The sequence below is a fragment of the Bradyrhizobium cedriense genome, assembly GCF_054602315.1.
The window spans coordinates 766,165-823,631 of record NZ_JBTSWB010000005.1; the positions used below are offsets into that span (position 1 = coordinate 766,165).

The following is a 57,467-nucleotide window of genomic DNA, read 5'->3' on the forward strand; positions in this document are numbered from 1 at the left end:
CGTGGCCGCGTATGCCCCCCACGTGCCGAACTGGCCGATCAGGGTCGGCTCCGCACCGCCCGCAACCGCCGCGGGCGGGGCCGCCGGTTTGCTCTCGGGCTTCGCGGCCGCCTTTGCCGTCGTGTTGGCCGGCGGCGCGGCCGGTTTTGGCGACGCCTTAGGCGTCGGTTGCGCCGCCTGCGCCCACGCGGAATCGGCGACCCACCCGGCCGCCACGCCAGTCATCAAAGCTAAAATCAGCACCCGCCACATGCTGGAGTGGTTCCCTCAATATTGTGACTGGAAGATGGCTCGACTGCGCGTTGTCCCCGGGCAGGGATAGCCGGAAAAGTTCAATTTGGGAAGGCAGTTAGCGGCGGCATCGGCGCCTGCTAGGCCTTGGATCGGGCTGCGCGCTGCTCGGCCCATTGTGTCTCGGTCCAGCACAACAAATCCTCGGCGCCGGAACTGCGCAAATGCGCGCCACCGTCGATCACGACCATCTCGCCATTGATGTAGCCGGCCCGGTCCGACACCAGGAAGCTCGCGAGATCGGCGAGTTCGCCATGCCCGCCCGTACGGCCGAGCGGATTGCGCGAGGCCCAGCCTTCATCGCGTCCCTCGGGGCGGAGCTGTCCGGAGGCGCCGGCGGTCGGAAACGGACCCGGCGCGATCGCGACGGTGCGGATGCCCTTCGGGCCCCACTCCACCGCAAGGCTCCTGGTCATCGCCAGCACCGCGGATTTCGCCATCGCCGACGGAACCGTGAAGGCGCGGCCGGTGATGGTGGAGGTCGAGAGGATCGACAGCACGACGCCGCCATGCTTGCCGTCGATCCAGCGGCTGCCGACCGCGAGCGTGCAATACATCGCGCCATGCAGCGTGGGCGCCAGGATCGCATCCGCGGCGCGGAAGGACAGGTGCTCGCTCTGTGCGATGAAGGTCGCGGCAGCGTTGTTGACGAGGATGTCGAGCGGCGCCTCGCGCCAAATGATCTCCATCATATTGTCAACCGATGCACCGTCACGGATGTCGCAGGCGATGGTGGTGACCTTGCCGCCCGTCTCCTCGCGCATCTGGCTCGCCGTTGTCTCGAGCCGGTCGAGCTTGCGCCCGCAGATGACGAGCTCGGCGCCGAGCGTGAGGAAGCGGCGCGCCATCGCGGCGCCAAGGCCCGAACCGCCGCCGGTGACGAGGATGCGCTTGTTCCTGAGCAGGCCCGTTTCAAACATCGTTTGAATCCTCCTTGTACTTCTTTCGTCGTTGCGGGCACGGCCAAGCAATCCAGACTAATTTCCGCGGCGCGGTTTCCGGCTTGCTTCGCTGCGCTCGCGATGACGCGAGGATAGGGCTGCCCATCGCTTTGGGCAAAGAAACCGGATTGTCGCCCGTGCTTAAATCCGGCAGAAACGGCAAAACTATAATTCCCTCGAAACGCCCAGGTGCCGCCATGAAAGCCATCCTCTGCTCGCAATATTGCCAGCCCGACGATCTCGTGCTCGCCGAGGTGCCGGATCCGGTGGCAGGGCCCGGCGAAGCCGTGATCGCGATCAAGGCGGCGGCGCTGAATTTCTTCGACATCCTGATGATCCAGGGCAAGTACCAGATCAAGCCGCCATTCCCGTTCTCGCCAGCGGCGGAAGTCGCGGGCGTGATCGAGAGCATCGGCCCCGGCGTCACCGACCTCAAGGTCGGCGATCGCGTGGTCGCATCCTGCGGCCACAACGGCGCGCGCGAGAAGATCGCGCTGCCGGCGGCGTCGATCGTGAAGATCCCCGATAATCTCGACTACGACCGCGCGGCCGGCATCATCATCATCTACGGCACCGCGCTGCATGCGCTGGAAGATCGCGCAAGCCCCAAGCCGGGCGAGACGCTTGCGGTGCTCGGCGCAGCCGGCGGCACCGGCCTCGCCGCCTGCGAGCTCGGCAAGCTGATGGGCCTGAAGGTGATCGCCTGCGCCTCGTCGGAGGAGAAGCTCGAATTCGCCAAGGCGCATGGCGCAGAACTGACGCTGAACTACGCCAAGGAAGATCTGAAGGAAGGCCTGCGCAAGCTCACCGGCGGCAAGGGCGTCGACATCATCTTCGATCCCGTGGGCGGTGCCTATGCGGAGCAGGCGCTGCGCTCGATCGCCTGGGAAGGACGCTTCCTCGTCATCGGCTTTGCCGCCGGCGACATCCCCAAGATGCCGCTGAACCTTGCGCTGCTGAAGGGCTGCGACATCCGCGGCGTGTTCTGGGGCGCATGGACGCGGCAGAATCCGGAGAAGAACCGCGCCAATCTCGAGAAGCTCGTGAAGTGGACGGCGGAAGGCAAGATCTCATCGCATGTCGACCGCACCTTCCCGCTGGCCCAGACCGCGGACGCGTTGAAGGTGCTCGCGGGACGTCAGGCCATGGGCAAGGTGATCCTGCATCCGTGAGGACCGAGTAACGGCGAGGCCGTTTGAACACACTCAACTGTCATCGCCCGGCTTGACCGGGCGATCCGGTACTCCGGGACCATTGCGATCGACCGAGAGGCCGCAGCGTACTGGCCGGTTGAATCCGTCCTGGATGCCCCCGTCAAGCCGGGGCATGACAGTGTGCTGGTGGCGAAGCTATTGCGCTGCGTCCGCTTCCGCTTCACCCACTCCGCGCTTCAGCGCGGCACGGGCGGCCTCGCGATGCTCGTTCGTGATGTGGCCGGCAACCATGCGTATGGCGGTGGCGAGCACGGCGGCATCATCGGCGAAGCCGAGGATGGGCATCACGTCGGCGACGAAGTCGAACGGCAGGATGAAGTAGGCGATGGCCCCGAGCAACGAGGCCTGGACGTGGCGCGGCGTCTGCCGATCGAACGCGCAGTAATAGGCCGCAAGCAAGTCTTCCGCGAACGGCAGGTGCGCGGCGACACGCTTCAACTTGCGCCAGAAGCGGCGGCGCACGCTCTTGCGATCTTCCGCGAGCCGATCGGCCGGCTCGAAGCCGACGCTGTGCTCGGCAGCCATGCTCAATACTCCCCGTTCTGCCGGGGACGACGGCTCGCACCATCCCGGCTGATCACAACATGGGGATGCCGCCGGGCCCTGCAAGACGTCGGCTTGTCGTCAGCCTCAGCCTGCGATGGTGTTCATCGCCTTCGCCAGCGCAATGTCGCGCGCGGTGACGCCGCCGGCATCATGGGTCGACAGCACCACCTCCACGGTCTTGTAGACGTTGCGCCATTCGGGATGGTGGTCCATCTTCTCGGCGACGAGCGCGGCGCGGGTCATGAAGCCGAACGCCTCGTTGAAATCCTTGAAGACAAAGGTTTTCGCAATGGCGTCGCGGCCCTGGACGTCGGTCCAGCCCGATAGCCCGCCCAACGCCTGCTTGCGCGCCTCCGCCGAAAGCCGTTCTGCCATGATCGTCGTCTCCGTCGTTTAGGGGAACTTTACCCTAACACCGCACCGGCACCCGGGTTCGTACGGGATTTCCTGCATCCGCTAACCATGACGGAGATGTAACCCCGCCGGACAAGAAATTTGCTACAATCCCAAACGTAAATCGCCGGCCAAGATGAAACTGAGCCTGAAGCGCCCGTTTGGGAGATCGATGACCGGGGGATTGGACCTGGCCGAAGCGCCCCCTCCGCCTTCGCCGCGATCCGCGGCGCGGAAGACGGCGCTCGTGTCTCTGGCGCTCGTGCTCGCGATCGTCGGCGCGCTCGCAGGCGGCTATTACTTCGCGATGCGTCCGGTGACGCTGAGAATCGCGGTTGGTCCGGCCAACAGCGACGACGTCAAGGTCGTGCAGACGCTGACGCAGGCCTTCACGCAGACCAAGAGCTATGTGCGGCTGCGGCCGTTCCAGACCGACGGCGCCACAGCTAGCGCCGAGGCACTCAAGGAAGGCAAGGTCGATCTCGCCATCGTGCGCGGCGACGTCGACGTGCCCAAGAACGCGCAAGCGGTCGCGACCCTGCGCAAGAACGTCGTGGTGCTGTGGTCCGTGCCGGGCAAAGGCAAGAAGCGGGGCCCAAAGATCACCAAGATCGCGCAGCTCGCCGGCCATCGCGTCGGCGTGGTCGGCCGCACCCAGGCCAACGTCAATTTGCTCAAGGTGATCCTCCAGCAATACGGCGTCGATCCCGCCAAGGTCGAGATCGTGCAATTCCCGGCGAACGAAGCAGCCGAGGCGATCAAGGCGCAGAAGGCCGACGTCTATCTCGCGACCGGCCCCGTCAACAGCAAGATCACGTCGGATGCGATCGCCGCCTCCACCAAGGATTTCGGCGCGCCTACCTTCCTCGCGATCGATTCGGCGGACGCGATCGCGCAAAACCATCCGGTCTACGAAGCGTCCGAGATTCCCGCCGGCACCTATGGTGGCTCGCCCGCTCGCCCCGATGACGAGGTCAAGACCATCAGCTTCTCGCACCACATCGTGGCGCGCAGAGGCGTGTCCGAATCCACCATCGCGGCGTTCACGCGGCAGCTCTTCGCCGTGCGCCAGCAACTGGTGACGGAATTCCCGCTGGCGGCGAAGATCGAAACGCCCGACACTGACAAGGATGCGGTGATCCCGGTGCATCCGGGTGCAGCCGCCTTCGTCGACGGCGAGGAAAAGACCTTCCTTGACAGATACAGCGATTACATCTGGTGGAGCCTGATGGCGCTTTCGGCCATGGGCTCGATCGGCGCCTGGTTCGCCGGCTATCTGAAAAGGGACGAGCGCGACAGCAACAATCATCAGCGCGAACGCCTGCTCGACATGATCGCCGCCGCACGCAAGTGCGAAACGTGCGACGAGCTCGATCAGATGCAGACCGAGGCCGACGACATCCTGCGAGATACGCTGCGCTGCTACGATCACGGCGCGATCGAGGAAGGCGCGCTCACCGCCTTCAACATCGCACTCGACCAGTTCCACTCCGCGGTCGCCGACCGCAAGGCGCTGCTGATGAGCCTGCCGCAGAACCTGCAACGCGCCGGCACGCAGTTCAGGGCTGCCGGCAACGCGTGAACGCCTTGCGCACGTAATTGCTGCGTCACATCGTCCCAATATAGTTCATCATAGTTCATCGTCATCCGGAGCGCGCACCGCGCGATCTCAGCTCTCGAAACCACGCTCCATGAACATCAAATTCTCCCGCCGCCGCTTTCTCACCACCAGCGCCGGCGCGCTCGGCGCGGTCGCGATGCCCTATCTCTCGCGCGCCGCGGACCGGCCGGCGGTCACCCATGGCGTACAGTCTGGCGACGTCACCGTCGACGGCGGTGTGGTCTGGGCGCGTAGCGACCGGCCGGCGCAGATGCTGGTCGAGGTCGCGACGACGGATACGTTCAGGGATGCCCGTGCGCTGCCACCGATCGCCGCGCTTCCCGAGAGCGACTTCACGGCAAAAATGCTGCTGGAGAACCTGCCGGGCGGCCAGGATATCTTCTACCGCGTCCGCTTCCGCGATCTCTCGCATAGCGCGGTCGAGGGCGAGACGGCGGTCGGCCGCTTCCGTACCGCGCCGGCTGACCGCCGCGACGTCAGCTTCGTCTGGGGCGGCGACGTCGCCGGCCAGGGCTGGGGCATCAACCCCGAAGACGGCGGCATGCTCACCTTCGCGGCGATGCGCAAGCACCGGCCGGATTTCTTCCTGCATTCCGGCGACACGATCTATGCCGACGGCCCGATCCCATCCGAGGTGAAGCTTGCCGACGGCAAGATCTGGAAAAATCTGACCATCCCGGAGAAGGCGAAGGTCGCCGAGACGCTGGACGAGTACCGCGCCGCGCACAGATACAATCTCACCGACGACAACCTCCGCGCCTTCAATGCCGAGGTGCCGGTCTTCGTGCAGTGGGACGACCATGAGGTGGCCAACAACTGGTCGCCGTCGAAAGAGTTGCCGGCCGCCTACAAGGTGCGCGACATCTCGCTGCTCGCGGCCCGCGCGGGGCGCGCCTTCCACGAGATGTACCCGATGCGCGAGAGCATCACTGAGCCCGGCCGCGTCTATCGCCAGATCTCCTACGGCCCTCATCTCGACGTGTTCGTGCTCGACGAGCGCAGCTATCGCGGCCCGAACGGGCCCAATCTCGAGGCGGCTTACGGCCCCGCAAGCTACTTCCTCGGCCCGGACCAGATCGCCTGGCTCAAGCGCGGCCTCCTCAATTCGCGGGCGACATGGAAGGTGATCGCGTCGGACATGCCGATCGGCCTGATCGTCTCGGACACGGCAAAGGGAGGCTCGGAAGCCGTTGCGCAGGGCGACGGCCCGGTGCGTGGCCGCGAGCTCGAGATCGCCGACATCCTGCGCTTCATCAAGATGGCGCCGATCAGCAACACCGTGTGGCTAACGGCGGACGTGCATTACGCCGCCGCGCATTATTACGATCCGAACAAGGCGCAATTCCAGGAGTTCGAGCCGTTCTGGGAGTTCGTGTCGGGCCCGCTGCACGCCGGAACTTTCGGTCCCAACGCGCTCGACAACACGTTCGGACCCGAGGTGCGCTTCGTCAAGGCGCCGGGCAAGGGGAGCCAGAACCTGCCGCCGTCCGCGGGCATGCAGTTCTTCGGTCACGTCAAGATCGACGGCGCTTCCGGCCAGATGACGGTGACCCTGCGCGACCGCGCCGACGTGGCGCTGTGGTCGACGACGCTCGAACCAAAGCAGAGCTGATCGCTGGTCAGCGCACGTTCAGCGCCGCTTCCAGCGCGTCGCTGGAACACGGCTTTTGCAACCGCGGCCGGCCTGCCAGTTCGGGCGGAATGCGCGCCTCGGCGCCGTAGCCGGTGACGAAGACGAACGGAACCTTCAACGCGATCAGCCGCTCGGCGATCGCAAAGCTCGTCTCGCGGATCAGCTCGACATCGAGCAGCGCGAAATCGGGCGTGCGCCTTGCGATGGCGTCCAGCGCCTGCATCACCGAACCGACGGTGCGTACGCTCGTCACACCGAATCCGAGGAGACGGTCCTCGAAATCGATCGCGATGATCGGATCGTCCTCGACGATCAGAACATCGGCCGGCGAGCCGGAGCCGTCGGAAGGTACGGGTGCCATGATCGCATCTTGTGTTGGGGTCTTCGGATCAGGACTACCGCGACGCGATGCCTACGCGCAGCGCATTGGCGGGTTCCCGGAACGAAACTCACCACATCATCGTTGTTCGGTCTGTCCACTTGTGCACACAGCGAGCGGATGGAACTCGCTAAGGTGGGAGGAAGGGACAGGAGTTCACGATGGATGCGCGCATTGGCAAAGTCACCGAGGTCGAAAGCCGGCCGGCCAACAATCTGCTGCGGCGTTTGAGCCAGCCAGATTACGCCCTCCTTGCACCGCACGTGGCCGTCGACGATTCCGCAGCAGGCCAACTGCTTTACAATCCCGGCGACGATGTGCAGGTCGTCCACTTCCCCTGCGGGCCGTCGCTCGCGACTTTCCTCGTGCCCAACGAGGACGGCCGTGACGTCGAAACCATCCTGGTCGGCCGCGAAGGCGCGGTGGGCGGCATCGTCAGCGAGGGATTCCTGCCGGCCTACACCCGCATCTGCGTGAAGTTCAGCGGGCCATTTGCGCGCATCCATGTCGGGAAGCTGGAAGCGGCCAAGCAACGCTCGGCGTCCCTGCGCAACATCTTTGCCCGCTATGCCGATTGCCTGCTGGCCCAGATCTTCCAGTCGACCGCCTGCAACGCGATCCATTCCATCGAACAGCGTACCGCCAAATGGATCCTGGCCGCGATGGAGCGGACCGGCGACGAAACCAGCGTGCCGCTGACCCACGAACAGCTCGCGACGCTGCTCGGAGTCGGCCGCAGCTATGCCAGCCGCGTGCTTCAATCGTTCAAGGCCGAACGGATTCTCGACACGAGGCGCGGCTCGATCCTGGTCCGCAACCGCGACGGACTGAGGCTTCGCGCCTGTCTGTGCAACGATGCCGTGAAGATGCATTTCGAGGAGGTGCTGCGCGGCGTCTATCCAACCGAAGAGCGGGAGGCCGGGTAGAGGCCTGGTCTGCTTCTTCCTTCTCCCCTTGCGGGAGAAGGTGGCGCGAAGCGCCGGATGAGGGGTTCTCTCCAAGAATTCATCTGCCGGGAGAGACCCCTCACCCCAATGGGACTGCGGCTGGTTGCGGAGCAGCCCTCTCCCGCAAGGGGCGAGGGCACAGCAACGCGCGGCACGTTTTTCTCAACGCGATCGTGCTATGCTCTCTCCCGCATGGGCGGGGCTTTCCTTCATACTCTCTTCGACATCGCTGCGTGGCTGGCGGCCGCGGCGGCCGTCTACTGGCTGGCGCGACAGGGCTTGCAGTTTCCGGTGCAATCCTTCGAGCTGCCCTATATCGCCGCTCTGGCGTTCGGTGCCGGCATTGGCGCCTATCTGTTCGGATCGGCCAATCTCTGGCTGTCGGGTCAGAGCGGCATCGCGCGCTCTGTGGAGGGCGCGCTGGCCGGCGGCATCGTGGCGATCGAGCTCTACAAATGGTCCGCAGGGATCGCGATCCGAACCGGCGCCCGGTTTGCGCTGCCGCTGGCGCTCGGCATCGCGATCGGCCGGCTCGGCTGCTACTTCGCCGGCCTCGACGACTTCACCTACGGGACGCCGACGGCGCCGCCCTTCGGCCATGATTTCGGCGACGGCATCCTTCGCCATCCCGTGCAGCTCTATGAGAGCATAGCCATGGCCGCCTTCGCGATCCTCTATGTCGTGGCGGCCTTGAACCGAAACGCGTTCGTGATCACCAATGGTTTCTACCTCGTCCTCATCTATTATGGAGCGCAGCGCTTCCTGTGGGAATTCCTCAAGCCTTATGGCACGCTGATCGGCCCCTTCACGCTGTTTCATCTGCTGTCGCTATCCATCCTACTCTACGCCGCTTTCATGTTGGCGACGGCGCCCAAAGCGAGGTCACTGCATGAACGCGCCGCTGCGTAAGTCGCGTCCCTATGTCTTCTGGGGCCAGACCCAGTCCCTTTGCGAGACCTGCCTGACACTGGTGCCGACCAAGATCCAGATTCTCGGCGACGAGGTCTGGTACGAAAAGCGTTGCAAGCAGCATGGAGTCCAATCGACGCTGGTGTCGACGGACGCGGCCTATTGGCGTCTGTGCAAGGACTTCATCAAGCCGGGCGACCGGCCGCTCGCGTTCCAGCGGCACACCGAATTCGGCTGCCCCTATGATTGCGGCCTGTGTCCCGACCACGAGCAGCATTCCTGCCTGGCACTGATTGAGATCACCGAACACTGCAATCTCACCTGCCCGGTCTGCTTTGCCGAATCGGCGCCCGCACGGACGAGATTCACCCCGCTCGCGACGGTCGAGAGGATGCTGGACGCACTGGTGGCGAGCGAAGGTGAGCCTGACCTGGTGCAGATTTCCGGCGGCGAGCCGACGCTGCATCCGGACTTCTTCGCGATCCTGGACGCCGTGCGCGCCCGCCCGATCCGCCATGTCATGATCAACACCAACGGCCTGCGCATCGCGCGCGAGAAGGATTTCGTGGCGCGGCTCGCCGAAAACAGGCGCGGGCTGGAGGTCTATCTCCAGTTCGATTCGCTTCAGCGCGACGCACTGATCAATCTGCGCGGCGCGGACCTGCGAAAGATCCGCCAGCAAGCCCTGCAGAATCTCGAGCACTATGGCGTGTCGACCACGCTGGTCGCGACCATCAAGCGCGGCGTCAACGATGCCGAGATCGGCGACATCGTTCGCCACGCGCTGACATGGACATGCGTTCGCGGCGTCACGTTGCAACCGGTGCAGGATGCCGGCCGCAACGAGGACTTCGACAAGACCACCGACCGCATCATGCTGTCGGATATCCGCAGGCGCGTGATCGAGACCGGCGTGTTCGGCGACAAGGACATGATCCCGCTGCCGTGCAATCCAGAGAGCATCTCGATCGGCTACGGCCTGCGCAACGGCGACAAGGTGCTGCCGCTGACCTCGCTGATCCCGCAGGAGCAGCTCGTCGCCGTAATGCCCAACACCATCAGCCCGGAGAAATATCCGGTGCTGCGGGAGAAGTTCGTCGATCTGTTCTCGCTGTCGTCGGGTCCCCTGAACACCTCCGAGCGGGTCTGCGAACTGCTGTGCTGCCTGCCCAGCTTTCAGGTGCCTGAAGGCCTCGCGTACGAGAACGTCTTCCGCGTCACCATCGTGCAGTTTCTCGACCGCTTCAATTTCTGCGTGGGGAACGTCAAGCGCTCCTGCATCCATTTCGTGACGGAGCAGGGCGCGATCATTCCGTTCGACACCTACAACCTGTTCTATCGGAACGGACAGATCGACGGCATCCGCGCCAGGCTGGCCGCTCAGGCGACCGAAGGAGTTTTGCAGGCATGAGCATCAGCGACACACCGCCGCCCGCGCCTCCCGCACCGCCGCCTCCTCCGCCGCCTCCGCCGACGCAAAAGCGCAGCGGCTGCCTGACCGCGCTCATGGCGATCTTCGGGATCATCCTGCTGCTGCCGGGCGCCTGCGCGCTGCTGTTCGGCGGAATGTCGGTGTTCGAGGACGGCAAGATCGCCTCCGACATCGGTCCGCTGGTCTTCCTGGGCCTGGTCGTCGGGATCGGGGGCGTTGCCCTGATCTGGGCGGCCATCAAGGGGCGAAAGGCCCCGGCTCACCCAGGAACCCGGCCTTAAGCTCCGGGAATTCCCGGACAAAATTCAGTCAACCAACGGCCAAAGAACACATTGTTTTTTGGCCGTTTTTGCATATATTGCGCCGCAACGCGCAGGGTGCCCGGTCGATATGGCCGGGCTTCCCTTTTGGGCGGCGAGCGCCCGTTTCCAGTCTTCCAGCGTTGTTTCGAGAAGAGGTCCCGGTCCGACCGGCGAGATCGCGCTTAACCCATTGTTCGAACGCAAAGAAGCTCTCCCATGAACCTCCGTAACGTCGCCATCATCGCCCACGTCGACCACGGCAAGACGACCCTGGTCGACAAGCTCCTCCAGCAGTCCGGCACGTTCCGCGAGAACCAGAAGGTGACCGATCGCGCCATGGACTCCAACGATCTGGAGCGTGAGCGCGGCATCACCATCCTGGCCAAGGCGGCCTCGGTGCAGTGGAAGGACACCCGCGTCAACATCGTCGACACCCCCGGCCACGCCGATTTCGGCGGCGAGGTCGAGCGCATCCTGAACATGGTGGACGGCGCCCTGGTGCTGGTCGACGCCGCCGAAGGCCCGCTGCCGCAGACCAAGTTCGTGGTCTCCAAGGCGCTCAAGGTCGGCCTGAAGCCGATCGTCGTCATCAACAAGGTCGACCGTCCCGACGCGCGCCCGACGGAAGTCATCAACGAGGTGTTCGACCTGTTCGCGGCGCTCGATGCCAGCGAGGAGCAGCTCGACTTCCCGATCCTCTACGGGTCGGCCAAGCAGGGCTGGATGGCCGAGAGCCCTGAGGGTCCGAAGGACAAGGGCATGGAGCCGCTGTTCGACCTGATTCTGCGCCATGTCGCGCCCCCGAAGGTCGAAGAGGGTCCGTTCCGGATGATCGGCACCATCCTCGAAGCCAACCCCTATCTCGGCCGTATCATCACCGGCCGCATCTCCTCCGGCACGCTGAAGCCGAACCAGCAGGTCAAGGTACTGAACGCCGACGGCAAGCTGGTCGAGTCCGGCCGCATCACCAAGATCCTTGCGTTCCGCGGCCTCGAGCGCACGCCGCTCGATGAAGCCGAAGCCGGCGACATCGTCGCCATCGCGGGCCTCACCAAGGGTACCGTCGCCGACACGTTCTGCGATCCGACCGTCGAGATGCCGCTGCCGGCGCAGCCGATCGACCCGCCGACCGTGTCGATGTCCTTCATCGTCAACAACTCCCCGCTCGCCGGCACCGAAGGCGACAAGGTGACGAGCCGCATGATCCGCGACCGTCTGCTGCGTGAAGCCGAGGGCAACGTCGCGCTGCGCGTGGTCGAAGCCTCCGACAAGGATGCGATGGAAGTCTCGGGCCGCGGCGAATTGCAGCTCGCGATCCTGATCGAGACCATGCGCCGCGAGGGCTTCGAGCTCTCGGTGTCGCGTCCGCGCGTCGTGTTCCAGAAGGACGAAGCGACCGGTGCCACCATGGAGCCGATCGAGGAAGTCGTCATCGACGTCGACGAGGAGCATTCCGGCGTCGTCGTGCAGAAGATGAGCGAGCGCAAGTCCGAGCTGATCGAGATGAAGCCGTCGGGCGGCAACCGCCTGCGCCTGGTGTTCTACGCGCCGACCCGCGGCCTGATCGGCTATCAGGGCGAACTGCTCACCGATACCCGCGGCACCGCGATCATGAACCGCCTGTTCCACGGCTATGCGCCGTACAAGGGCGAGATCCAGGGCCGCCGCAACGGCGTCCTGATTTCCAACGACCAGGGCGAAGCGGTGGCCTACGCCATGTTCAAGCTGGAGGACCGCGGCCCGATGATGATCGAGCCGGGCTGGAAGGTCTACAAGGGCATGATCGTCGGCGAGCACACCCGCGACAACGATCTCGAGATCAACGTGCTCAAGGGCAAGCAGCTCACCAACATCCGCACGACCTCGAAGGACGAAGCCGTGCGCCTGACCCCGCCGATCCGCATGACGCTGGAAAAGGCGCTCGCCTATATCGAGGACGACGAGCTCGTCGAGGTCACCCCGAAGTCGATCCGCCTGCGCAAGAAGCACCTCGACCCGAACGAGCGCAAGCGCGCGGAGAAGTCCAAGGAAGCGGTGGCGTAACCGGGCGAATGGGAATGGCGGGTAGCGAATAGGGGGAAACCCGGCGCAGCATCTCTGCTATAACGCTACCCACCATTTGCTACTCGCCATTCGCCATGTCCTTTCCCTCCTCCATCGACGTCGCGATCATCGGCGCGGGCGCAGCCGGCCTTGGCGCGGCGCGCACGCTGCAGGACTCCGGCCTCTCCGTGATGGTGCTGGAGGCCCGTGACCGGCTCGGCGGCCGTGCGTGGACCGTACAGGCCTCGCCGGAGGTAACGTTCGACGTCGGTTGCGGCTGGCTTCACTCCGCGGACAAGAATTCCTTCGTTCCAATCGCGCGACAGCTCGGTTTCGAGCTCAACAAGGACCTGCCGCCCTGGCGCGAGCGCGCGTTCGGCAACGCTTTCCCGCAGGCCGAGCGCGACGACTTCATGCGCGCGATGGACGCATTCTATGAGCGCCTGTGGGAAGCCGCGCAAAAGGGCAAGGACGAACCCGCGCGCCTGAGCCTCGAAGCCGGCAATCGCTGGAACCCGATGATCGACGCGATCTCGACCTACATCAACGGCTGCGAACTCAAGGACATGTCCACGCTGGACTGGGACGCCTATGAGGACACTGGCCTCAACTGGCGCGTCCGCTGTGGCTATGGCGCGTTGGTTGCAACGTATGGTGCACCCTGCCCGGTGGCGCTGAACTGCAACGTCACGCTGATCGACCATTCTGACAAGCAGATCCGCATCGAGACATCGCGGGGCACGCTCACCGCCGACAAGGTGATCGTCACGGTGCCGACCAACCTGATCGCGGAGGAAACGATCCGCTTCTCGCCGCCGCTGCCCGCCAAGGTCGATGCCGCCGCCGGCCTGCCGCTCGGCGTCGACGACAAGGTGACGCTGGCGCTCGATGACGCCGAAGCCTTTCCCAAGGAAGGCAACCTCCGCGGCGCCACCATGCGCACCGACATGGGGACCTACCACATCCGCCCGTTCGGCCAGCCCTGCATCGAGGGCTTCTTCGGCGGCAGCTTTGCGCGCGAGCTGGAAGGCGCCGGCGACGGCGCCATCGCAGCGCAGAGCATCGACGAGATCGCCGGCCTCCTCGGCAACGACATCCGCCGCAAGCTGAAGCCGCTCTACGAGTCGCGCTGGGCGCGCGATCCGTTCGCGCGGGGTTCCTATTCTCACGCGCTGCCCGGGCACGCAGGGGATCGCGCGGTGCTGGCCGCGCCGGTGGATGGCCGGCTGTTCTTCGCGGGCGAGGCAACGTCGCCGACCTTCTTCACGACGGCGCATGGCGCGAGGGACAGCGGCGAGCGGGCGGCGAAGGAAGTGCTGGCGGTTTTGGGGAAGCCGTAACCACACACGCCATCACTGAAGTACCCGCGCCCGCAAATCGGCATCAGGCACGAAGCAGGCGTCATACTTGCCGAAGATGCGATAGCGGTTACGCGCGACGAGGCTGTAGATGGCGTCGCGCAATGGCTTGGGCACGGCGAACAGTGCGCGCGTCCAACCCCAGCCGGGCAAATGCGACAGCACGGTCAGCGCCGCATCTGACTTTACATAGACCTCATCACCATGAACCACAGCATTGGTATCGGGATCATCGGGATCGATGCCGAACGTCTTCGCGAGAAGGGCCCCATAGTCCGACTGGATTGGCGTAAATCGAAACCTCTTCCCGGTGTCGCGCCTGGCGACGAAGCGGACCCAGCGCGAGCAGAAGATGCAGATGCCGTCGAACAGGATCACGTCGTCGTCGGGCCATTCGAGCATCAGCGATTGTCCAGCATGAGCAGCGCGACGAGCATCAGTACGATGGCCGGCCCCGTCTTCACCAGCGCACCAAGGGGCTCGAGGCGCCGAGCACATGGAGAAATTTGACCAGGGAATACAGCGTCATGGCTTCCTGGTCGCTACGGGCTTGGGCGGGTTCAGCGCGCGTTCGAGCGCACTGGCTGCGGCTTTGACACCAGCTTCGGTTTCGATCATCCAGTGACCCTCGCTGCCGACGGCCGGCAGGAAGCGCAGGTCGGCCTTGCCGCCACTTCCACGAAACGCATCGGCGAGCTTCTGCGAGAATGCGGGCGCGAAATAGCTGTCATTGCTTGCAACAAGCCATGTAACCGGAATGCGCGCCGCCTTGCCGAACTCCGCTGCGGCGGCGAGAAGCGCATTCGGCGCGCAGATTCGATTCGGCTCATCATTGGCATGGCCGCCGCGCCCCGGCGCAAACACCGTGATCGCGGAGATCGAATTCGGATCAGCATTGGCGAGCGCCAGCGCACCCCATCCTCCGGCGGAATGGCCGATCACGATCGCGGCGTCCTTGCGGACGAAATCCTGCTTTCGCAGAAAGCCCAGCGCGAGCGAGATTGCGTCGGCCGTTGCACGGCCCGAGCGGGCGTAGTCGGCCTCGTCGCAGCCGCCCTGATCCTCGACATAGCGACCGCCGGTCGCACCATGGCCGAGCCGCTCCGGCACCAGGACCGCAAAACCGCGCGTGAGGAGATAGGCGGCAAGCGGGCGGTATTCCGGCGGCGGCATTTGCGCACGACGCAACGCGTTCTGCGTCGAGGCGTGCGCGACCACCGCGAGCCGAAACGGACCTGGGCCGGGGGGACGAAACAGGAGGGCATGCGCAGCGACACCGGTATCCGGCGAGGGCACCCGCCACTCTTGCCGACGAAACGGCGCTCCCTCCCCTTCCGATGGGCCAAACGTCACCTGGGCGAACAGAGGGGACGCGGTCAGCAGAGCCAGCACAGGCAGGAGCGCGAGGGTGTTGAGGAGCCGCATGAATTGGCCGAGGGCGAACGCGAACGACGACAGCCAGACTAGTAGGAACGAATCAATTTCGGCCGACTTTCTGCGTTGCCATTGCCGTCCGATCGCCGCCGAGACGTCGTTTTGCACCGACGCGCGGCACGTGGTTGCGGTTCGAAGCAGCGGCTTGTCCTCTTTCGGTACAACATGGTCGAAATACTGATGCAGAAAGTCCACAGGTTAACCGATAATTAACGATAGGTCTTGCCGCCGGCGCGGCGACTTGGTTTGATCGTATCCATGAGCACAACCCTGATCGAGGTCCGGCCGGCCAAAGCTGCAGATGCAACTGCGGTGGCCTCGACCCATGATGAAGCCTGGCGTTCAGCCTATCAGGGCATCATTCCCGGCTCCGAGCTGGAGAAGCTGATCAACCGCCGCGGTCCGCAGTGGTGGGACAGCGCGATCCGCAAAGGCAGCCGTGTCAGCGTGCTCGTGTTCGGTGACAAGATCGCAGGCTATGCCAATTACGGCCGCAACCGTGCCCGCAGCCTGCATTTCGACGGCGAGATCTACGAACTTTATCTCCGTCCGGAATTCCAGGGGCTCGGCTTCGGCCGCCGCCTGTTCGCAGCAGCCCGCCGCGACCTCATGCAGAGCGGGCTGAAGAGCATGGTGGTGTGGGCACTCTCGGACAACGATCCGGCCACGGAGTTCTACCGTGCCCTGGGCGGTCGCATGGTGGCGCGTTCGTCGGAGCGGTTCGGGCCGAAGTCGCTCGACAAAGTTGCCTTCGCTTGGACCAATTGAGCTGCTGAAACCTGATTCGGCAGCGTTTCCCAGTCCGTCGATACCGTTGCCTTCGAGCCGGTGATCGCCGGATTCATTATTTCACAAAAACGCGATGGATCAGCGGGCCAAGCCCGCGTATGACAGCGCCAAAATCGCTGCCGGGCGCGATTTCACCTCGGCAACAACGGAGCCTTGAATGCGTATCGATGCGGTCTCGATCGGGAAAAACGTACCACACGACGTCAATGTCATCATCGAGGTCCCCGTGGGCGGCGAACCGATCAAATACGAGATGGACAAGGAGGCCGGCACGCTGGTGGTCGACCGCTTCCTCTACACGCCGATGCGTTACCCCGGTAACTACGGCTTCATCCCGCACACGCTGTCGGATGACGGCGATCCCTGCGACGTGCTGATCATCAACACCCGCGCCATCATTCCCGGCGCCGTCATGAGCGTGCGTCCGGTCGGCGTGCTGTTCATGGAAGACGAAGCCGGCGGCGACGAAAAGATTCTGGCGGTGCCGTCGTCAAAGCTGACGCAGCGCTACGACAAGGTGAAAACGTACTCCGACCTGCCCGACATCACGCTGCAGCAGATCCAGCACTTCTTCGAGCACTACAAGGATCTCGAGAAGGGCAAATGGGTGAAGATCCTGCGCTGGGGTGGCCCGGAGGACGCGCACAAGCTGATCCTCGAAGGCATGGATCGCGAGAAGAAGAAAAAGGGCTGAGCCCCTGGGCCCCGGCTCAGCAGCGCAGCGCTGAAGAAGCGCTGCGCTGCGTCCGGGGCACGAGAGTTCAGCTACACCGCCGGCTTCGGTAGCTCGGCGATCGCGCAGGCCGCACGCAGCGTGTTGACCAGCAGGCACGCCACCGTCATCTGGCCGACACCGCCCGGCACCGGCGTGATCGCGCCGGCAACCCCAAGCGCTTCCTGATAGGCGACGTCGCCGACGAGGCGCGTCTTGCCGTCTTCTTTGGGTATCCGGTTGATGCCGACGTCGATTACGGTCGCGCCCGGCTTCAGCCAATCACCGCGCACCATCTCGGGCCTGCCGACCGCGGCATAGACGAGATCGGCCTGCTTCACGAGCCCGGGCAGGTCGCGGGAGCGCGAATGCGCGATCGTCACCGTGGCGTTCTCGTTCAACAGCAGCTGTACCAGCGGGCGGCCGACCAGGTTGGAGCGGCCGATGACGATGGCGTTCATGCCTTCGAGCGAGGCGTGCACGCTCTTCGTCAGGATGATGCAGCCGAGCGGCGTGCAGGGCGACAGCGCCTCGAAACCGCCGGCGAGGCGGCCGGCATTGTTCGGATGCAGCCCATCGACATCCTTGGCGGGATCGATGGCGTTGATGACGGCTTCGGTGTTCAGTCCCTTCGGCAGGGGCAGTTGCACCAGAATGCCGTGCACGGCGGGATCGCGGTTGAGCCTTGCGATCAGCGCCAGCAGGTCTCCTTGCGAGACGTCGGCCGGCAGCTTGTGCTCGAACGAAGCCATCCCGGCAGCCTGGGTCTGGGTGTGTTTTGAGCGGACATAGACCTCGCTGGCGGGGTCGTTGCCGACCAGGACCACCGCAAGGCCCGGCACCAGATTGTGCTCGCGCCTGACGCGGGCGACCTCCTCAGCAACCCGGGCACGCAGTTCCGCGGCAATCACTTTTCCATCGATGATCTTGGCCGTCATGTCAGTTCCCTCAACCCTTCGATTTGGCCGACACGAGCTGGCGCAGGGCTTCTCCGAGCCGCGCCGGATCGCCATCAACCGCGATCTGCTTCAACCGTGAGGTAGCTCCCGACAGCAATTTTACACTGGCCTTGGGTACGTCGAGCGATTTCGCCAGGAGCACCAGGACGGCCTTGTTGGCCTCGCCGCCATCGGCAATCGCGCGCACCCGCACCTTGAGCACGTTGCGGCCATCCGAAAGTTGTTCGATCCCATCGATGTCGTCGCGGCCGCCGCGCGGCGTCACCCGCAGCGCAATGCTGATTCCTGCGGCCGAATAACGCCAGGGTTCTTTGGGAGCATCTTTGACGACCAAGGCGCTCCAGCCTGCTCAGAGCACGTTCGGGTAGACGTAGTACAGGATCACCCGCTCGATGAACATGATGATCAGGATCAGGATGATGGGCGAGATGTCGAGGCCGCCGAGGCTGGGCAGGAGATTGCGAATCGGCGCCAGGACCGGCTCGGTGATCCGGTACAGGAACTCTGCCACCGCCGACACGAACTGGTTGCGGGTGTTCACCACGTTGAAGGCGATCAGCCAGGACAGGATCGCGGAGGCGATCAGCAGCCAGACGTAGAGGTCGAGCACGATGATGACGATGTCGAGAACGGCACGCATGGCTTTTGAAGACTCTGGCTTTGAAAACTCTGGCTGCGGTCGGGATTGACGCCTGTTGCTAGATATCGGTTCCCCCCGGTCCAAACAAGGGAAGTCGGCGCCCGAATGGCTAAAACCGGGTTACGCCCGTCCTTGACTTGACCTTGGCGGGGACTTAAATGGCGCCCGGTTGTCGGCCGCATTCACCAGAGCGGCCAGCAAAGGGGCCATAGCTCAGCTGGGAGAGCGCGTCGTTCGCAATGACGAGGTCGGCGGTTCGATCCCGCCTGGCTCCACCAGCCTTCGCTCGCTTCGCGAGCTACGGCTAGGCAAGCCAGCCCAGCTCTCGCGTAGCGAGGTGAGCGAAGGCTGTCCCGCCATAGCCCGAAGGGCGACGGCGGACCTTGTCCACGAATCCCCCTATCTCCCCGTAAACCTTGGCGGCCGTTTCTCCATGAAGCTCGCCACGCCTTCCCTGAAATCACTCCCGTTCAGCGCCACGAGCATCTCCCTGTTGGCCTCGATCGTCGCCTCGGCCAGCGTCTGGAACGGCACCTCGTAGAGCTGCCGCTTGATCACGGCCATGGCGCTCGGGGAGACGAGATCGGCGAGATCGCGCGCGTAGGCGTAAGTCTCCTCGCGCAGCTTCTCCGGCGGGCAGAGCCGGTTGACCAGCCCGATTCGCAGCGCTTCCTCGCTCGACACGCGCCGCGCGGAGAGCAGCAGGTCCATCGCATTGGCATGACCGACGATCCGCGGCAGCATCCAGCTGATGCCATGCTCGGCAATCAGGCCGCGCCGCGCGAACGCCGTCGTGAACACGGTATTGTCCGCAGCAAAGCGGAGGTCGCAATAGAGCGCGTGCACGAGTCCGATGCCGGCCGTGGCGCCGTTGAGCATGGCGATCACCGGCTTCTTGATCGAAGGATAATAGCCGTAGCGCGTCTGCCAATCCGGGCGACGGTTCATGTCGAGTGGCGGCAGGTTCGAGGCGCGTCCGACGTCGCCGGGATTCAACCCCTTGAGCGCATCCATGTCGGCGCCGGCGCAGAAGGCGCGGCCCGCGCCGGTGAGCACGATGACGCGGACATCGTCGGCGGTGTTTGACGCTTCCATGGCGTGACGCACGTCGCGCTCCATGATCGGCGTCCACGCATTCATGCGGTCCGGGCGATTGAGCGTGATGGTCGCTATCTTGTCGCTCACTTCATAGAGAATGTGCTCGTAGGCCATGACGCTCTCCCTTGCTTGCCGGCGCAATTCCGCGCGCTCGTTGCCAGCGAACCTAGAGCCTTTCCCGTTCCGATGGAATCGGAAGGCGGCTCTGGATTCTTGTTTTGACGCGTTTTCTTGACGTGAACCGGAGTTCACTTCGCTCGAAAACGCTCCAGCATATCCGGGGAAGAGGCAAGGACTTGCGCGAAGGACTTGCGCGAAGGCGCGATTACTCGGCGGCTTGCGCCAGCACCGGCCGGCGCGCGAGCCAGCCATCAATGAAGTGATCGAGCCAGGCGCGCTCCGCGACATCGTAGACGGCGCGATCCGCGAAGTGATGGTGACGCTGCCGCGCACCGGGCGCGCTGAAGCCGTCATAGCCGCGCGTGGTCCAGCGATACATCATCGCGTAGGTCACATCGGGGTGGAACTGCACCCCGAAAGCATTGCCGGTACGGAACGCCTGCATCGGAAAATCATCGCCTTCGGCGAGCAATTCGGTACCAAGCGGCAGCTCGAATCCCTCGCGATGCCAGTGATAGACCTGCGCCGGCCAGTGCGGGCAGAGCGCACGGCCCGCAGCGGTCGGCCTGATCGGATAATACCCGATCTGAGTCAGCGCCTCCGCATGCGGTGCGACGCGGGCCCCGAGCTGCATCGCCAGCATCTGCGCACCCAGGCAGATGCCGAGGAACGGCCGCTGCTCGCGCAGCGGAATTTCGATCCAGTCGATCTCGCGGCGGATGTAGTCGTCGGAGTCGTTGGCACTCATCGGGCCGCCGAAGATCACGGCGCCGGCATGCTGGTCGAGCGTGTCGGGCAGGGGATCGCCAAAGCGCGGACGACGGATGTCGAGGCGATGGCCGAGCGCGCGCAGCGCATTGCCGACTCGGCCCGGCGTCGAGCACTCCTGATGCAGGACGATCAAGACCGGCAGCCGAGTTTCAGAGGCGGCGGCGCGCGGCGCCCTCCGTGGGAAGGCCACCACCTCTGCGCCACCAAACCTGTCCGTCCGGAACAACATGGCCTCTGCGAGTGCTATCGGTTCAGACCGCCAGCATAGCTAAGCGATGGTTAACATCCTGTGATCTTGCGCACATACGAGCGACATCGAAGCAAAGTCCGGGCCAATACGGAGAACCAGGGTTTCTCTAGTTCCTGCGCCTCTGGAAGCGGCTGGTGGCTGCCAGGATGAAGCCGCGCGGGAAGAAACGCAGCGCGAACGGCACAATCTTGATGCCCAGGCCGGGCAGCACTGCCCGTTTGTTGGCCATCAGGCCACGATACGCCTCTCGCGCAACTTCGGCGGCAGAGACGTTGAGAAGAGCCGTATCATGTTGCGACCCAACGCCGGCGCGGGCCTGGAATTCGGTCGGCACCGGACCCGGGCACAGCACGGTGACGCGGACGCCGCGCGGCGCAAGCTCCGCCCGCAATGCTTCGGTGAAGGAGATCACATAGGCCTTGGACGCGTAGTAGACGGCCATGCCGGGACCGGGCAGGAAACCGGCGACCGATCCGACATTGAGAAGACCGCCCTTGTTCCTGATGAGCTGATCGGCAAAGCGCAGCGACAGATCCGTCAAGGCACGGACGTTGACGTCCACGATGCCGAGCTGCTCGACGCGGTCGCGCTCGATGGCGTCGCCGAACACGCCGAAGCCGGCATTGTTGACGAGATGATCGAGCTCGACGCCTTCGGCGGCGAGCGCTGCCGCGATCGTCTCGGCGGCATCCGCGTCCTGAAGATCGCACGGAATCACGATCGGCTTCTTGCCGCCCTTGGCGGCGAGTTCCGCGGCGAGCGACTCGAGCCGGTCCGCCCGTCTCGCGGTCAAGGCGAGGCGATGCCCGTTGGCGGCAAACACACGCGCCAGCTCCATTCCGATGCCCGCCGAAGCACCGGTAATCAGCGTCACCCTCTCAGTCACGATTTGTCGTCTCTCGAATTCAAGTTTCTGGCTCCGCAATGGCGGAACGAGAGCATAGGCCGAGCGGAACATGCAAGCGGCACTCCCAGCATGGCCGCTCGAGCAGAACGACAGGCAGCGCTGAAAAACCGTTGATTTGCAGGCGCATCGACGCGCGTGACGAACAAATTAAACTTTCGTCATGTGTCCGCGCAGGCCGCGGTTCACCAAGGCCTGAGCCCCTCAACCGCCGACGACGCTATCCTTGACCTGGCCACCGGCACGCTCTGCAACTGCGTGCTTCAGCTCGATCCGGTCGCGCTGGGAAATCCCGAGCAGGTCGGAAGCACGCCAGACAACATTGTCCTCGAACTCGCTGACTTGGCCGTCGGCATAGACCAGCTCCCACATCATCTGCACGATGCGTTTGCGGCCGTCTTCGTCGAGCGAGCGCATGATGACGCTGGTGAAGTGATAGAGGTCCACCGCCTCGCCCTCGACCTGGGTGGCGTCCGCGATCAGGCGGTCAGCAGTGCCGCGGTCGAGCCCGAAATGGCTTTCGATCAAACTATGCAGCTTGCGCTGCTCGGCCGCGCTCGGCTGGCCGTCCAGCGAGACCACGTGGACCAGCAGTGCAGTGGCCGCCAGCCGATAATCGCTGTCGCCGAATGCGCGGTCCGAGGCTTGAGGACCGACGATGTCGGCGATGAATTGACGTAAGCCGTCGAGCATAAGGTCCTACCGAGATCGATGACAGCTGCAAGGAGCGCGGCTGTTACCAGCATTATATGAGCGGGAAACTCAACCGGCGCAACGTGCGTCAGTTCCGCGCGCTGCATTACGTTTCGGCAATCTGGGGCGCCGTCATGGCCGACTTGACGAAAGAGAAATGATGGAGAATGCGGCGACGCCCCCCGCCCTCACGGAATCTCGTACACCACCATCTTGTCGGCGATGCCACGGAGCGCGGCCTGCTTCTGGATCGGTTTTATGGCGCGCCGCTCAAGCACTTCGGCGACTGCGGGCGCATCGAGCACCGGGCCTGTGATGTGGATCTCCTGCGCGGTCGACAGGCTCTGCACGCGGGCGGCGATGTTGACGGTCTGGCCGAAATAATCCTGCCGCTCGTTGAGCATGACCGCGAGACACGGACCTTCATGGATTCCGATCTTGACGATGAGATCGTCGGTGCCGCGCTTCTTGTTGAGCTCGTCCATTGCTGCGCGCATGCGCAGTCCGGCGACGATGGCGTGCTCGGGACGGACGAAGGTCGCCATCACGGCATCGCCGATGGTCTTAACCACCGCGCCCTTCTCGGACGAGATGATCTCGAGCAGCGCGTGGAAATGCGCGCGCACGAGATCGAAGGCGGCGAGATCGCCGACCCGCTCGTACAGCGCGGTCGAGCCCTTCAAATCGGTGAACAGGAAGGTCAGCGAGGTGATCTGGAGACGCTGGTCGAGACTGAGATTGTCCGCCTTGAAGACGTCGCGAAACGTCTGGTTCGACAGCATCCGTTTGGCGGTGAGGAACGGCTTGCGCTTGCCGATGAGATGATGGAGCGCCTCGGCCGCGATGAACACCGACGGCAGCACCCGCACGCCGGCCTGGTTCTCCAGCGACAGCCGCAGCGGACCCGGCCGCATCGTCGTGGTCCCCGTTGGGGCCTGCACCTTGTTGTACATGATGGCGAGTTGCTGGCGATCCTTGGTCGGCTCGCCCTGGACGTCGATGAAATGGGCGGCGTGCGTCACCGGCTCGAAGATGATGACGAAGTCATCAGGCAATTGCAGCGACATGGTCGCCTTCTCGCCCGCCGGCAGCTCCATCGTATCCAGCGTCACATCGTTGGCCAGCGTCGTGAACGACTCCTTGTTGAAGTCGACGCCGGAGCTCCAGAAGACCTGCTTGAAGTATTCCCAGACCGGCAGCGTATCGGGATCGTGCGCGGCGATGCGACGGACGCGCGGGTTCACAGTGAAGGAGACCTCGACCTGGTCGTCGACCGAAGCCTTGTAGCCGCAGGCGCAGAGCGCGCAGTGATAGTCGTCCGGCTTGAGCGCCTTCAAGGTCGAGTGCGCGCCCAGCACGCCGCCGCAGCCCGGGCACAGCACGTTCCAGCCGAGATCGAACAGCCCGAGCCGGGCCGCGTGCAGGAACGCCGAGATGACACGCTCCTCGTCGAGACCGTGCTGGCCGGAGAAATCGAGGACATTGACGCGATTGAGTTCGTGATCCTCGCCGTCTTCGATGAGACGCGCAATCGCATCGGCCACCTTCGGATCGGCGGTCTGCTTCAAAACGGAAAACTGGGCCTGGATGTCGCTCATGGCGGGGCTCTATCTAGGGTAAATCACGCCATCGGCCAGACCAGCGCCTGTCACCGACGCGTGATGCGGAACATGGGTGAGTGGTCCGGCTGCGTCGTGACGACGCCGAGCGGGACCACGGGAGTCGTGGGATCGACAAGCTCGACACGAAACGCGCCGATCAGCCGGGCCAGCGCCAGCACGGATTCGGCCTGCGCGAACGGCGCGCCGATGCAGACGCGCGGGCCTGCGCCGAACGGCAGGTAGGCGAAACGATCGGGCGCCTCTTTCGACATGAAGCGTTTTGGAATGAACGCGTTCGGCTGATCCCACAGCTTCTCGTGCCGGTGCAGCAGCCAGGGCGCGATCATGACGATGTCGCCCTTGCCGATCTCGACACCGGCCGCATTGTCCTTCTCCCGCGCGGCCCGGGCGACAAGGAAGGCCGGCGGATAGAGCCGCATGGTCTCGTCGGTCACTGCGCGGGTGAACTTCTGGCGGTCGATGTCGGCCATGCTGTCGAGATGCTCGCCGCGGGCCTCGAGCGCCACCTCCTCCTGCGTATCGGGATCGAGCGCGAGCAGATAGAGCGCCCAGAACAGCGCGGTCGCCGTCGTCTCGTGACCTGCCAGGATCATGGTCGCGACCTCGTCGACGAGCTGCTCGTCGGAAAAGCCCTTGCCGGTTTCGGGATCACGCGCTTCGTCCATGAGATCGAACAGGTCGCGCGGCGGCGCACCGTCCTTCTTGCCGGCCGCGCGCCGTTCGGCGATCAACATCGCGACGAACTCGGTCCAGCGCTTGCGAAAGCGCGCGCGGGCGAAATCCATCGGGCTCGGCCAGGACACCGGCAGCACCATGTCGAGGAGATAGGGCCGCCCCAGCCGCGCGGCATATTCCATGATGAAGTTGCGCAGGGTCGCGCCATGCCGGTCCATGCCGAACGAGAACATCGTGCGCCCGGCGATCTCGAGGGTCATGCGCTGCATCACCTCGCGCAGATCGATCGGCTCGCCGGTCCGTGCGTCGAGCTTGGCAATCGTCTCGTCGAGCACCGCCGTCATGTGCGGAACGAGATTTGCGGTGGCGCGCGGTGTGAAGGCCGGCGCGAGGGTGCGGCGCTGAAACGTCCAGGAATGACCTTCCGCAATCAGAAGGCCGTCACCGAGCACGGGGCGCAGCATGCGGATGCCGGCCGGCGTGCGCGTATAATTCTCGTAGTTGCTGAGCAGAACGTGCCGGATCGCGTCCGGCTGGTTCAGGATGAAACTGTTGCGGAAGAAGAAGCGGCCCGCGATGACCTCTTCCTCATAGGCGCGCTGCCCCCAAGTCGCGATCATGTTCTGCCGGATCACCGCGAGACGGGCGAAGAACGACATGTCGTCGGGCGCACGCGGGGGAGCCGGAGGGATGATGGGCCGACGCACGCTGGCGATGTTCATGGCTCTCTCCCGCAGATCTGACGCACCTAAACAGCTAATAAGTCAGCTCGGCAATCGCAATCCTGTTCTCGGCGGCCGGCCAGGCCCGCGCCACGATCCGTTCTTCGCCAAACTGGGCCACGATGTTACGCCCGATCTCGCCGGACGGAAGCCGCAGGGTTGCTGTCGCATCCGTGGGCACGCCCGGCTTGACGTCGGCCGGCTCCTTGCCGTCAAACAGCACCACGTCCCGCGGCAGGCCGAAATAGCCGCGTGGCCGCGACATGATCACGACGGCTCCCGCATCCTTGTCCGCCGGCCCGAGCGGGCGCGCAGAGCGCAAGTGCACGACGTCGGATGAGCGCGGGAAGGGCGAGCGATAGATGTGCGTGGTCGGCGCACCCTGCGAGGCCAGGACGAATTCGAGCGACCAGGCGGGATCGACCTGCGCCGGCCCCCAGCGGCCGTCGGCGGCCGTCCTGGAGCTGTGCAGCGCGGCACCCTTGCGCTCCCCGGTATCAGGATCGACACGGAAGATATCGACGGCTGCATCTGCGACCGGGCGATTGGTCGGCACGCCGCCCGGAGTGCCCGTGACGAGGCCGCTCAGCTTCACGCCTGGTTCCGGTACGACCGCTATGCGCGCGGGCTCGCGGCCGGCGATGAACTTGTGGATCTCCCGGAATGCGCGCGGATGAAACGCCACCTCGCGATGATCGAGCGCGCCGAGCACGAGGTTGGTCGCGCCCTTCAGCTCCGGTCCTTCGGCGGTGACGCCGGTCGGCGTGCCGGGCTTGCCGATGAAGCGGCCGTCGGGTTGCGCGTATTTGTCCATGCCGTCGCTGCGCAGCGTCAGGAAGGCGACGCCTGGGGTCACCTCGGTCTCGCCCTCGTTCAAGCCGCGCAGGAATACGCCGCGGCCGTTGAATTCGTTGTTCGGCTGGTCATCGGTCGCGAACACGCCGTGATTGGGCGTGCCGCACAGGATCGCGTGGCTGACATCGCCCGCACCGCCGTTCTTGATGACGTTGCGGATCGCATATCCGCCGCGCGAGCTGCCGACGAGCGCCACGCGCGGCGCGCCGGTCCGGCGTTTCAATTCAGTGATGGCGGCGGCGAGCTCGCGGCGCTGGTCCTCGGTCGAGGAGCGGTTGGCCTGCTCGACCTTGTCGTCGCTGCGCGCCAGCGGGTCGGTGAAATTGATCGCCATCATGCGATCGCGCGCGATGCCGTTGGATTCCATCCGCCAAAGCGTCGTCATCCAGAGCGCGTCGTAGTCGCCATTGCCGTGCACGAACAGGATCGGCGGGATCTCGGCATTTCGCGTGGCGGTCTGGGCCAGCGCACCCAACCGCAAGCTCGCAACCGCGAAAGGCAAGCTGCCAGCCCCCAGCAGGATCGTTCGTCGTGACAGCTTCATCTGTTCCTCCCCCGGCAAAGCATCGCTTTGCACTGCTTATACCGGCCTAACCACTGGACAGCGAAGGACTTTCGCGGGCATCACTGAACTTGCCGGAATCACCCGAGACCACTTCTGACACCCGATATGGAAGGGGATATGACCGAGCAGACGAGCCGCCAGAAATTTGCCGGCGACGGCATCGCCGCGCCGTTGCGGTACACCGTGTTCCGACGCATCTGGCTCGCCAGCCTGCTCTCCAATCTCGGCCTGCTGATCCAGGGCGTGGGTGCCGCCTGGGCGATGACGCAGATGGCGGCCTCGGCCGACAAGGTGGCGCTGGTGCAGACCGCCTTGATGCTGCCGATCATGCTGATCTCGATGCCGGCCGGCGCCATCGCGGACATGTATGACCGCCGTATCGTCGCCGTGGTTTCGCTGTCGATCGCGCTGACCGGCGCGAGCGCGCTCACGGTGCTGGCCGGCTTCAATCTCATCTCTCCCGAATTGCTGCTCGCCTTCTGCTTCGTGGTCGGCAGCGGCAACGCGCTGTTCGGCCCGGCCTGGCAATCCTCGGTCAGCGAGCAGGTGCCGCCCGAATCATTGGCGTCGGCCGTTGCGCTGAACGGCATCAGCTACAACATCGCGCGCAGCTTCGGTCCTGCGGTCGGCGGCGTCATCGTCGCTGCGCTCGGCGCGGTGGCGGCGTTCGCCTGCAACGCGATCCTTTATCTGCCTCTACTGGTGGTGCTGCTGCTCTGGCGCCGCAACACCGAGCCCTCTCGCCTGCCGCGCGAGAAGCTCAACCGCGCCATGGTCTCGGGCTTCCGCTACATCACCAATTCGCCGCCGATCAAGATCGTGCTGTTGCGCACGCTGGTGATGGGCCTGATCGGCGGCGCCGTGATGGCCTTGATGCCGCTGGTGGCACGCGACCTCCTGCATGGCGGCGCGCAGACCTACGGCATCATGCTCGGCGCCTTCGGCATGGGCGCGGTGATCGGCGCGCTCAACATCCACGAGCTGCGCAAGCGCATGAGCGGTGAGGCCGCGATCCGCGCCTGCACCATCTCGATGGCATTCGCGATGGCCGCCCTCGCGGTGAGCACCGAGCCGGTGCTGACGGCGACTGCGCTGGTGCTGGCCGGGGCGGTCTGGATGGCGGCGATCGCGCTGTTCAACATCGGCGTGCAGCTCTCGGCGCCGCGCTGGGTCGCGGGCCGCTCGCTCGCGGCGTTCCAGGCCTCGATCTCCGGCGGCATCGCGATCGGGGCCTGGGGCTGGGGTCATCTCACCGACTATGCCGGGGTCGAGGTCGCGCTGCTGACGGCGGCCGGCCTGATGCTGATCTCGCCACTGCTCGGCATCTGGCTCACGATGCCGCGCGTCGGCGCCCGCAACGAGGACGCCGATGTACTGGCCGACCCCGAGGTGAAGCTGTCGCTGACCGGCCGCAGCGGACCGCTGGTGGTCGAGATCGAATACCGGGTCGCCCAGGAGAACGCGCGCGCCTTCCACAACGTGATGCAGGACGTGCAGCTCTCGCGGCAGCGCAACGGCGCCTATGGCTGGTCGATCGCGCGCGACATCGCCGATCCCGAATTGTGGACCGAGCGCTACCATTGCCCGACCTGGCTCGATTACCTGCGACAGCGCAGCCGTTCGACCCAGTCCGAACGCGCGCTGCATCAGCAGGCAATCGACTTCCACGTCGGCCCCGAGCCGGTGCGGATCCGCCGCATGCTGGAGCGCCCGTTCGGCTCGGTGCGCTGGAAGGACGATACGCCGGACAGCGCGAAAGACGAGGTGCTGCCGGTGGTCGCGACCGCGGCGGGGAGCAGTACCTAGATTTTCTCCGTCCGTAGTCCGCAAGAGCACAGCGTCATGCGGGGCCAAGCGCCCCGGATATCGCTGCGCTCAGCCGGGCAACGACACTACGGGAAGCTCTATTGCCCGTGGTCCTTCAACACCTTTTCGCAGCCCTTGCTCAGCCGGGCACGATTCTGCTTCAGACAGGCGAGCACGGCGCCATCGCCATTGTTCATCACCGCGCGGCAGAAGCGCGTGACATCGCGCGCACAGGCGTCGTGGCCCGGTTGCTGTTGCGCGGACGCGGGCGATGCGCACAGGAGCAAAGTGACAATGAAAAGAAATCTGGCCATCGCGTCATGCCTCTTGCCCGGAATAAATCGCGGACGAAGCTAGTGCGATGATCCCGGAGCCGCAACGGCTTTGTTGAGGAGCGTCATGTGCCGCCGCGTGGCCCCGGCGTCACGCCGGGGGCACATCGCGAGGGGAGCTTACCGACCCAACGATAGGATGTGATGCTTACTGCTTGTCCTGGACGTCAGCGACTTTGCGCGACGCGCCCTTGGCGAGATCCTTGTCCATCACCGCGCGGCAACCGGCGCTCAGGTCCGAACGATGCTTGATCATGCACGCCGTGATCTTCGGGATGTTGGGAATTTCCGCCGAGCACAGGCGGAAGGCATCGCCGGTGCACATCTGCTGCGCTTCGGACGAGAAGGCGAAGCTCGAACTGGTCGAGACGATCGAGACGATGGCGGCGAAGCCAAGGGCGAGGCTGGTGTCGCGAATCCTGCCCGTCAGGGACTTGGCAGAATGGCACTTGGCAGCAGAGGGGTTGGCGGAGATGCACTTGGACATTTGAAGCTCCCATTGGCACCGCCGCTGGCGGGCCCGTTGTTGATGGGAGCTACGATGCTCCAGCAAAACCGTTTCCACTGTGATGATGGTCACGAGAGGCCGAGTCTCTGTGACCTCGGTCACTTTGGCACACCTCGCTGAAATTCCTCCGCAACCGCCATCGTGTTGGTGTCACGTTAACTGTTCCTTCGCATTAATGGCTCGACGCGCGGAAGATTCCGCCGGTTTGGTTGCGTAATTGGAAAGAGTAGCGATGCGTAATGCGTTGGGCCTGATGCTGGCCAGTGTAGTTGCGGCGGTCGTGATCGCCGCCGGCGGTTGGTTTTATTATTCCGCGCTCGCCGATCAGGGCGCTCCCAAGACAGTTGCCGCCCGTGCCGCCGATCAATTGCCGGCACAGGCGAAGCTCGCCGCCAAGGATGATGTCGAGACCACTGCTGCGATCGCGGCCAAGCCGGCGACGGCCGCTCCGGCGCCCGCCATGCCGGTGCAGCAGAAGCAGGTCTGTGCCAATCCGAACGCGCTCGGCGTTGCCCGCGTGGTCGAGATCGACACCACAGGCGGTCCCGGATTCGGCTTCGAGCACTTCAAGCAGTTCGACTTCCTCACCGAGAAGGAGGTCGTGCTGACCTTCGATGACGGTCCGTGGCCGGTCAACACGCCCGCCGTGCTGAAGGCGCTCGCGGATGAATGCACCAAGGGCCTGTTCTTCTCGGTCGGCAAGCATGCGACCTATCATCCGGAGATCCTGAAGCAGGTGCTGGCCCAGGGCCACACGGTCGGCACGCACACCTGGTCGCATGTCAACCTGAACAGCAAGAAGTTGACCGAGCAACAGGTCATGGACGAGGTCGAGAAGGGCTTTAGTGCGGTGAGATTTGCGCTCGGCACCAACCCGGCACCATTCTTCCGCTTCCCGCAACTCCAGCACAATCCGGCGATTGTGAGCTATTTCGGCACCCGCAACGTCGCGATGTTCTCGACCGAGATCGACTCATTCGACTTCAGGAAGGGCGCGACGCCGGAGAAGATCGTGGAGACCGTGATGACCAGGCTCGACAAGCTCGGCAAGGGCATCATCCTGATGCACGATTTCCAGAAGAACACTGGCCTGGCGCTGCCGACGCTGCTCGCGCGGCTCAAGGCCGGCGGCTACAAGGTCGTGCAGATGAAGGCCAAGACCAGCCTCCAGACGCTGCCGGAATATGACGAGGCGCTGCTGAAGGACATGAAGGTGCCGACCGCGGGTACGAATGCACGTCCGATCTCGAGCGTGGTGCAGACGGTGTCGCAGTAAGCACTGCCGCCCGTTCAGACAGCTTCAACTTACGTCATGGCCGGGCTTGTCCCGGCCATCCGCGTTCCTGGAGCTGCATCACATGAAGGCCAACGCGCTGGTCAAAACGCCGCGTTTGCTGGACCGGGTGAACCTGTCTCTTCGGGCTGGACAACCAATTGACTGGCGGAGGGAGAGAATCTCGAAAGAAAATTGCTCTATCGCTCCCTTTCAGGTTCTCTCCATAGGAGAGGAATTGAGCTAACTGCTTCTCAGTTCATGAGAATTCGCTGGGGCTTTTGCTGATGCCGGTCCGTGGGCGGGCTGGTTGGCAAGGTGGTCTGCACAGGCGCTGCGGAACACGTGGACAAACCCAGCCGGAACGCAACCTGCTGCCGGCCCACCCAACGCTTTTTCACCGCCCCTCGTCGGCGCAGACGCCACCCTAGACGATGTAGCCATGCCGGCCGCTTCCATATCCGTGGAAGGCTGCGACAGTTCTTCTAGGCTAGGAGCCGTTAAGTCCACGTGCGCGTGAACCAGTTGGGCTCCCTAGGACGGCACAAATCTAAATTGTTGGGTTCCGTGCTCGCCGGGATCCGGGCCCCGTTCTGCCATCCAATACCCCTCATGCGCCTCGATGAAGGCTTGCTCGGGAATCCATGTCCGCTCGTATCTCACGAGCTTCTCCACAAGCGAGGTTGCCTGCCCCGGTCCATTGTCACTCAAGTAGGACGTCTGAATCTCTCGCCTGGTCTCCCCGTCGCTGATCGGGACGCGATGCCAAACCAGCTTCCCCGGGGCGATTGCACAGAGTGACCGGATGGTCGCGACGGGATCCGGCACGTACTGAATTGCGCCATTCGAATGGATCAGATCGACATTTCCGAGCCAATCGGCCGCCGCCTCGATCTGCTCGAAAAACCTCAACTTGTCCGTCGCAAGCTCTTTCGCTCGCCTCACCATGGCAGGCGTCTCAACAACCGCCCACCTGATGTCTGGCGATTGCACGCGGGCCGTCTTGTAGTGGACGCCGGCGCCCCCTCCGAAATCGAGTACCGTTCCTAAGCCTGCGACCAACGGCCAGTTTGCCTGCCCTTGATAAGCGATGGTCTTGCGGAAGATGATATCGACCAACTCTTCGCTTTCGTAGCCTTCGATCGTGCCGCGAGGCGGAAACAGTCGCCTTCGAAGTCTCTGGGTCAAACTCATGATCGTACCGGCGTTTCATCGGATTCCGGTTGACACAAACAGAAACATTACGAATTGTACAGCTAGAAGGCGAAGATTTCTCTTGATCAACTCGCGCGGCGGCCCACAGCGAGACCGGGCCACATGTGGCGGGCCTCTTTAGTTGCTGATGTTCGCGGTGGGCGTTTCACATGCGATCGAGCATGGCTTTGTGAGGCCGGCACTCCGTCGAATAAGGCCCGCGAAATGCGTCGTTCTGGGCGGATTCACTATTTCCGGATGATGCACGGGGAAGTCTGGGAGGTATTTGCGACTAGCCTCGCTTCTTTGGCAGGGTTAGGTCGCGTCTTGCCTTATGCGCTTTAAATTTGAGCACCGCCTCGACCGCTTCTTCCAACGTTGCGAGCTGGTTGTTGTTGATGTTGCCAGGCGTGCGCTCGCCCGTGAGCAAGAACGCGCCCGTCAACCGCGCGGGTGGCACTACGACATAGCTCATGACCTCGCAATTGTCCTCGTCCATTCGTGCGACCACGACGAGATCGGCGCGTTGATCGATGCGACGCCGGAGGCCCCACCGTGGAAACTTCCCGCGGGCAATGCTCGCGCGCGCTACCGCGATCATGACCTTGACCGCGCGATCAATCGTAATGAGGCCAGTGTTCTGATCGAAGCTTAGCGAATGCCCGAACGCAACGAGTTCGTCGACAAACTCCTCCCGAAGCTCGACCAGGGTTGCGATGACCGCGCGGCGCCCATCTTGGTATTTCAGGCTGTCCGGATAATAGCCGATGGCGGCATACGCCTTCCTGAGGCTGCCAAACCTTTTGATATACGCGCCGTTGCCGGGAAGATCGAACGAGGCATCGATGATCGAGGCGCTTAGTTCGCCCTTCTCAACCAGCAGGCCCCTCAATCGGTCCAGCATGTCCCGATCCGACAGCCGCAGCCGCCGTCGAGTGGAAATCTTCTGAGCTTTCCAGAATAACGCCGGCTTTACGATTGGCGCAAAGGACGCTTCGGATCGGATCCAGGCGTCGGGCGGATTAGGTTTGGGCTTCTGGCCCAGCTTCCAGTTGCTGCGGTTGTAGACGTTTCTTCCGATATAGTGCTCGTTCTTAAGCAGATAACGGAGCGTCCAGCTCGTCCATCGCCGGCCGAACTGGTTCAGAATGCCCTCCCCGTTCAGCTCTTTAGCGATCGCCGACGGGCACTTTCGTTCTTCGACAAAGGACCAGAAAATCCGCCGGACGACCTCCTGCTCCTCCGGCGGGCCGGGTCGCAGCAGCACCCGATCCTCCTGCAAGGCCTTGCGCTGGCCATTCGCCAAAAAGCCCTTGGATCGGCCGGCCCGGTCGACAAGCTCGCGACGTAAGCCATAGCCGGCCGGACCGCCCTGGCGAAATCCCAGTGTGACCAGGCGACATTGCGCGGCGAACACCTTCTTCGAGAGATCGAGACTGTACTGTCCCGCGCCAATGCGCTTTAGCTGCTTTGCGATGTTCGACACGAAGCTGCCGTCGTTGTCGAACTGCTCGGCACAATACTGCACCGAAACGCCAGCGCTTTTGCAGATGAACTCATAGTGAGCGCTTTCGTCGGCGTCCTGGAACCGGCCCCAGCGGCTGACATCGAACACCAGGATGACGCCAAAATCTGCCTGAGCGCTCTTCACGTCATGCAACAGCTGCTGCAGCGCGCTGCGGCCCTTGAGCGTCAACCCGCTTCTCGCTTTGTCGATGTAGCTTTGCACAATCTCGAGGTCGTGCTCGATTGCATAAGCCGCGATCGCAAGCGCCTGGTTGGCGGTCGAGTATTTTTGCTGCTCGGTGGACATCCGAATGTATTGCGCGGCCCGCACCCGGCCATCGCTTGCTTCGGCAACTTCCGGTCGCTTGACCATGCCTCACCCTCATTCGCCAATGCCGAGGTTAGGGCAGAGCTCGGACGGGAGTCTGGCAAAGCTCACCGATGGTTGGCGCTCTTTCAACCGATCGAGCAAGGTTCGACTATCTTTTTCGGAAATGTCTCTACGCGCGGCGCAACTCGGTTCTGCAGCCTTCAGGATCAAAGGCGAGCCTTGGATCATACTGCGTCGTCTGTTCCGCGCGCCGCCGCAGCGCGTTACTCTTCCATCCGGAATCACCAGAACAATGAAGACGCGCGCTGGCTCACCCATCCCACGGCAGCCGAGCCGAGAAGCGAAGCTAGCCCGGCCCAGAGCCAAGAACGGCCACGCGCGGCGCTCACAGACCGCAAGTATAGGAATGCACCTAACAGCGGGCCGTAGTTCTTCCTGAAATCTCCGTTCAGCTTTGCAATCTTCGAGAGCTCGGAACACCCATCGACTTCGTCGGCCACTTGCGCTGATCCTCATGATTGAGCCAGCGTCCTATAAACTCCTGTTTTGCCCGACGGAGCAAGGGAAATTCGGCTAATCAAAATCCTAGCAGAACGGCCCGCGGGACGTACAGCGCTGGCCGGGGACTGTCGAGGGCATTGGTGTCGGTAGGTCAGAGGATTGCACAACTACGTTCGTTTGAGCCGGGGTCGCGCTATTGATGGCCCTGGCCGTCGTGCGCGCACTATCCAACTGAGCGCGACAATTTACGTAGGCATCCGTCCCCGGCCTAGCCCCATAACTCTGGCACTTCTGATCGTCTTTGGCATTACGTTCCGCGATGAGATCATCAGTAATGCACCCGCCCAAAGACAGGCCAAGCGCCAAGATCACGACGACCCGCATCTAGTGTTCCCCCAGCATGATACTGGCTGCATCCAACCGCAACCGCAGGGCGAAATCAACAGGGCGTCTGGATCAAATATGGATAGGTCGCCAGCGTGATGCCGCGGACATCTGTTGTGAGACCATACGACTTTTTGCGCGGATTGGCTCAGGCGCTTGACCGACTTGAGGTGTCCAGCCTGGGCGGCACCCCCCAACCCTAGCGGCTTGCCTCTGGCTCCATTCGCCGGAATCTATTTGGCATGAGCAACAAGTCGCGAGAGGTCATCTGGGGCGGCCGGATCATGGGCGCGAAGATCCACGCCCGGGGAGCCCGCGAGCGTGCCGAGCAGGCTACTCGCGAGGCGGACCGCGCCGAGGCCGAAGCCTGGTCCGTCCGCATGGAAGGCTACGGCGGCCCTGCCCGGCCCTCTCCGACGATTGGCCAATGCCTTAAAGGCGGGCTTGCTTGGCTGGAGGTCGAATGCGCGCGGTGTAAGACACGTGCCAGCCTGCCGCTGGACGCAATCCGCCGGCCTCGGGACACTCCACTTTGGAAGTTGGAAGCTTCGCTTAAGTGCCGATCATGCCGCACCACCCGATACGCGCCCCCTGCTCGGATGATCAAGCTAACCGAGACAAGGCAGATCACACCTTATAAGTGGGTCCATCCGACTGAGGAGCGTTAGGTCGGTCCACGATTAGATCAGTGAAGCCATGTGCAATCTTTATTCGATCACCACCAACCAAGCCGCCATCAGCGCGCTGTTCCGCGTCGTCAACCGACATGTCGGCAACCTCGCGCCCATGCCCGGTGTGTTTCCCGACTACAAGGCGCCCATCGTCCGGACGGGAGCCGAAGGTCGTGAGCTCGCCACTGCGCGCTGGGGCATGCCGTCCTCCTCTAAAGCGCTTATGAACGCGACGAAGAAGAGAGCCGAAAGGCTGCAGGCCAAGGGCAAGACAGTAGACTTCAAGGAATTGCTGCGGATGGAGCCGGATTCCGGCACCACCAACATTCGAAACGTGGAGTCGAAGCACTGGACGCGCTGGCTCGGCGTCGAGAATCGTTGCGTCGTGCCGTTCAATAGCTTCAGCGAGTTCAACAAGGCCGAAGGCGGAGATATCTGGTTTGCGCTCGACGAGTCCCGTCCTCTCGCCTGTTTCGCTGGCCTCTGGACCAACTGGACGTCCGTGCGCAAGGTCAAGGAGGGCGAGACCACCAACGACCTTTATGCATTTCTGACGACAGAGGCGAACGCCGAAGTCTTCGCCATTCATCCGAAAGCGATGCCCGTGATCCTGACGACGTCTGATGAGATCGAGACCTGGATGAACGCGCCTGCTGAGGAAGCTCTCAAGCTGCAGCGGCCCCTTCCAAACGGATCGCTCCAGATCGTAGCCCGCGGTGTGAAGGAAGACATAGTGCAGTCTATTCTAGCCTGAGATGTGCGGCGGGGCCGGGCTGACGAATCCGTCCGTGCCGTGGTAAGCCTAGACGATTGAACCTACAAATTATCGGTCGCTGGGTTCTATGACTTCCGAGAGCAGGTCAGCCGTATCTCGCAGGCTGTTTCGTACCTCCTCAAGCCTCTGGTTCGATGGAAGGGCAGGCCGCCGCGAGAGCCTTAAGACAAACTCAAAAACCCGATCCGAGTTGCGCATGAGCTGCAACAAGTGCTCACCGCTCGGACCGTTTGAACCGGAAAGCCAATTCTTGGCAGTTCTTTCATTCGCCCCAGTCCACCGCATCAGGGTCTTCTGGGCTTGATGGCTATTGCCAAGCTCGGATCGAAGAATATCGGCGATCAAGCTCGCGTAACTAGGCGATTGCTTTCCGCCATTTGGAAACTTCTTGCCCGTTTTCGGAAACATGTTTCCTCCCGAGCTGCGTTATGATTTTCAACTATTCGACCATGCATTCTTGACGCTAGTAGGGCGACGATGTTGCAAGGCACCTCAAACATAGGCGCTGAACTAGAGAGCCCAACTGCCAAATCCGCTGCCGAATACGTTCGGATGTCGACCGACCATCAACAATATTCGACGGCGAACCAGTCACAAGCTATTCGCGAGTACGCTGCGCGTCACGGCTTTCGGATTGAAAAGACTTACGAGGATAGCGGCAAGAGCGGCCTCAATCTTGATGACCGGCAGGCGCTCAAGCAGCTCATCGAGGATGTCCAAAATGGCGCGGCCGAGTTCGCGACCATTCTCGTCTACGACGTCAGTCGCTGGGGGCGCTTCCAAGATGCCGATGAAAGCGCCTATTATGAGTACATTTGCAAGCGGGCGGGCATCTCGGTTCGATACTGCGCGGAGCAGTTTGAGAATGACGGGAGCCCGGTCTCGACCATCGTCAAGGGCGTCAAGCGCGCGATGGCCGGTGAGTACAGCCGCGAGCTCTCGGTCAAGGTTTTTGCGGGACAGCGGCGGCTGATCGAGCTTGGCTATCGCCAGGGAGGCCCGGCGGGATATGGGCTAAGGCGGCAACTGATTGATCAAAATGGCATCGCCAAAGCCGAGCTAGTCCGTGGTGAGCACAAAAGCATCCAAACGGATCGGATCGTGCTCATCCCAGGTCCCGAGCAGGAGATCGAGACGATCCGCTTCGTATACGAGGCGTTCGTTGCTTACGGCAAAAGCGAGAGAGAGATAGCCGACGACCTCAATGCCAGAAGCATCCGTACCGATCTCGGCCGCTCCTGGACGAGAGCCACCGTCCACCAAATCCTCATCAACGAGAAGTACATTGGCAACAATGTCTGGAACCGATGCTCTTGCAAGCTCAAAGGCCGGCGGGTTTATAATCCTCCCGAGCGCTGGATCCGCCACGATCAGGCTTTCGAGCCCATCGTCGATGAAGAGACATTCAGATCCGCGCAAGCAATCATTTCAGATCGTTCGAAGCGCTATTCTGACGAGGAGCTCCTCGACGTGCTGCGCGGCCTCCTGGAACAGCACGGCTATCTCTCCGGCATCATCATCGATGAACTCGAGGTCGGACCGTCCAGCAGTGCCTATCGTTCGCGTTTTGGCAGCCTGATCCGCGCCTATGAACTCATTGGGTTCAGCCCTGACCGGGATTACCGGTATATCGAGATCAATCGCGCCTTACGCCGGATGTATCCCGATTTCATTGCATCAACGGTTCGCGGCATCGAGGAGATCGGGGGATCGGTTCGCCAGGACACGGAAACTGACCTCCTCACCGTCAATGACGAGTTCACCGCTTCTCTTTGCCTCGTCCGATCTCAGGAAACCGTAGCCGGGTCTTACCGGTGGAAGATCCGCTTTGATGCGGGTCTACGGCCGGACATCACCGTGGCGATCCGGATGAACCAGATGAACAGCGCTGTACTCGACTATTACCTGTTGCCGCGCTTTGAAATGGAAGCAGATCAAGTTGCTCTCGCCGAACACAACGGCCTGGCACTCGATGCCTATCGTTTCGACACGCTGGAAATGCTGTTTGAACTCGCGGCCCGCTCGCAACTGATGGAGGTCAGCTATGGGATCGGCTCAATGCATTGAGATCATTCCGGTCGGAGCCATCGATGTGGTCAATCCGCGCGCCCGCAATCGCCGGATTTTTAAGGAAATCGTCACAAGCGTCGCCGAACTCGGCCTGAAGCGGCCGATCACAGTCAAACGAAGGACGAGCGAAGGTGAACCACGCTACGACCTCGTGTGTGGTCAGGGGCGCCTGGAAGCGTATCAAGCCCTCGGGCAGCGGGAGATTCCTGCTGTCGTGGTCGATGCCAGCAATGAAGACAGCGCCATTATGAGCCTGGTGGAGAACTGCGCCCGCCGGCAGCACCGCGCGATTGACCTCTTGCACGATATCGAGGGACTGCGAGGGCGTGGCTATGAGTTCGATGACATCGCCCGCAAGACCGGGCTGAGCATCGAGTATGTCAAGGGTGTGAGTAGCCTGTTGGAGAGCGGCGAGCACCGGTTGCTCCGCGCCGTTGAGGCTGGACAGATGCCGGTCAGCATTGCCGTCATGATCTCCCAAGCTCAGGACACCGACATCCAATCCGTGCTGCAGCAAGCCTACGAAGAAAGACTGCTGCGGGGACAAAAACTCCTAGCAGCCAAGAAGTTGATTGAGCAACGGCGCCGCCGCGGCAAAGGATATAAGACCGGACCCCGGCGGTCCGATGGCGCACCAATCAGCTCGAACGCTCTCTTGCGCGCCTATCGTCAAGACGTCGACCGCAAGCGGGTCCTGATCCGCAAATCCAATAGCACCAAGGCGCGTCTGATCTTCATTCTTGAAGCCTTGCGCAAGCTGTTGGTCGAGCCGGAATTTCTATCGATCCTGGAGGACGAGAACCTCGATACCTTGCCCAAGAACTTGGCGCTACGGCTGCATGGGCAGGGCTAGGCCATGGCGCGCCGACCTCACATTTCGGTACGGATGGGCTTTGAGGAACGGACCGCCCTGGTCAGGCTGGCCGACATCCAGCCCTTAAAGCTCGTGTCGGAGGAGGTGAAGCGGTCGCCAAAATATCGCCAGATCGCAGCATCCGTTGCCGAAATCGGGCTGGTCGAGCCGCCCGTGGTGGCGCGGAGCCGCGACGGCCAGAGCAAATTTCTTCTGCTCGACGGGCATCTGCGCTTCGAGGTTTTACGAGACTGCGGCCTCTTGGAGGTGGAGTGCCTGATCTCGACCGAGGACGAAGCGTTCACCTACAACAAGCGCGTCAACCGCATTGCGATCATTCAAGAGCACCGCATGATCTTGAAGGCGATCGAGAACGGCGTCTCGGAGGCCAGGATTGCCAAGGCGCTGAATGTCGATGTTGCCAGTATCCGAAGGCGCCGCAAGCTGCTGGATGGCATCTGCGTAGAGGCGGTCGATTTGCTCAAGGAAAAGCACCTGACCCTTAACTCGTTCTCGGAGCTGCGCAAACTAGCACCGCTTCGCCAAATCGAGGCGGCGGAGCTGATGATCGCGATGAACAATTTCTCCAACAGCTATGTGCGCTCGCTGGTGGCGGCGACGCCGCGCAACCAGCTTGCGACCGGCTACACGCCGCGGGCCCCGAAGGGATTGTCGGATGAGCAGCTGGCGCTCATGGAGCGGGAGTCGGCCTCGCTCGCGCGGGAGTTCAAGGTGGCCGAACAGACCTATGGGACCGACCACCTCGACCTGGTGTTGGCGGTCGGCTACCTCTCAAAGCTTTTGCGCAACGGCAAAGTGGTGGGCTATCTCGCCAAGCATTTTCAGGAGCTGCTGTTTGAATTCCAGCGCATCACTGAATCTGAGGCCAGTGCGGCGTGATCACTCCGGCGCATTTTAATCGAGTTGGCCACCTTCGCGTATGCCTTGTTATGGAAGAACTCGGCCTCTGGGCGGGTCTCCTAGCGTCTGATACCGAAGACCATCACAGCGCCGCTCCCATACTGCGAGTCACGACTAAGTACCCCCTCTGAGAATTGTGATCGGCTAGATTCCGCAGAGCCACAAATAGCGCTTTGTCAAAAACCGACCCGTTTGCCTATGAGGATCACGCCGGAACTATGATGGGTTAGCCATCTCTGCGTCTGTCCAGCAGAAGGGCGGCCGCAGGCCGGCTCGGATGAGTTCGAGACCCGCGATTCTCAATCGAAACATGCCGGTCAAGTCGAACTGCGCTCCTCGAGTCCAGCAAGCCTCAAGATCCGAGAGGAGCGCAGAAAACGTGGTAATGAATTTCCTACCGTGAGTGGCCGAGCATGCCGTAGTAGAGAAGTCCCAAACTTCTGGCATCGCGATAGGATCCCCGCCAAAGACCCACTTTCCATTCTTGACGATCAGCCTCTTCTGTTCGTGAATCTCCTTAAAAGCATAGTAATGGGCCAACACGGTGTCATGCGACGTCGGCTGCTCAGGCGAATCCTGAAGTCCCTCACCTTCACTCTTGATTCGTTCTACCGCCTCAATTGCTGTCGCGAGGCCGTCTATTGGCGACGCACCAAAAACCGGAATTCTGCAGGCGTTTCTATCGAAGTGAGGCTTAACGGCTTCTAGCCCCTCTATAATCGAGTCGTAGAAATCACCGATTGTAGCAGGGCCTGGTGGCCTTGCCTTCCACGCGACAGGCGGGAACTGCGGATATTCAATTTGCATAAAGACCTCCAACTGCGGCCGATCCAACGGCCGCAGATCGACAGGCAGTTTCTGCAAAATGCCTCCCGGCAAGCTCTTCAACGGATACTTCGGAACAAAGCTGCTCCTGGCAATATGCGGTCGGCCACCAATTGCTGTAAGAAGGTTGCCAGCTAAAGCGAAGTGGTTCATCTCATCACTCACGACGCGATGTACTACGCCCTCGGTGCGATCAGGATCGCTCTTGATAGACCACTGGGCGCATAAGTAGGGCGGAATGGTTGAGAACTCCAGTTGCATCGCCAACCGCAATGCGGACTTCAGTTCCGACAATGAGTGGACTCTACCCGATACAAATTCTTGAATCGATTTCATGCGGCAAGCCCTAGGATGGACGTTAGCAGCGACGGCAACCCGGCACAGATCATCGCTTCAAAGGCCAAGCCGCCAGAGCTCCTCCTCAACCAAGGCTCGCAGCTCACTCGGCACACCCGCATAATCTTTCAGGGGAACGTTTCCGGCGTAGCCAATGACTGCAAGCCCTGCGTCGGACGTAAAGTATCCGCCAATAAGCAGGTAGCGAAATCGCTGAAAGAACGGCCTGAGCGTCCACGACGTTGACATGAATTCTACGATACTCACCCGCTGGCTGCTCCTGAGATCCAAGAATTGCCTGCCATAGTTGCGGTTTGCATAGTCATCAAGCCAATCCAGTCCGCTTGAAATCAACTTTCGGTCGGCGACTTGCTTGGCATAGGGCGCACTCAACCAGTTATTGAAGAACCCGCTGATCGGTAAGCAACTTGGAAATGGGACATGGTGGCCCCCGGGAAGTATCACGTCACTCAATGAGTCAATAAGCTCCGCCTGGTGCTTCGACAGCGATAGAGTCCATGGGGTTGATGGAGTCACCAAATTGGGATCTGATCCATAGCCCGCAGGGACTCGCAACCTTGGATCCAATTGCAGATCTTCAGGATCCAACAGGGCGCGCTCTTGACGCATGGACGCCTCCTAAATCGAGTTGCTAACTACAGTTCGCCTCGTCGCGCGCGCTCTGCAATATGAGCAGATGCACGTGCTGCAAGGGCCATGATCGTCAGCGTAGGGTTCTTATGGGGCTTTGAAGCAAAAGATGCTCCATCCACCACAAACAGATTTTCAACGTCCCACGCCTGCCCGAAATGATTGACACAAGAATTGGATCGCTTTGTGCCCATCCTGGCGCCGCCGACTTCATGAATCATCTCACCGCCGGCGAGCATCGTACCTTCCTTGAGGATTTTTCCACCCAGGCGCCGCACCACCTCCCTGAACGTTACGAACATGTGCTCTACCTGCCGCTTCTCATATTCGCCCCACTTCCACGAAAACTTCAGCGTAGGGACGCCCCATTTGTCTTTTCTGTCAGGATTGATTTCACAGAACGACGCTTCGTTCGGGATCATTTCTCCCTCCCCGCCGAAGACGACGACACTTCCGTATTTCCGGCATATTTCCCTACGCAATCTTGGTCCAAACATTGCGCCCGAGGACGGATTGTAATTCAGGAGATCACCAAGCCCCATTGTGGGCATCTTCCACCCGCCGCTGAATTCAATCTGATAGCCTCTTGGAAAGTTGAGCTCACCCCGCTTCTGTTGCTCATAACCCCACCACGGCACGTAGATGTGTCCAATGCTGATGCCATCTTCGTTCTGCGGTGGAAATCTTTCAAGCGCTGGGACGTGAGCCAAAATCGCCGTACCAGTAGAATCCATTAGATAACGTCCAAGAAGACCGGACGAATTTGCAAGGCCTTTAGGATATTTCTTCGTCGCGGAGTTAAATAGAATGCGTATCGACTCGCAGGTTCCTGCGGCTAAGATGACGGCGTCTGCACATACGCTCGTCGCTTTGCCAGTCTTCCGATCAAAATAGTCGACCCCTGTCGCTCGACTAGCTTCGTCAACGTTCACCCGATAAACGCCCGCATTGCACCTAATCGTCAGACGACCGGTGCCAAGAGCCGGCGGAATGAGAACCGTCGTGCTTTGAAAGTTTGCCCGAATCGAGCAGCCGCGCATGCATGCTGTGGCATAGAAGCAAGCAGCCCGGTCACGATGAGGGCGGGTCAGGATCGCGGCGCGAATTGCCGCGACCGGAATTCCCATGCTGGCGAGTGCACGCGTTACAAAGAGCTCGTAAACGCGAGGTGGAGGCGGCGGCAGGCTTATTCCGGCCGGCGAATCGGGCGTGTTTTCGAGCTCCTCCACTCTGCCGGTAACACCTATTAGCTCTTCAACCTTGTCGTACCACGGAGCGAGCTCTTGGTAGGTGATAGGCCAATCGAAGCCTAACCCGTCCCGGCTATACGGCTTAAAATCATAAGGGCCATAGCGCAGGGATACGCGATCCCAATGGTTCGTACGACCGCCGAGCATGCGCGGTCGCCACCATTTAAACGGGGCTGCATCGCCGATTTCATCGGGGTTCGGCTCATAAGGCTCACCATCAATGGTCCAGCCAGCACCAACAGACGCGTCGTAGAAGCCCCAAGTCTTGTCTGGGGAAGATGCACCATGCAGAGGCGCGAGCTCTGGTGTCTGAAACATTGGCGTTTCAGTCACGGGATCATAATCTCGCCCCGCTTCAAGCATGAGCACGCGCAGGCCGGACATCGAAAGTTCGAATGCGGCCATGCCGCCCGCTGCGCCCGAGCCAACAATAATAACGTCGAAATGGTCCCCTTCTAAATCACTCTCAGACATAGGCGCAGCTTCTCCTCACGTCATGATGACTTCAGATGGTCTCAACGCAATTTGAGAGTTCTCGCGATCCTGACACCTGTCGCAAAGTAACGGCCGTTCACGTCATCCCGATGCCGATTGGCGGATCTCATTGCTCTGGGTACAGTTATCCATGAACCGCCACGGATGACGTGACGGTTGCAGTTGCCAGTTAGGGAAGGAGAGCCGTCGGAGGGAGCATCAGCGTAATTGTCGCTAAAGCAATCTTCGACCCATTCCCAAACGTTGCCGTGCATATCATAGAGACCGAATTTGTTGGGCTTGAATGAACCAACTGGAGCTGTCTTGTCGTTGTCCCATTCGCTTCCGCAGCCATTACAGTTGGCTCTACCTGCCCCAACTTCATTTCCCCAAGAGTACAACGTCTCGGTACCAGCCCTCGCTGCAAACTCCCATTCGGCCTCGCTGAGTAGCCGGTATTCTTTACCGGTCATTCTTGACAGCCACGCCGCATATTCTTTCGAATCGTCCCAGGATATATTGATCACCGGACGCCGACCGCGCCCCCAACTCTGCGATGAGCCGGGCGTCTTGCAACCGCCGGCCGCGAAGCACGCGTCCCATTCATCGAACGTCACTTCATAGCGGCCTACGGCCAAAGGCTTTGTGATACTGACCTTGTGTTGAGGGCTCCCAACGACGCTCTGGGTAGTGACGCGCAACAGCCCCTGGGCTTGACGAGCTTCGTCCGGAGCCTCTGCTTCTGCGGAGCCACCCATCGCAAATGCCCCGACGGGGATGACGACCATTTCCGGACACCCGACACATTCCTTAAAGACCGCACCCACCTGAATCGAGCGCTCGGCGGCCAAAGAAAGTACATGGCCACGGACGTGTCTAAGCCACCATATCTGTTCTTTCAGAAAGGCTTCCTGCCACCAACCTATTAACCCTAGACCGGCGGACGTTACCAGCGCACCGACTAGGAATTGCCCCACCAGAGATCGCCGCGTCGCTAGCCGCCTCGCTTCAACGGAAGCCCGCATGAAGTTGCGCTCTTTCTCCGTCGGACCGCGAGTGCCACGAGCCCCTTGAGCAATTAGAGCGAGCGAAGCAGAGTCGAGGGTTCCGTGCTCAGGCTCTGAGGGCAGCCAATCTTCGACCCAACTTGCTAGGCGCCGCTCGGCCCGCTGACCCGGCAGATCCGATCTTTGGAAATGCTTGCGCACTGGAACTGCAAGCGTGTCATGGGCAAGACGTGTCATTCGCCCCGCCTGTTCTTGTTCTGAAGATTCTTCAGGTACAGCAGTGTAAAGCAAGGAGACGGCGCACAGACTCTCCAGTAGAGAGTCCAGATATTGGTCGCCCTCTTCGCCCAGATGGTAGTAAATGTCCTTCAGTTGCTTTCGAGATAGCTCCTTTGCTGTACCTTGGTCCGTCGTGTGCCGATAGAGCACATCGATGACAAGGCCGGAAGCCACATCAACGGGCCTGCTCATCGACACGGCTTTGATCTGCTCAGTCAGAAACTGGTCGAGGTCCAGCTTGGCCCGCATCCGCTCTTCGTAAACATCCTCGTCCAACCGCTGTTCACCGGCTCGTCTAGCCTTTGCTTCCGTCCAAAGGCGGGTGAGAATTATGCTGAGCAGCGGACTTATTGGCGAATCCGGATCATCCAACAGATCGTCCGCCACTCGATCGGGTAGCCTCTCGTCGACTTGGACTCCGTAAAACTTTCGTAGCCGAGCCGTGGAGCTAACGCCGCGCACAACATCCTCAATTTCATCCCGCGTTAGTCTTTCGAGATAGAACTCGCTGTAGCAAATGTCGGCTTCGAACAAGCGAGCTCGGACATTCGCTAGCCATTCACTTCGAAAGCTAAGTATAATCTTCGATAATTGGGAACGAGAGCCGAGAACCGCCTTGATACGCGAGAAGAGCGCTGCCAGCTCGGCGTTGCCATCCACACAAGTGTCGATGAACACTTCTTCGATTTGATCAATGAGGAAGATGATTGGCTTTCCGCCAGCGTCTCCGTCGCCGCCTTTAGCCAGCAGATCTTCAAGGCACTGCTCCAGCGATTTTCCTGATTCGCGCCTATGGGCCCTTACGGCGAAGGTCAATGACAGGCGAGGCAACACGCCCGCTTGCATCAAAGAGGACTTTCCAACTCCTGATGCCCCGTAGACCAGCACCAACGCTGGGGTGTCCGGATCAGCCACTTGATAATATAGGTCGCGAATTCTCCGGTTTCGTCCAAAGAACACCTCAACATGCTCGGCGCCATACCAATGGAGATACCTGAACGGTTCGCGAGGTAGCGTCTGCCTCGGCAGGCCTGGCAAGCCACGAATCGGGTCTAGAGCTGGCAAATAGGGCGCGCACCGCTGCTGCAACGTTTCAGTCGCCACAGGACAGGCGTAGAGAATGCCACCGGCTATATGGACCGATCGGCTTGACGTAATCTTATTTTCCATAACGAGGTTCGAACGTATGATTCCCACGACTGCGCCGTCGATCAGGCAAGGAGCTCCCGACAAGCCGCTCAATGGTTCACCTAGCGCGGCCGCGGCATTGTCGCTGTAGAGCTGATAGGCCCACGCGCCCTGATAGCGCGCGTCTTGGTCTTGCACGCGGCCATCAATCGCAATTCCAGATCCAGCCATGCGCGCCAGACCAGGAAAGCCCCAACTATCGAATCGAATCGCGTTATTTGGCCGCCTGCTAGTCTCGAGTTCGTAGGTGGTAATTTCACCCATGGGCAGCGGGACAACTCCAGGGAGCGGCTCTTCCAGCTCTAGCAAGGCCCAATCGTCGAGGGGATCGCAGCAGCCCGCGACTACTTTGACGGGGATCTTCTGGACACCCGCAGACGCCGGATAAAAGTACAAGGCCGGAAAACAGACGTCGGTGCCCTTGACGATGGACACGGCCCTATCACCCACAACGTGAAATGCCGTCATCAGAAAGCGATCAGAAACAACAAACGCTGTTCCATACACCTCTCCGCCATCCCCTCGGATAGCCACTATCCGTCCGATAGCTTGCTTTGCCTTCGGCGTCATACGTCTTCTGCTTCACAGCTATATTCGTACAGTTGCGCGTCGAATGGTTCCCCCTTCTCGTCAAATTCAATTCGCGCATAGGTCGGGATGAACTGCAGATAGCTACGCAATCTTGCTGTCCTCATATCCTCGACAAACCGTTCCAACCGGCTAAGCATCACGGCGACGATATCTTGGCCCCGCGGCAATCCAGGATCAGGAGCCAGAATAGTCGACGGGAAAGGGAGCAGATCGGCCCAGGTGCCTGAGTTGATATACAGGCCTCGATCGAACTCTATTCTTTTGGCTAAATGGGTATGGCCAAACAGCACTATCTTCGAGCCATACGACAGAAGCCGTTCGGCGGCTTCCCGGTACTGCGTTATCTCGCGCTGCCTATCGAAGGAGAAATCGTCCTGCACTGCTCTGAGTGCAGTAAGCAAAGTCGGCAGTCTTGTGGAAATTGAACTATTCGGCCGAGCCAGCGTCAGCCTCACAAGCGACCAAAGCGAACGAAAATCAACCGAACCAGCGTCACCTCGGAATTGCTCTTGCTCAGCAACGCCGAGTGGGCAGCTCGTATCATTTCGATCAAATAGATCTAACAGTTTTCGGTCTTGCAAAATCTCCTTGATAATTGCTTCTCCCGTGACCTCTGCTCGAGGCTCATGCTCGGCAATATCGCCAGCGTTGGAGGGGAGTCCGTCGATGCCTACCAAATGCTTGCGTGATCGTGCGACTAGACTGGCAATGGTCACTATCCGCGATCTATATTCCGGGGCCAAAGCCATCAGAATCGGTATTGCCGCCTGGCTCTCGGGTTTTAAGAGGTCGATGAACGGGTATCGGGTCTTAATCTCATTCATTACTCCCGCTACTAGGAAACTCCCGGCGGGAGCCTCAAAGTCTCGGGACGAATCCAAACTTGGCTCCATTCTGGATTGCACCGATCTAAGTCGCCGAAATCCATCATGTGAGACCACATTCCATTCGTCATAGCGATTTCCGTGTTCGATCAATACGCTGCCCACCCGGTAGGCTTCACCATCGTAGATGATCGAGAATCTCCGCCCGTCAGCTGCCAGTACCTCGGTTAGAAACCGACGAACCGCAGGAAATCCTAATTCGATGTCGTGATTTCCTAGTGTTATCGTCAGCCGGATGCCGGCCGCGAGCAGCTCCCGCAATGCGGCGAAGAACTCTTCGTCGCGTTGAACAATACGCTTGAACAGTTTGGTCGCCTCGGAGGGATCATCGACAAACGGCTGCCATCCCAAGTCAACCTTACCGGAAACCGGGTCTCGCACCTCTCTCGTTTCAGCTAGAAAATCGACCAGATCTCCATTGATCACGAGTTCGGTGTCAGTCAATGTCCGTACAGCACGAGCAGTTAGTGCTCGCACAAAAGCCGTAAGTTCGCGAACGTGCGTACAAATTCGAAAACCTCGGCCACTGTCCGAGTTTTCGCCGTAGTCTCCGCCCAAGTGGAGATCCGATATGACGTAAAGACGCTTTGACGCTTTATTATTTGTCTTGAGATTGGTCATCGGAATTTGATCAAATACGTAAAGCGCCATCTTCAACCTAAGCGCGATGCCGATCAAGAGCCAATTTGAGGCTGGCCCTGGTGCGCAAACCCCTTCGCGGGTGCGTCGGCGGAGGAGAGACCTTCGATCACCGTTGGCGGTGATGGGCGATTGCTGCCGCGTGTGCGATTGCTGCTTAGCAGCATCCGAGGCGGAGAGCCGGGACTCACGATCGGCAGCTTCTTCGACTTCGCCGAACCGGGGACGGGATCAGGTCGATGTCAAGCACGACGCCTGGATGTGGCCTATGTTAGGGCCGAAAAACTCCGGCAGAACAAAGATCATGGTTATCTCGGAAGCAATTGAGCGACGTTGAACACGCACGGGGGTCATCCGCACCTGCGGCACGAGCGGTCCAGAGCCTGGGCAGATTCGATCGCTGACGTGTGAGGCTCGCAGAATGCCTTGGACCTCGCTTGAAAGAACCTCCGCGTGGCTGCGCGACCGATGCGAGAGATTCGCAGATCCAATGTTATGGAAGAACTAGGCCTTTGAGCGAGCGGGCCGAGATCTTCTATACCCCGCACGCGAGCGCGTGAGATCTGCCTGGACCTTGGAAAGAGAAAGAGCGCCGCAGTACACCCGCGATGGGCGGAGCTGCTATGGGCACTGGCCTGCGCTTTGCCAATGTGCATTGTACTACTTGTGACAGGGGTCGGCTCGCTGCATCTAGCCCTATGATCAGATCCGCGACAAGCTAGCTCCCAGTCAGTGCTCAGAACTCGTCGTCTGCCAAGGTGTACGTCTGCATGTTGCCGTTCCGTACCTTGTACAGCGTCAACGACAAATCGCTGTAGCGTACCCCTTCGAAAGTACGCGTTTCGGTCAGGGAGAACTGCTCGGACCGGGACAAGGTGCCCGAATTGAGGTCTTTATAGCGAATGTCGTAACTCCCTTGCCGAACATTCTCCAGGATGAATTTGCGGCCAGCGGGGATATAGAACTGCCTAACCGGAAACGCGTTCACGCCATCTAGCGAGATGAGTTTCACGAAGACATCGGAATCGTTCTGCCCGTTGTCCACGGTGACCCTCGACTTGCCGTCCGTGTTGAGCCGGGAGTAGCCAGGCACATAAGCGGCCGTAAGCGGCCAAGGCATCCCATTGGGAGCGCTCTCTGGGCGCGCGTAAGTTGGTCGCTTTTGCACTGGAGACGACGGGGAGATTGGTGCCGTCGGGCCGGAAGGAGCAGCCGCCACATAGGGCTTCGGGCCGCGGGTTGGCGAACTTTCTGAGGTTTGTTCGTAAGCTTGCCAAATCCCGACCGCGACTAGCGCAATCGCTGCTGCCTGGACGTAGAAGGGTCTAGAGAGCAGTCGCCACGAGTTCTTGAGGCGATTAGTACTGCCGCCAATCTCCTGCAGCAATTGATTGATACTCTCGCGTAGCTCGACCCCCGCTGGGTTCAGAGGAGCTCCCCTAGCGAGCTCTACAGCATCCATGGCGACGGCCCTGGCGACATCCATCTTGCCGAGGGTGGCAAAGCACCATGCCTGATACGCGGCGAGACGCGCATTCGCTTCTGGCGGACGCCTCCCGCCCAGCATGTTCGTAATGATAGCTTGGACCGCATAAATCGGCCCCCAGGGGACGCCCCACCAGCCCAAGAGCCAGGTGACAGCAGAAGCCCTGTAGGCTCTCTTCTCGGCGCATGCGCTGCAAAAGATACCTTGTACGGGAGAGCGCAAAGTCACCAGGACGAAGCTCTTCACCGTCAAGAAAATTGCGTACCGCGGTTGAGCAGTTACCTTGCCGCAGCAGGAGCATACGATTGGCTCTGGCGGAGCCTGACGCGCACCCACCGAAGCACCTTCCGCCTCAAGCGTCATGGTGTCGTAGGCCGCCCGAGAGCCGGGGTCGTTCAGCGCCTCATAGGCCTCGTTCAGAAAGCGGAATTGTGCCGGTGCATCGCGAGCTGGATTTCGGTCTGGGTGTAGGTCCTTTGCTCTATGTCTATAGGCGGCCTTAATCTCCTCAGCAGTGGCGTTAATGCTCACGCCGAGGATCGTGTAATAGCCCTTCGGGTCCTGCTTGTTCATTGTCGTGCCCGGCGCCGTCTGCCTTCGAACTTTTGCCGCGACGATCCTGACGCCGCAGCAAAACCGGAGACTCCTAGTCTGATTGGACCTAATGTTCGCAGGTTCGAGAATCCGATAAATTGCGGAGGCGGCCGTAGAAGGTTGTCATCAGGCTGGAGCACGCCAATGCAAGGTCCCGATGCTATGGAAGTCACAAGACACCTAGGATCATCGCGCCAAGCCAACCATTATACGTTTGCCCAGCGGCAGCTGTACGCTTCGATCTTTTGGACGCAGTTCTATGAAGTACCGAAAGACCGATATCCGCGATCCTACGGATTTGCCGGTCTTTAGGATTACGATCGAATGGATCAACGGCTGTCCGGAATTCCTCAGAGCCGCTTTCGTCCGCGAACTTTATAATTCTCCGGCCGTCTCGTCGCACCCGAGCGCTCGAAGCACGGAATTCACTACGTCTAGGGCGTGTACTCATAACAATGGCGCGCCTGATACCCGCTATGCTCATAATTGGCAATCAATCGTCGGCGATTTTGGTCCAATTGCCAGAGCTATCCTGCATATCGCGGTGGACTGCTTCTGTGTCCCAATTGAAGCAGCGCCGAATATCCTTTGTCGCATTGAAGGTGCAGACCTCCTTCAGCACGATTTTATCGTTCATATCCTTCACAACTTTAGCGCCGGTGTCGAAGCCATCCTTATTTGTGAACGTCACCACGTTCCAGCAAAGCTTTAGTTCGGGCTGACACGATCGCATCGTTCTTGGCGTTCCGTTGTTTTGTTGGGCAGATAGCGCAACAGCCTTCTCAACAAATTCATTCCAAGTAGGAGGCTTCGCGACGGCCCTTGCCTTTGGCGTGATGTCAACTGGCTCCGTATCTTCCGTTTGTCGGGCCGGGGGCCGATCAGGCTGCGCCACTTGGGAAGGCTTCCCGACTAACGAAACCTCCATCGATTGGAGCTCTGACGGGCTAAGCCAAACCATGTCTGAAGGAGGGGTCACGACCATTCTACCGATGATCGCAGCCGGGACACCGAGCTCTTTCGCCACTCGAGCCATCGAAACTGTTGCAGCGCCCGATCCTGCCGTTTCCTGACCAGACTGATTGGAGGCTCCATGAACGCCGATGTGCGCATTGTAATTCGCGTATTTCATAGAGCCCGCTGCGAAGACCAGAAAGCAGGCAGATGCGCAAGTTGCCCCTTGACCTACATTCGTTACGATCTTTCCAAAGCGCACAGCGTCAGCAAGCTTGACGCCCTCCAGCAAGCTGCCGCCGGGAGAATTCAGTCTGATCGACGAAACAAGCTTACCTGCATCATTGGCAGTTTTCACCGCGCTCTTGAATGCCTCAGTGTCGCCGTCGACCAATTCCCCCGATATCAAGATCACGACACGGCCGTCTTTTAGCTGCGACGACTTGAGTGTGGCGGCGTTTGATGGGCAAAAGGTAGCGAGAAACAAAATTGCAGAAATCTGAATGTGCCAAGCTGGCATGGAATCCCCCAGAGCGACGTCGGCATTCCGCGAGATATTCTTTCGCAACCCTGGGACGAGTGCAAGTGGTCTATCTCTGCGGATTGTTCGGCAGCTTTTTCACGTCGTGAGACCGATCCATCAACGATCGGATCGTTGCGCCATTGGCCACCGCATTTTCTGCTCCTGAAGCCACCCGCTCCGGGGTGCACATCTTCGATGGCGGGTTGCCGCATTGACGAACGAGCGCTTCCCAGCCGACACACTTTCCCGCCTGATTGCGATAGCCTGGGCCGCCATTGTCGCCGCAGGCTGCGTGAGCGGATGCGCTCAATAGCGCGAGGAGAAATGATAGTCCTACGACTCTATGGACCGACATAGGTTCGCCGCTCCTTCATCGCGGGCGCTCCACTCGAGATCCGACAAATTGAATAATCTCTTGGGCGGAGTAGACGCCTTGAGGCGTGGGACCGGGTGGCAGCTTCAGCACGCGCACATAGACGTCTTGTCCCGGCCTGATCACCGTGTCGACGCTGCCTGGCGAGGTGGTCGTGAAAGCTTGATTGCCAACGAACGTTGTATTGCTCGTTCCAGGAGACACGATTGTCGAAGCCCGACTCGCATCGGCTGCGCTGATAATCTGAAAGTGCGTGCCGCCGGCGGCTTGAGCAGTTTCTGCGGCCTTCAGGAGGACGTAGTCCTGTACTGTGGCAGAGTTCGTGTAGGCGTTGCCTCGCGACTGAATGCGCCATGTGTCCGCAGTCATCTGCTGCGCAGCGACGCCGCCTGTAAATCCCATTTCTTGATATTTTGTGCCGCAGCCGCCCAACGCAAGGCAGACCCCAGCGATAACAATCCAACGCATTCTCGCGCCCCCTGCGTATTATCCAAGCGCAACTAGGAGGAGAGATCAATGCGACGTTCGCCGACCCCGTAGAAATACGGACGAGAAGCCATGGCGCTGAAATCAGCGTTGAATTTGACACCGTTGATCCTTTGACCCCGCCGCGACTAACAGCGGCCTTCACGTGTTTTTCTGATTTTGAATGTTTGGCAAGGAGGACAAGCGTTCGATCTCGGTAGCACGCGCCTTCGTGGGCCCCTTGGGTGGTACGTCACGTCCATTCAAGGGTCCCAAACGAAACGGCGCAGCGCTGGCCTTTCGGGTCGGCAGACCCACCGGTAATGCGCCATTAATCCTAAGCGCAGACCCTGGTACAACGCTGCCGATTACGCAGTTCAGTTGTTATGGAAGAACTCAGCCAGCGGCCCAGCCCTCAGTCGCGCAGTACATGAGCCAAGTCTAATCCCACTCACCTGTTGACGGGCAAATGTTCTACCCGGAGAGCTTATAGTCTCAAAAAGTGACAAGAGAGCGCGCGAAACTCCTCCGCTGTTCCCACTTCGCCGAACCCTCATTGGAGGGATGCAGCAGCATAGCCAAGTCTTGCAACTGCACCGGACGAAAGATCACCGTCGGCTTAGATCCGGCACCCCAGAGCACGGGATGACGAATTTCTACCCGCTCTTCGCGAGCTTCTGATGAAGTGGTCCCGTACAGAATAATGCTTTTCTGATTTGGCGAGGCCAACGCGTACATGGACAGTTGATAGAGCCAACCGGCAGGATAACCTTTTTCCCAGATGTCCCGATACTTTGCATCTAGGAAACCGATCAGGCCCTTAGCGCTGAATAGTGCAAAGTCAGGCCGCGGTCTCGGTAAAGAGCGTCCTTTAGGGTTTGCGAGCGGTGGGTATGCAAACATGCCTTTGGTAGTCTGCTCATCCCTTATCGAGAGGCCGTCAAGGTTCTCGCGCAAGAATCGGGAAAGCAGGCGCTGAAAAAAGAGGTTCATGTCGAACAGAAATCCGGGGGTGCGGTGAGAAGACGTCTCCGTCTCAATTGACGTGCCGTGCATTCCAAATAGAAGTCTAATGAGCGTCAGTGCAGGCCGACTTGTTGCCGTGAGACGCGTCAGCCCTCGCTCAACCTCATCGAGATCACGCCCCTGGAGCGCAGTTGTTTCGACTGCGTCGAATGCTTCGCCCAAGCTCCGAACGCGTCGATACAAATCCCGATTGGTTGTCATGGTTCTCGCGAGATCGAGCCCCGATCGCAGAACCTGGTTGAGCCTCCAATTGGCATGCCGCTGGAAGTGCAAACACGGAAGTGCTCCATCCACGATTCCGCCGCGAGACGCGATCTTATCGACGAGGATTCGCCCTCTGGGACTTGTGAGCATTTCTGAAACTGGAACATACCGGCGCAGCAAGCCCCGGTGCAGCAATTCCTCAATCTCCGCCACCAAAAGCGATATGAGAATATCATGTATACCGTATTGAGCTGTCGGAGTGAGGGTCTGCCCAATTACTTGGAAGTCACGTAAACCATAGGCATAGCGAACCAGCGACGTGAGGGCTAACCCCTGCAGCTTGGGATTGATGTTGATCCGAAGGGGGCCCACAGCGATGTGCCCCACAAAAGAAGTCGTGGAAACTTCGAGGCCTTTGTATCCCTCTCGGACGTCGACCTGGCCTCGAATTGCAAGCGCTAGGGTTTGTGCTGCGAGATTGTTTCTAAGCGTCGTGCCAATGAGTTGCGGACGTGAAACAGCTTCGACGCGATCCCATTCATTTAGCGTGACGGGAACGGCTTCGAAGCCATTTTCAAGATATTCAGGCATCGTCGGTTTCGTCAGCGGCCGACTCTGCCGCATCATCTACAACATCGTTTTGTTCTGGATTTTCAACTAACGTCAACGATTGCATTTCTTCGTACGCAAGAGCCTGAAGCAGGCTATCCTCATTCTTGGGATCGAATATTTCGTCCCGAATTCGCGCGGCTTGGACGTCGACTAGGCCTGGCCCAAGAATGTCGCTTAGTGCACCAAAGTCGTCGTAGCAGTACTCTTCAAGAAGCGGGATAAGATCCTCACGAAGTACACGCGAGAATTCCGCAACAGACGTGATGGGCTGACTGAGCAAGTATGCGTGCCCAATCTGAAGGTTGCGCGCGTCGCGCTTCAAATGACGGCGCAAACGAGCATTGAGGGCGTCGAGCCAGGGGCCGAGCGGCAATTCGCCCACTGCACGTCTTTCAAGCAACGAGCTATCCGGCATCAGCTCGATGAATCCGAAGCGCCTTCTAAGCGCGACATCTAACAGGGAGATCGACCTATCTGCAGTGTTCATCGTGCCGATGATGAAGACGTTAGACGGGACAGAAAAATGTGATCCGCTCGGAAGCGTGACAACGCTGCCTCGCTTGTCGCGCTCGAGAAGCGTAATCAACTCGCCAAAAATTCTAGGAACATCGCCTCGATTGATTTCATCCACAACGAGGAAAAAGTGTCTATCGTTAGCCTTCTCAGCATCGGCGCATAGTTGCTTGAAAATTCCAGCGCGCCGTTCAAAGAACAAATGCCCCGACACCGTCTCGGGCCGCAGGCCTTCTATGAAGTCTTCGTAACCGTATCCGGGATGAAAGGTGCATTTCCGCACTAGGCCGTTCGGATTCTCGATCTCAGCGCGCTCGGGCTCCGTAAGCATCGAATGAGTCTTGCCGAAGCGCTGACGTGCGGCAAGCTCTGTTGCAGTTCGAACCGCGAGATAGGTCTTGCCGGTTCCAGGCGGGCCGTAGAGAAGTGTTTGCCCTTTGCGACGCAGGATACCGTCCACCCTTGCCGCGAATTGATCCAACGGCGGCAGTTGCGTCACAGCAGTAGCCGCCTTGGTACGCGCTGTATGCAGCCGACTGGCAGGTGAGTTCGAAACTCCTCCAGAAAAATTCTTGCGCTCCAGTTCAAGTAAATTTTCGCCATTCCTACCCAATTCAAAAACGGTGGTGCGCGGCCCTTCTGGCTGTGGCAATTGCCAGGAATCTAGGAGAAGCCATTGTACGGGGCGCTTGTGGGGGAAACGGAGCCCGCGTTCATATTCATACGAACCACTGACTCGTCCGACACCGAGCACCGTTTGACCTTCGCAGGCTAACACAAGATCGTTTTCGGCCATCTCGCGCACGAACTTGACTACCTCGCCTGCCTTACGAGAAGCGACTCCCGAATTCGAGTAAGCAGGAACCAGCCATTCCCTAATCCGATCTTTGAGAGTGACCTTCTCTTCGCTAAGATGAGGAGAGAGATCTGGAACGGAATCAGGCCAACCAATAGAAACGTAATTGCCATCGCGCATATTGGCCCATTGGCTATCGCCATCACTCCCTTCGGTCGTTCCAATGCGCCAGAACCGATGGAAGCCTCCTGTCCGTCGATTAAGCGCTGAGGTCAGGATGCTAACTGGAACATTAAGAGCGCGCGCTATTCTCACGAAGCGCCCAGCGCAAACGAAGCGAGGCGCTCCGCCATCAAGTATTCCCACACCGTCGGGAGGCATCTGCAACAGCTTATACAGATGAAAACGTTGGTAGCGCGGGCTATGGTAGTCATCGAGCTTATCGGAGTGCGTTAGAAACCAATATTTATGCGCCCAACCATCGCCAGAGAGTTCCGGCGCGGCACCCTCCATGAGTTTCTGAAGGTCACCATAAGCTTCGTCTGAACAATCAATCGAATTTAGCTCTGCTAGGAGCTTGTCACCCGCTAGCAGCTCATCACGTTGGCGCCGGGCTATTTGGATTGCATCGTCAACCGTAATAGCTTTTGGATTCGTGCCTTTGCCGCCCATCCACTCGCCATCTGTCGGTCTCTGATATACGCCGAACTTCAGTGCTGACCCGCCTCCAATTCCGCCAAATGCGTTCGTGGCAAACGTCTCGTCGTTCATGAACTCAAGCCAGTAACTCAAACAGCGGGAATCGCTACTCCGACGGCCGTGCATCGTCTTGAGTAGAGCTTCACCGTCCAGCCTTCGAAGCGCATCCGGACCAAATCGTTCGCGGAAATTGCGGATGTACTCATCATGCTGCTGAGACGTGATTATTTCCCCGGCCGCTTGGCCGCGATCGATGGCGCTCTTCAGGTCATCCAATAGCTGCGGCTCAATATCCATATTAAGCTTTCCAATCTTGATTTTGCTTAGCCGTTCCCTGATGTCGGTTCACGGAGGAAGCCGAGGACGGGCGTGAAAAGATCAGGTTCTTTGGCCTGGGCGCCGATGGAGACAAGGAAGCGGTCATCGAGGAAGTGTTTCCATCTCGGGTAATTGTTGGGGGGCCACATCTGCAGACCTGCAACGGTGGATTCGATCAATTTGCGGCCGAGTGTGTCCAACGGATCTCATACTGGTCGAGGACGGCTGCGCGTCGAGCATCTCGAAACATCTTAATATTCTGCTCGTCTACGTACCTCGAGCGAACGTCAGGATGCTGCTCTCACAGTCCTTGCGAAAGTTGGAGCGACAGAGACACCGCACGTAGAAGCAGCTGGGAATGAAACCGTTGTCAATCTCATGCGTGCTCTCCTGTATCTGGAGTCGGACAACCTTCCAGGTCGCTCTGCTAGGAAGTTATCGCGCGTATTCCCCGGCTGAAGCGTGGTCGTCCGGTTGTGAAAAAGCCGCTGCAAGCGTTCTTTTCGTCGCAGCCATCGCATTCTTCCACGAAACCGTTTTTCCAATCCGAGATCGATTGGAGCGCGTGCGGCCAAACAGACTTTGGAAGAACACACTTGGGAAGGTTGTATACCGATACGTTGACGCCAGCGGCACTCAAGTAATCGACGGCTCTTGCGAGCCCATCGCCATAGTCCACCGGATCCATCCAGAGCATGGCATCGTTTGCGATGGCAAAGCCCGTGTTTTCGAGCCCCATCAACGCGACGTGATCGACGAACGGCACATTGCGGGCAAGCCACCGGCCCGTGTCCTCAATGATCGGCGCGGTCAATGCATGCAGGACGACGCGGATTT

Annotated in this window: 51 protein-coding genes and 1 tRNA gene (2 of these 52 only partly in view); 19 read left to right on the forward strand and 33 right to left on the reverse strand. The window is 60.9% G+C overall.

Annotation, left to right across the window (positions count from 1 at the left end):
• Positions 1-252: the 5' portion of an invasion associated locus B family protein gene (locus tag ACYCVF_RS24890; protein WP_459603476.1), read on the reverse strand. It extends 396 nt beyond the left edge of the window; only the first 252 of its 648 coding nucleotides appear in the window; its start codon is at positions 250-252; its stop codon lies beyond the left edge, outside the window.
• 119 nt (positions 253-371) lie between these two features.
• Positions 372-1,211, reverse strand: coding sequence for an SDR family oxidoreductase (locus tag ACYCVF_RS24895; protein ID WP_459603475.1), 840 nt, complete (start codon positions 1,209-1,211; stop codon positions 372-374).
• A 218-nt stretch (positions 1,212-1,429) separates the two neighbouring features.
• Between ACYCVF_RS24895 and ACYCVF_RS24900 the strand changes: the two genes are divergently transcribed.
• The gene (locus tag ACYCVF_RS24900) at positions 1,430-2,404 is read left to right on the forward strand and encodes an NADPH:quinone oxidoreductase family protein (RefSeq protein WP_061028011.1); all 975 of its coding nucleotides are present in this window, start codon (positions 1,430-1,432) and stop codon (positions 2,402-2,404) included.
• Positions 2,405-2,581: 177 nt separating this feature from the next.
• Here the strand turns inward: ACYCVF_RS24900 and ACYCVF_RS24905 are convergent, their stop codons facing one another.
• Both ACYCVF_RS24905 and ACYCVF_RS24910 read right to left on the reverse strand, forming a co-directional pair.
• Complete coding sequence (locus ACYCVF_RS24905) at positions 2,582-2,971, reverse strand: YkvA family protein (protein ID WP_459603474.1); 390 nt, start codon at positions 2,969-2,971, stop codon at positions 2,582-2,584.
• Positions 2,972-3,076: 105 nt separating this feature from the next.
• Positions 3,077-3,367, reverse strand: coding sequence for a 4a-hydroxytetrahydrobiopterin dehydratase (locus tag ACYCVF_RS24910; RefSeq protein ID WP_459603473.1), 291 nt, complete (start codon positions 3,365-3,367; stop codon positions 3,077-3,079).
• A 154-nt stretch (positions 3,368-3,521) separates the two neighbouring features.
• Between ACYCVF_RS24910 and ACYCVF_RS24915 the strand changes: the two genes are divergently transcribed.
• Together ACYCVF_RS24915 and ACYCVF_RS24920 are read left to right on the forward strand one after the other, a co-directional pair.
• A complete protein-coding gene (locus ACYCVF_RS24915) occupies positions 3,522-4,967 on the forward strand; it encodes a TAXI family TRAP transporter solute-binding subunit (protein ID WP_459603472.1) in 1,446 nt (481 codons plus the stop codon).
• 109 nt (positions 4,968-5,076) lie between these two features.
• Positions 5,077-6,618 (forward strand): alkaline phosphatase D family protein, encoded by a 1,542-nt coding sequence (locus tag ACYCVF_RS24920; RefSeq protein ID WP_459603471.1) that lies wholly within the window; start codon positions 5,077-5,079, stop codon positions 6,616-6,618.
• A 7-nt stretch (positions 6,619-6,625) separates the two neighbouring features.
• Here the strand turns inward: ACYCVF_RS24920 and ACYCVF_RS24925 are convergent, their stop codons facing one another.
• Positions 6,626-7,000, reverse strand: a complete 375-nt coding sequence (locus tag ACYCVF_RS24925) for a response regulator (protein ID WP_459603470.1) — start codon at positions 6,998-7,000, stop codon at positions 6,626-6,628.
• 179 nt (positions 7,001-7,179) lie between these two features.
• Here ACYCVF_RS24925 and ACYCVF_RS24930 point away from each other — a divergent pair, with 179 nt between their 5' ends.
• The 6 genes from ACYCVF_RS24930 to ACYCVF_RS24955 all read left to right on the forward strand — a co-directional run bounded on the left by ACYCVF_RS24930 (position 7,180) and on the right by ACYCVF_RS24955 (position 13,991).
• The gene (locus ACYCVF_RS24930; protein ID WP_459603469.1) at positions 7,180-7,944 is read left to right on the forward strand and encodes a Crp/Fnr family transcriptional regulator; all 765 of its coding nucleotides are present in this window, start codon (positions 7,180-7,182) and stop codon (positions 7,942-7,944) included.
• 213 nt (positions 7,945-8,157) lie between these two features.
• Entirely contained in the window at positions 8,158-8,874 is a 717-nt protein-coding gene (locus ACYCVF_RS24935; RefSeq protein WP_459606633.1) for a prolipoprotein diacylglyceryl transferase family protein, read from the forward strand.
• Positions 8,855-10,285, forward strand: a complete 1,431-nt coding sequence (locus ACYCVF_RS24940; RefSeq protein ID WP_459603467.1) for a radical SAM protein — start codon at positions 8,855-8,857, stop codon at positions 10,283-10,285. The genes ACYCVF_RS24935 and ACYCVF_RS24940 overlap by 20 nt, the downstream gene beginning before the upstream one ends.
• Positions 10,282-10,587 (forward strand): hypothetical protein, encoded by a 306-nt coding sequence (locus ACYCVF_RS24945; RefSeq protein WP_459603466.1) that lies wholly within the window; start codon positions 10,282-10,284, stop codon positions 10,585-10,587. Before ACYCVF_RS24940 ends, ACYCVF_RS24945 begins: the two co-directional genes overlap by 4 nt.
• Positions 10,588-10,824: 237 nt before the next feature.
• Complete coding sequence (gene typA, locus ACYCVF_RS24950; protein WP_459603465.1) at positions 10,825-12,651, forward strand: translational GTPase TypA; 1,827 nt, start codon at positions 10,825-10,827, stop codon at positions 12,649-12,651.
• A 95-nt stretch (positions 12,652-12,746) separates the two neighbouring features.
• Positions 12,747-13,991: a flavin monoamine oxidase family protein gene (locus ACYCVF_RS24955; protein ID WP_459603464.1), complete on the forward strand. Its 1,245-nt coding sequence runs from the start codon at positions 12,747-12,749 to the stop codon at positions 13,989-13,991.
• 12 nt (positions 13,992-14,003) lie between these two features.
• Here the strand turns inward: ACYCVF_RS24955 and ACYCVF_RS24960 are convergent, their stop codons facing one another.
• Both ACYCVF_RS24960 and ACYCVF_RS24965 read right to left on the reverse strand, forming a co-directional pair.
• A complete protein-coding gene (locus tag ACYCVF_RS24960) occupies positions 14,004-14,411 on the reverse strand; it encodes a thiol-disulfide oxidoreductase DCC family protein (protein ID WP_459603463.1) in 408 nt (135 codons plus the stop codon).
• A gap of 123 nt (positions 14,412-14,534) precedes the next feature.
• Positions 14,535-15,434 carry a dienelactone hydrolase family protein gene (locus ACYCVF_RS24965; RefSeq protein WP_459603462.1) on the reverse strand — a complete coding sequence of 300 codons (900 nt, stop codon included), beginning with the start codon at positions 15,432-15,434 and terminating at the stop codon, positions 14,535-14,537.
• 267 nt (positions 15,435-15,701) lie between these two features.
• Between ACYCVF_RS24965 and ACYCVF_RS24970 the strand changes: the two genes are divergently transcribed.
• Positions 15,702-16,211 (forward strand): GNAT family N-acetyltransferase, encoded by a 510-nt coding sequence (locus ACYCVF_RS24970; protein WP_008539229.1) that lies wholly within the window; start codon positions 15,702-15,704, stop codon positions 16,209-16,211.
• Between the two features lie 178 nt (positions 16,212-16,389).
• A complete protein-coding gene (gene ppa, locus ACYCVF_RS24975) occupies positions 16,390-16,926 on the forward strand; it encodes an inorganic diphosphatase (RefSeq protein WP_459603461.1) in 537 nt (178 codons plus the stop codon).
• Positions 16,927-16,997: 71 nt separating this feature from the next.
• Here ppa and folD read toward each other — a convergent pair whose 3' ends face one another.
• From folD to ACYCVF_RS24990, 3 genes are read right to left on the reverse strand one after another with little or no spacing between them, the layout of a single operon-like run.
• Complete coding sequence (gene folD / locus ACYCVF_RS24980) at positions 16,998-17,882, reverse strand: bifunctional methylenetetrahydrofolate dehydrogenase/methenyltetrahydrofolate cyclohydrolase FolD (protein WP_459603460.1); 885 nt, start codon at positions 17,880-17,882, stop codon at positions 16,998-17,000.
• Positions 17,883-17,892: 10 nt separating this feature from the next.
• Positions 17,893-18,237, reverse strand: coding sequence for a DUF167 domain-containing protein (locus ACYCVF_RS24985; protein ID WP_459603459.1), 345 nt, complete (start codon positions 18,235-18,237; stop codon positions 17,893-17,895).
• 15 nt (positions 18,238-18,252) lie between these two features.
• Positions 18,253-18,543: a YggT family protein gene (locus tag ACYCVF_RS24990; RefSeq protein ID WP_459603458.1), complete on the reverse strand. Its 291-nt coding sequence runs from the start codon at positions 18,541-18,543 to the stop codon at positions 18,253-18,255.
• A 202-nt stretch (positions 18,544-18,745) separates the two neighbouring features.
• Here ACYCVF_RS24990 and ACYCVF_RS24995 point away from each other — a divergent pair.
• Positions 18,746-18,821, forward strand: a tRNA-Ala gene (locus ACYCVF_RS24995).
• Positions 18,822-18,942: 121 nt separating this feature from the next.
• On the opposite strand, the gene ACYCVF_RS25000 is transcribed toward ACYCVF_RS24995, so the two are convergent.
• The 7 genes from ACYCVF_RS25000 to ACYCVF_RS25030 form a co-directional block, all read right to left on the reverse strand.
• Entirely contained in the window at positions 18,943-19,755 is an 813-nt protein-coding gene (locus tag ACYCVF_RS25000; RefSeq protein ID WP_459603457.1) for an enoyl-CoA hydratase, read from the reverse strand.
• 211 nt (positions 19,756-19,966) lie between these two features.
• Positions 19,967-20,761, reverse strand: a complete 795-nt coding sequence (locus ACYCVF_RS25005) for a glutamine amidotransferase (RefSeq protein WP_459603456.1) — start codon at positions 20,759-20,761, stop codon at positions 19,967-19,969.
• 127 nt (positions 20,762-20,888) lie between these two features.
• Positions 20,889-21,668 carry an SDR family NAD(P)-dependent oxidoreductase gene (locus ACYCVF_RS25010; RefSeq protein WP_459603455.1) on the reverse strand — a complete coding sequence of 260 codons (780 nt, stop codon included), beginning with the start codon at positions 21,666-21,668 and terminating at the stop codon, positions 20,889-20,891.
• A gap of 222 nt (positions 21,669-21,890) precedes the next feature.
• The gene (locus ACYCVF_RS25015) at positions 21,891-22,379 is read right to left on the reverse strand and encodes a tellurite resistance TerB family protein (protein ID WP_459603454.1); all 489 of its coding nucleotides are present in this window, start codon (positions 22,377-22,379) and stop codon (positions 21,891-21,893) included.
• 188 nt (positions 22,380-22,567) lie between these two features.
• Positions 22,568-23,977 carry a DUF5939 domain-containing protein gene (locus tag ACYCVF_RS25020; RefSeq protein ID WP_459603453.1) on the reverse strand — a complete coding sequence of 470 codons (1,410 nt, stop codon included), beginning with the start codon at positions 23,975-23,977 and terminating at the stop codon, positions 22,568-22,570.
• Between the two features lie 50 nt (positions 23,978-24,027).
• Positions 24,028-25,398 (reverse strand): cytochrome P450, encoded by a 1,371-nt coding sequence (locus tag ACYCVF_RS25025; protein ID WP_459603452.1) that lies wholly within the window; start codon positions 25,396-25,398, stop codon positions 24,028-24,030.
• A 34-nt stretch (positions 25,399-25,432) separates the two neighbouring features.
• Positions 25,433-26,797, reverse strand: coding sequence for a hydrolase (locus tag ACYCVF_RS25030; protein WP_459603451.1), 1,365 nt, complete (start codon positions 26,795-26,797; stop codon positions 25,433-25,435).
• A gap of 138 nt (positions 26,798-26,935) precedes the next feature.
• On the opposite strand from ACYCVF_RS25030, the gene ACYCVF_RS25035 reads away from it, so the two are divergent.
• Positions 26,936-28,624: an MFS transporter gene (locus tag ACYCVF_RS25035; protein ID WP_459603450.1), complete on the forward strand. Its 1,689-nt coding sequence runs from the start codon at positions 26,936-26,938 to the stop codon at positions 28,622-28,624.
• 98 nt (positions 28,625-28,722) lie between these two features.
• Here the strand turns inward: ACYCVF_RS25035 and ACYCVF_RS25040 are convergent, their stop codons facing one another.
• Positions 28,723-28,938 (reverse strand): hypothetical protein, encoded by a 216-nt coding sequence (locus tag ACYCVF_RS25040; protein WP_459603449.1) that lies wholly within the window; start codon positions 28,936-28,938, stop codon positions 28,723-28,725.
• Positions 28,939-29,104: 166 nt separating this feature from the next.
• On the reverse strand, positions 29,105-29,443 hold the full coding sequence (locus ACYCVF_RS25045; RefSeq protein ID WP_459603448.1) for a hypothetical protein: 339 nt from the start codon (positions 29,441-29,443) through the stop codon (positions 29,105-29,107).
• 253 nt (positions 29,444-29,696) lie between these two features.
• Between ACYCVF_RS25045 and ACYCVF_RS25050 the strand changes: the two genes are divergently transcribed.
• Positions 29,697-30,740 carry a polysaccharide deacetylase family protein gene (locus ACYCVF_RS25050; RefSeq protein ID WP_459603447.1) on the forward strand — a complete coding sequence of 348 codons (1,044 nt, stop codon included), beginning with the start codon at positions 29,697-29,699 and terminating at the stop codon, positions 30,738-30,740.
• Positions 30,741-31,271: 531 nt separating this feature from the next.
• On the opposite strand, the gene ACYCVF_RS25055 is transcribed toward ACYCVF_RS25050, so the two are convergent.
• The gene (locus ACYCVF_RS25055; RefSeq protein ID WP_459606634.1) at positions 31,272-31,931 is read right to left on the reverse strand and encodes a methyltransferase domain-containing protein; all 660 of its coding nucleotides are present in this window, start codon (positions 31,929-31,931) and stop codon (positions 31,272-31,274) included.
• 292 nt (positions 31,932-32,223) lie between these two features.
• Complete coding sequence (locus ACYCVF_RS25060; RefSeq protein ID WP_459606635.1) at positions 32,224-33,810, reverse strand: recombinase family protein; 1,587 nt, start codon at positions 33,808-33,810, stop codon at positions 32,224-32,226.
• 1,085 nt (positions 33,811-34,895) lie between these two features.
• Between ACYCVF_RS25060 and ACYCVF_RS25065 the strand changes: the two genes are divergently transcribed.
• The 5 genes from ACYCVF_RS25065 (at position 34,896) to ACYCVF_RS25085 (ending at position 39,922) form a co-directional block, all read left to right on the forward strand.
• A complete protein-coding gene (locus tag ACYCVF_RS25065) occupies positions 34,896-35,321 on the forward strand; it encodes a hypothetical protein (RefSeq protein ID WP_459606636.1) in 426 nt (141 codons plus the stop codon).
• Between the two features lie 28 nt (positions 35,322-35,349).
• The gene (locus ACYCVF_RS25070) at positions 35,350-36,078 is read left to right on the forward strand and encodes an SOS response-associated peptidase (RefSeq protein WP_459606637.1); all 729 of its coding nucleotides are present in this window, start codon (positions 35,350-35,352) and stop codon (positions 36,076-36,078) included.
• A gap of 498 nt (positions 36,079-36,576) precedes the next feature.
• Positions 36,577-38,166 carry a recombinase family protein gene (locus tag ACYCVF_RS25075; RefSeq protein ID WP_459606638.1) on the forward strand — a complete coding sequence of 530 codons (1,590 nt, stop codon included), beginning with the start codon at positions 36,577-36,579 and terminating at the stop codon, positions 38,164-38,166.
• Complete coding sequence (locus tag ACYCVF_RS25080; protein ID WP_459606639.1) at positions 38,144-39,022, forward strand: plasmid partitioning protein RepB C-terminal domain-containing protein; 879 nt, start codon at positions 38,144-38,146, stop codon at positions 39,020-39,022. The genes ACYCVF_RS25075 and ACYCVF_RS25080 overlap by 23 nt, the downstream gene beginning before the upstream one ends.
• Positions 39,023-39,025: 3 nt before the next feature.
• Positions 39,026-39,922, forward strand: a complete 897-nt coding sequence (locus ACYCVF_RS25085) for a plasmid partitioning protein RepB C-terminal domain-containing protein (RefSeq protein WP_459606640.1) — start codon at positions 39,026-39,028, stop codon at positions 39,920-39,922.
• Between the two features lie 237 nt (positions 39,923-40,159).
• Here the strand turns inward: ACYCVF_RS25085 and ACYCVF_RS25090 are convergent, their stop codons facing one another.
• The 12 genes from ACYCVF_RS25090 to hxsC all read right to left on the reverse strand — a co-directional run.
• Positions 40,160-41,104: a ferritin-like domain-containing protein gene (locus tag ACYCVF_RS25090; RefSeq protein ID WP_459606641.1), complete on the reverse strand. Its 945-nt coding sequence runs from the start codon at positions 41,102-41,104 to the stop codon at positions 40,160-40,162.
• A 57-nt stretch (positions 41,105-41,161) separates the two neighbouring features.
• On the reverse strand, positions 41,162-41,734 hold the full coding sequence (locus tag ACYCVF_RS25095; protein ID WP_459606642.1) for a gluconate 2-dehydrogenase subunit 3 family protein: 573 nt from the start codon (positions 41,732-41,734) through the stop codon (positions 41,162-41,164).
• Positions 41,735-41,760: 26 nt separating this feature from the next.
• Positions 41,761-43,479 carry a GMC oxidoreductase gene (locus ACYCVF_RS25100; RefSeq protein ID WP_459606643.1) on the reverse strand — a complete coding sequence of 573 codons (1,719 nt, stop codon included), beginning with the start codon at positions 43,477-43,479 and terminating at the stop codon, positions 41,761-41,763.
• 41 nt (positions 43,480-43,520) lie between these two features.
• Positions 43,521-46,523 carry an SUMF1/EgtB/PvdO family nonheme iron enzyme gene (locus ACYCVF_RS25105; RefSeq protein WP_459606644.1) on the reverse strand — a complete coding sequence of 1,001 codons (3,003 nt, stop codon included), beginning with the start codon at positions 46,521-46,523 and terminating at the stop codon, positions 43,521-43,523.
• Positions 46,520-48,106, reverse strand: a complete 1,587-nt coding sequence (locus tag ACYCVF_RS25110; RefSeq protein WP_459606645.1) for a metallophosphoesterase — start codon at positions 48,104-48,106, stop codon at positions 46,520-46,522. The genes ACYCVF_RS25105 and ACYCVF_RS25110 overlap by 4 nt, the downstream gene beginning before the upstream one ends.
• Before the next feature lie 697 nt (positions 48,107-48,803).
• Positions 48,804-50,126: a J domain-containing protein gene (locus ACYCVF_RS25115; protein ID WP_459606646.1), complete on the reverse strand. Its 1,323-nt coding sequence runs from the start codon at positions 50,124-50,126 to the stop codon at positions 48,804-48,806.
• Between the two features lie 514 nt (positions 50,127-50,640).
• Positions 50,641-51,621, reverse strand: coding sequence for a COG3904 family protein (locus ACYCVF_RS25120; protein WP_459606647.1), 981 nt, complete (start codon positions 51,619-51,621; stop codon positions 50,641-50,643).
• 373 nt (positions 51,622-51,994) lie between these two features.
• Positions 51,995-52,465, reverse strand: a complete 471-nt coding sequence (locus ACYCVF_RS25125; protein WP_459606648.1) for a CC0125/CC1285 family lipoprotein — start codon at positions 52,463-52,465, stop codon at positions 51,995-51,997.
• A 492-nt stretch (positions 52,466-52,957) separates the two neighbouring features.
• Positions 52,958-54,283 carry an McrC family protein gene (locus tag ACYCVF_RS25130; protein ID WP_459606649.1) on the reverse strand — a complete coding sequence of 442 codons (1,326 nt, stop codon included), beginning with the start codon at positions 54,281-54,283 and terminating at the stop codon, positions 52,958-52,960.
• Positions 54,276-56,609 carry an AAA family ATPase gene (locus ACYCVF_RS25135; protein WP_459606650.1) on the reverse strand — a complete coding sequence of 778 codons (2,334 nt, stop codon included), beginning with the start codon at positions 56,607-56,609 and terminating at the stop codon, positions 54,276-54,278. Before ACYCVF_RS25135 ends, ACYCVF_RS25130 begins: the two co-directional genes overlap by 8 nt.
• Before the next feature lie 26 nt (positions 56,610-56,635).
• Complete coding sequence (locus ACYCVF_RS25140) at positions 56,636-56,830, reverse strand: hypothetical protein (protein WP_459606651.1); 195 nt, start codon at positions 56,828-56,830, stop codon at positions 56,636-56,638.
• Positions 56,831-57,057: 227 nt separating this feature from the next.
• Positions 57,058-57,467: the final stretch of a His-Xaa-Ser system radical SAM maturase HxsC gene (gene hxsC, locus ACYCVF_RS25145; protein WP_459606652.1), read on the reverse strand. 661 nt of this gene lie beyond the right edge of the window; 410 of the gene's 1,071 nt are visible here — the last part of the coding sequence; its start codon lies off the right edge, out of view; the stop codon is at positions 57,058-57,060.

Coding starts and splice junctions, on each gene's coding strand:
- ACYCVF_RS25120 (WP_459606647.1), bottom strand. CDS start 51,621: ATGCCAGCTTGGCACATTCAGATTTCTGCAATTTTGTTTCTCGCTACC.
- ACYCVF_RS24900 (WP_061028011.1), top strand. CDS start 1,430: ATGAAAGCCATCCTCTGCTCGCAATATTGCCAGCCCGACGATCTCGTG.
- ACYCVF_RS24965 (WP_459603462.1), bottom strand. CDS start 15,434: ATGCGGCTCCTCAACACCCTCGCGCTCCTGCCTGTGCTGGCTCTGCTG.
- ACYCVF_RS25095 (WP_459606642.1), bottom strand. CDS start 41,734: ATGCGTCAAGAGCGCGCCCTGTTGGATCCTGAAGATCTGCAATTGGAT.
- ACYCVF_RS25085 (WP_459606640.1), top strand. CDS start 39,026: ATGGCGCGCCGACCTCACATTTCGGTACGGATGGGCTTTGAGGAACGG.
- ACYCVF_RS25080 (WP_459606639.1), top strand. CDS start 38,144: ATGGGATCGGCTCAATGCATTGAGATCATTCCGGTCGGAGCCATCGAT.
- ACYCVF_RS25065 (WP_459606636.1), top strand. CDS start 34,896: ATGAGCAACAAGTCGCGAGAGGTCATCTGGGGCGGCCGGATCATGGGC.
- ACYCVF_RS25125 (WP_459606648.1), bottom strand. CDS start 52,465: ATGCGTTGGATTGTTATCGCTGGGGTCTGCCTTGCGTTGGGCGGCTGC.
- ACYCVF_RS25055 (WP_459606634.1), bottom strand. CDS start 31,931: ATGAGTTTGACCCAGAGACTTCGAAGGCGACTGTTTCCGCCTCGCGGC.
- ACYCVF_RS24945 (WP_459603466.1), top strand. CDS start 10,282: ATGAGCATCAGCGACACACCGCCGCCCGCGCCTCCCGCACCGCCGCCT.
- ACYCVF_RS24895 (WP_459603475.1), bottom strand. CDS start 1,211: ATGTTTGAAACGGGCCTGCTCAGGAACAAGCGCATCCTCGTCACCGGC.
- ACYCVF_RS24935 (WP_459606633.1), top strand. CDS start 8,158: ATGGGCGGGGCTTTCCTTCATACTCTCTTCGACATCGCTGCGTGGCTG.
- ACYCVF_RS25040 (WP_459603449.1), bottom strand. CDS start 28,938: ATGGCCAGATTTCTTTTCATTGTCACTTTGCTCCTGTGCGCATCGCCC.
- ACYCVF_RS24925 (WP_459603470.1), bottom strand. CDS start 7,000: ATGGCACCCGTACCTTCCGACGGCTCCGGCTCGCCGGCCGATGTTCTG.
- ACYCVF_RS25025 (WP_459603452.1), bottom strand. CDS start 25,398: ATGAACATCGCCAGCGTGCGTCGGCCCATCATCCCTCCGGCTCCCCCG.
- ACYCVF_RS25035 (WP_459603450.1), top strand. CDS start 26,936: ATGACCGAGCAGACGAGCCGCCAGAAATTTGCCGGCGACGGCATCGCC.
- ACYCVF_RS24970 (WP_008539229.1), top strand. CDS start 15,702: ATGAGCACAACCCTGATCGAGGTCCGGCCGGCCAAAGCTGCAGATGCA.
- ACYCVF_RS24915 (WP_459603472.1), top strand. CDS start 3,522: ATGAAACTGAGCCTGAAGCGCCCGTTTGGGAGATCGATGACCGGGGGA.
- ACYCVF_RS24910 (WP_459603473.1), bottom strand. CDS start 3,367: ATGGCAGAACGGCTTTCGGCGGAGGCGCGCAAGCAGGCGTTGGGCGGG.
- ACYCVF_RS25045 (WP_459603448.1), bottom strand. CDS start 29,443: ATGTCCAAGTGCATCTCCGCCAACCCCTCTGCTGCCAAGTGCCATTCT.
- ACYCVF_RS25090 (WP_459606641.1), bottom strand. CDS start 41,104: ATGAAATCGATTCAAGAATTTGTATCGGGTAGAGTCCACTCATTGTCG.
- folD (WP_459603460.1), bottom strand. CDS start 17,882: ATGACGGCCAAGATCATCGATGGAAAAGTGATTGCCGCGGAACTGCGT.
- ACYCVF_RS24960 (WP_459603463.1), bottom strand. CDS start 14,411: ATGCTCGAATGGCCCGACGACGACGTGATCCTGTTCGACGGCATCTGC.
- ACYCVF_RS24955 (WP_459603464.1), top strand. CDS start 12,747: ATGTCCTTTCCCTCCTCCATCGACGTCGCGATCATCGGCGCGGGCGCA.
- ACYCVF_RS25070 (WP_459606637.1), top strand. CDS start 35,350: ATGTGCAATCTTTATTCGATCACCACCAACCAAGCCGCCATCAGCGCG.
- ppa (WP_459603461.1), top strand. CDS start 16,390: ATGCGTATCGATGCGGTCTCGATCGGGAAAAACGTACCACACGACGTC.
- ACYCVF_RS25075 (WP_459606638.1), top strand. CDS start 36,577: ATGTTGCAAGGCACCTCAAACATAGGCGCTGAACTAGAGAGCCCAACT.
- ACYCVF_RS25060 (WP_459606635.1), bottom strand. CDS start 33,810: ATGGTCAAGCGACCGGAAGTTGCCGAAGCAAGCGATGGCCGGGTGCGG.
- ACYCVF_RS24930 (WP_459603469.1), top strand. CDS start 7,180: ATGGATGCGCGCATTGGCAAAGTCACCGAGGTCGAAAGCCGGCCGGCC.
- ACYCVF_RS25015 (WP_459603454.1), bottom strand. CDS start 22,379: ATGCTCGACGGCTTACGTCAATTCATCGCCGACATCGTCGGTCCTCAA.
- ACYCVF_RS24920 (WP_459603471.1), top strand. CDS start 5,077: ATGAACATCAAATTCTCCCGCCGCCGCTTTCTCACCACCAGCGCCGGC.
- ACYCVF_RS25050 (WP_459603447.1), top strand. CDS start 29,697: ATGCGTAATGCGTTGGGCCTGATGCTGGCCAGTGTAGTTGCGGCGGTC.
- ACYCVF_RS24905 (WP_459603474.1), bottom strand. CDS start 2,971: ATGGCTGCCGAGCACAGCGTCGGCTTCGAGCCGGCCGATCGGCTCGCG.
- ACYCVF_RS25105 (WP_459606644.1), bottom strand. CDS start 46,523: ATGACGCCGAAGGCAAAGCAAGCTATCGGACGGATAGTGGCTATCCGA.
- ACYCVF_RS25005 (WP_459603456.1), bottom strand. CDS start 20,761: ATGTTGTTCCGGACGGACAGGTTTGGTGGCGCAGAGGTGGTGGCCTTC.
- typA (WP_459603465.1), top strand. CDS start 10,825: ATGAACCTCCGTAACGTCGCCATCATCGCCCACGTCGACCACGGCAAG.
- ACYCVF_RS25135 (WP_459606650.1), bottom strand. CDS start 56,609: ATGGATATTGAGCCGCAGCTATTGGATGACCTGAAGAGCGCCATCGAT.
- ACYCVF_RS25130 (WP_459606649.1), bottom strand. CDS start 54,283: ATGCCTGAATATCTTGAAAATGGCTTCGAAGCCGTTCCCGTCACGCTA.
- ACYCVF_RS25000 (WP_459603457.1), bottom strand. CDS start 19,755: ATGGCCTACGAGCACATTCTCTATGAAGTGAGCGACAAGATAGCGACC.
- ACYCVF_RS24990 (WP_459603458.1), bottom strand. CDS start 18,543: ATGCGTGCCGTTCTCGACATCGTCATCATCGTGCTCGACCTCTACGTC.
- ACYCVF_RS25100 (WP_459606643.1), bottom strand. CDS start 43,479: ATGTCTGAGAGTGATTTAGAAGGGGACCATTTCGACGTTATTATTGTT.
- ACYCVF_RS25115 (WP_459606646.1), bottom strand. CDS start 50,126: ATGAACAAGCAGGACCCGAAGGGCTATTACACGATCCTCGGCGTGAGC.
- ACYCVF_RS24940 (WP_459603467.1), top strand. CDS start 8,855: ATGAACGCGCCGCTGCGTAAGTCGCGTCCCTATGTCTTCTGGGGCCAG.
- ACYCVF_RS25020 (WP_459603453.1), bottom strand. CDS start 23,977: ATGAGCGACATCCAGGCCCAGTTTTCCGTTTTGAAGCAGACCGCCGAT.
- ACYCVF_RS25030 (WP_459603451.1), bottom strand. CDS start 26,797: ATGAAGCTGTCACGACGAACGATCCTGCTGGGGGCTGGCAGCTTGCCT.